Annotated in this window: 33 protein-coding genes and 4 pseudogenes; 17 read left to right on the top strand and 20 right to left on the bottom strand. The window is 55.6% G+C overall.

All coding sequences use genetic code 11. From position 1 onward, the window contains the following. The first annotated feature begins 139 nt into the window (after positions 1–139). Positions 140–364, top strand: a complete 225-nt coding sequence (locus tag AC07O1_RS28825) for a helix-turn-helix domain-containing protein (RefSeq protein ID WP_495091007.1) — start codon at positions 140–142, stop codon at positions 362–364. Between the two features lie 134 nt (positions 365–498). Here AC07O1_RS28825 and AC07O1_RS28820 read toward each other — a convergent pair whose 3' ends face one another. After that, a complete protein-coding gene (locus AC07O1_RS28820) occupies positions 499–1,779 on the bottom strand; it encodes an HAD family hydrolase (protein ID WP_495091006.1) in 1,281 nt (426 codons plus the stop codon). Positions 1,780–2,042: 263 nt separating this feature from the next. On the opposite strand from AC07O1_RS28820, the gene AC07O1_RS28815 reads away from it, so the two are divergent. Beyond that, entirely contained in the window at positions 2,043–2,813 is a 771-nt protein-coding gene (locus AC07O1_RS28815; protein WP_495091005.1) for a DeoR/GlpR family DNA-binding transcription regulator, read from the top strand. Positions 2,814–2,909: 96 nt separating this feature from the next. Here AC07O1_RS28815 and AC07O1_RS28810 read toward each other — a convergent pair whose 3' ends face one another. The 6 genes and pseudogenes from AC07O1_RS28810 to AC07O1_RS28785 all read right to left on the bottom strand — a co-directional run. Next, on the bottom strand, positions 2,910–5,033 hold the full coding sequence (locus AC07O1_RS28810) for a TonB-dependent siderophore receptor (protein WP_495091004.1): 2,124 nt from the start codon (positions 5,031–5,033) through the stop codon (positions 2,910–2,912). A gap of 98 nt (positions 5,034–5,131) precedes the next feature. Further along, complete coding sequence (locus AC07O1_RS28805) at positions 5,132–5,320, bottom strand: hypothetical protein (RefSeq protein WP_495091003.1); 189 nt, start codon at positions 5,318–5,320, stop codon at positions 5,132–5,134. 131 nt (positions 5,321–5,451) lie between these two features. Continuing rightward, positions 5,452–5,817, bottom strand: a pseudogene (locus tag AC07O1_RS28800) (p-hydroxyphenylacetate 3-hydroxylase oxygenase component); the annotation flags it as partial. A gap of 430 nt (positions 5,818–6,247) precedes the next feature. Beyond that, the gene (locus AC07O1_RS28795; RefSeq protein ID WP_495091002.1) at positions 6,248–6,853 is read right to left on the bottom strand and encodes a hypothetical protein; all 606 of its coding nucleotides are present in this window, start codon (positions 6,851–6,853) and stop codon (positions 6,248–6,250) included. A 440-nt stretch (positions 6,854–7,293) separates the two neighbouring features. Then, complete coding sequence (locus AC07O1_RS28790; RefSeq protein ID WP_495091001.1) at positions 7,294–8,517, bottom strand: patatin-like phospholipase family protein; 1,224 nt, start codon at positions 8,515–8,517, stop codon at positions 7,294–7,296. Positions 8,518–8,935: 418 nt separating this feature from the next. Next, positions 8,936–9,103, bottom strand: a pseudogene (locus tag AC07O1_RS28785) (amidohydrolase family protein); the annotation flags it as partial. Here AC07O1_RS28785 and AC07O1_RS28780 point away from each other — a divergent pair. The 7 genes and pseudogenes from AC07O1_RS28780 to AC07O1_RS28750 form a co-directional block, all read left to right on the top strand. After that, positions 9,101–9,411, top strand: a pseudogene (locus AC07O1_RS28780) ((R)-mandelonitrile lyase); the annotation flags it as partial. The pseudogenes AC07O1_RS28785 and AC07O1_RS28780 sit on opposite strands and share 3 nt — an antisense overlap. A gap of 349 nt (positions 9,412–9,760) precedes the next feature. Beyond that, a complete protein-coding gene (locus AC07O1_RS28775) occupies positions 9,761–10,828 on the top strand; it encodes an alpha/beta fold hydrolase (protein WP_495091000.1) in 1,068 nt (355 codons plus the stop codon). 79 nt (positions 10,829–10,907) lie between these two features. Further along, a complete protein-coding gene (locus AC07O1_RS28770; protein ID WP_495090999.1) occupies positions 10,908–11,087 on the top strand; it encodes a hypothetical protein in 180 nt (59 codons plus the stop codon). 293 nt (positions 11,088–11,380) lie between these two features. Further along, positions 11,381–11,491: pseudogene (locus AC07O1_RS28765) on the top strand (IS630 family transposase); the annotation flags it as partial. A gap of 177 nt (positions 11,492–11,668) precedes the next feature. Then, positions 11,669–12,379 carry a FadR/GntR family transcriptional regulator gene (locus AC07O1_RS28760; protein WP_495013432.1) on the top strand — a complete coding sequence of 237 codons (711 nt, stop codon included), beginning with the start codon at positions 11,669–11,671 and terminating at the stop codon, positions 12,377–12,379. 125 nt (positions 12,380–12,504) lie between these two features. Continuing rightward, positions 12,505–13,698: an L-2-hydroxyglutarate oxidase gene (gene lhgO, locus AC07O1_RS28755; RefSeq protein WP_495090998.1), complete on the top strand. Its 1,194-nt coding sequence runs from the start codon at positions 12,505–12,507 to the stop codon at positions 13,696–13,698. A gap of 159 nt (positions 13,699–13,857) precedes the next feature. Then, positions 13,858–15,186, top strand: a complete 1,329-nt coding sequence (locus AC07O1_RS28750) for an MFS transporter (RefSeq protein WP_495013430.1) — start codon at positions 13,858–13,860, stop codon at positions 15,184–15,186. 775 nt (positions 15,187–15,961) lie between these two features. On the opposite strand, the gene AC07O1_RS28745 is transcribed toward AC07O1_RS28750, so the two are convergent. Both AC07O1_RS28745 and AC07O1_RS28740 read right to left on the bottom strand, forming a co-directional pair. Next, the gene (locus AC07O1_RS28745) at positions 15,962–16,615 is read right to left on the bottom strand and encodes a peroxiredoxin (RefSeq protein ID WP_495090997.1); all 654 of its coding nucleotides are present in this window, start codon (positions 16,613–16,615) and stop codon (positions 15,962–15,964) included. A 568-nt stretch (positions 16,616–17,183) separates the two neighbouring features. After that, on the bottom strand, positions 17,184–18,269 hold the full coding sequence (locus AC07O1_RS28740; protein WP_495090996.1) for an NAD(P)H-dependent flavin oxidoreductase: 1,086 nt from the start codon (positions 18,267–18,269) through the stop codon (positions 17,184–17,186). A gap of 317 nt (positions 18,270–18,586) precedes the next feature. Here AC07O1_RS28740 and AC07O1_RS28735 point away from each other — a divergent pair, with 317 nt between their 5' ends. The 3 genes from AC07O1_RS28735 (at position 18,587) to AC07O1_RS28725 (ending at position 23,577) form a co-directional block, all read left to right on the top strand. After that, positions 18,587–19,618 carry a GlxA family transcriptional regulator gene (locus tag AC07O1_RS28735; protein ID WP_495090995.1) on the top strand — a complete coding sequence of 344 codons (1,032 nt, stop codon included), beginning with the start codon at positions 18,587–18,589 and terminating at the stop codon, positions 19,616–19,618. Positions 19,619–19,868: 250 nt separating this feature from the next. Next, positions 19,869–22,685 carry a 2-oxoglutarate dehydrogenase E1 component gene (locus tag AC07O1_RS28730; protein WP_495090994.1) on the top strand — a complete coding sequence of 939 codons (2,817 nt, stop codon included), beginning with the start codon at positions 19,869–19,871 and terminating at the stop codon, positions 22,683–22,685. A gap of 124 nt (positions 22,686–22,809) precedes the next feature. Continuing rightward, complete coding sequence (locus AC07O1_RS28725) at positions 22,810–23,577, top strand: metallophosphoesterase (protein ID WP_495090993.1); 768 nt, start codon at positions 22,810–22,812, stop codon at positions 23,575–23,577. A gap of 340 nt (positions 23,578–23,917) precedes the next feature. Here AC07O1_RS28725 and AC07O1_RS28720 read toward each other — a convergent pair whose 3' ends face one another. The 10 genes from AC07O1_RS28720 to AC07O1_RS28675 form a co-directional block, all read right to left on the bottom strand. Then, positions 23,918–24,901, bottom strand: a complete 984-nt coding sequence (locus AC07O1_RS28720; RefSeq protein WP_495091009.1) for a GlxA family transcriptional regulator — start codon at positions 24,899–24,901, stop codon at positions 23,918–23,920. Between the two features lie 144 nt (positions 24,902–25,045). After that, on the bottom strand, positions 25,046–26,044 hold the full coding sequence (locus AC07O1_RS28715; protein ID WP_495090992.1) for a 4-hydroxyproline epimerase: 999 nt from the start codon (positions 26,042–26,044) through the stop codon (positions 25,046–25,048). A 12-nt stretch (positions 26,045–26,056) separates the two neighbouring features. Further along, the gene (locus AC07O1_RS28710) at positions 26,057–26,908 is read right to left on the bottom strand and encodes an ABC transporter permease (RefSeq protein ID WP_495090991.1); all 852 of its coding nucleotides are present in this window, start codon (positions 26,906–26,908) and stop codon (positions 26,057–26,059) included. Next, positions 26,905–27,753 carry an ABC transporter permease gene (locus AC07O1_RS28705; protein WP_495090990.1) on the bottom strand — a complete coding sequence of 283 codons (849 nt, stop codon included), beginning with the start codon at positions 27,751–27,753 and terminating at the stop codon, positions 26,905–26,907. Before AC07O1_RS28705 ends, AC07O1_RS28710 begins: the two co-directional genes overlap by 4 nt. After that, the gene (locus tag AC07O1_RS28700) at positions 27,750–28,868 is read right to left on the bottom strand and encodes a quaternary amine ABC transporter ATP-binding protein (protein ID WP_495090989.1); all 1,119 of its coding nucleotides are present in this window, start codon (positions 28,866–28,868) and stop codon (positions 27,750–27,752) included. The genes AC07O1_RS28705 and AC07O1_RS28700 overlap by 4 nt, the downstream gene beginning before the upstream one ends. A gap of 76 nt (positions 28,869–28,944) precedes the next feature. Further along, complete coding sequence (locus tag AC07O1_RS28695) at positions 28,945–29,793, bottom strand: glycine betaine ABC transporter substrate-binding protein (protein WP_495090988.1); 849 nt, start codon at positions 29,791–29,793, stop codon at positions 28,945–28,947. A gap of 72 nt (positions 29,794–29,865) precedes the next feature. Further along, complete coding sequence (locus tag AC07O1_RS28690) at positions 29,866–31,212, bottom strand: NAD(P)/FAD-dependent oxidoreductase (protein ID WP_495090987.1); 1,347 nt, start codon at positions 31,210–31,212, stop codon at positions 29,866–29,868. After that, positions 31,209–32,726: an aldehyde dehydrogenase gene (locus tag AC07O1_RS28685; protein WP_495090986.1), complete on the bottom strand. Its 1,518-nt coding sequence runs from the start codon at positions 32,724–32,726 to the stop codon at positions 31,209–31,211. Before AC07O1_RS28685 ends, AC07O1_RS28690 begins: the two co-directional genes overlap by 4 nt. After that, the gene (locus tag AC07O1_RS28680; protein ID WP_494995580.1) at positions 32,719–33,630 is read right to left on the bottom strand and encodes a dihydrodipicolinate synthase family protein; all 912 of its coding nucleotides are present in this window, start codon (positions 33,628–33,630) and stop codon (positions 32,719–32,721) included. Before AC07O1_RS28680 ends, AC07O1_RS28685 begins: the two co-directional genes overlap by 8 nt. Then, on the bottom strand, positions 33,627–34,340 hold the full coding sequence (locus tag AC07O1_RS28675) for a GntR family transcriptional regulator (RefSeq protein WP_495090985.1): 714 nt from the start codon (positions 34,338–34,340) through the stop codon (positions 33,627–33,629). Before AC07O1_RS28675 ends, AC07O1_RS28680 begins: the two co-directional genes overlap by 4 nt. A 647-nt stretch (positions 34,341–34,987) precedes the next feature. Between AC07O1_RS28675 and AC07O1_RS28670 the strand changes: the two genes are divergently transcribed. The 3 genes from AC07O1_RS28670 (at position 34,988) to AC07O1_RS28660 (ending at position 38,482) form a co-directional block, all read left to right on the top strand. Beyond that, on the top strand, positions 34,988–35,926 hold the full coding sequence (locus AC07O1_RS28670) for a LysR substrate-binding domain-containing protein (protein WP_495091008.1): 939 nt from the start codon (positions 34,988–34,990) through the stop codon (positions 35,924–35,926). Positions 35,927–36,073: 147 nt separating this feature from the next. Beyond that, positions 36,074–37,330 carry an aromatic ring-hydroxylating oxygenase subunit alpha gene (locus tag AC07O1_RS28665; protein ID WP_495090984.1) on the top strand — a complete coding sequence of 419 codons (1,257 nt, stop codon included), beginning with the start codon at positions 36,074–36,076 and terminating at the stop codon, positions 37,328–37,330. A gap of 9 nt (positions 37,331–37,339) precedes the next feature. Then, positions 37,340–38,482 carry an FAD-binding oxidoreductase gene (locus AC07O1_RS28660; RefSeq protein WP_495090983.1) on the top strand — a complete coding sequence of 381 codons (1,143 nt, stop codon included), beginning with the start codon at positions 37,340–37,342 and terminating at the stop codon, positions 38,480–38,482. 270 nt (positions 38,483–38,752) lie between these two features. Here the strand turns inward: AC07O1_RS28660 and AC07O1_RS28655 are convergent, their stop codons facing one another. Beyond that, positions 38,753–39,388 (bottom strand): hypothetical protein, encoded by a 636-nt coding sequence (locus AC07O1_RS28655; RefSeq protein ID WP_495090982.1) that lies wholly within the window; start codon positions 39,386–39,388, stop codon positions 38,753–38,755. A gap of 382 nt (positions 39,389–39,770) precedes the next feature. On the opposite strand from AC07O1_RS28655, the gene katG reads away from it, so the two are divergent. Then, positions 39,771–42,005, top strand: coding sequence for a catalase/peroxidase HPI (gene katG, locus AC07O1_RS28650; RefSeq protein WP_495090981.1), 2,235 nt, complete (start codon positions 39,771–39,773; stop codon positions 42,003–42,005). A 501-nt stretch (positions 42,006–42,506) separates the two neighbouring features. Further along, positions 42,507–43,415 carry an alpha/beta fold hydrolase gene (locus tag AC07O1_RS28645; protein ID WP_495090980.1) on the top strand — a complete coding sequence of 303 codons (909 nt, stop codon included), beginning with the start codon at positions 42,507–42,509 and terminating at the stop codon, positions 43,413–43,415. Positions 43,416–43,642: the final 227 nt, after the last annotated feature.

Here is a 43,642-nt window from a genome sequence, read left to right as displayed (position 1 = left end):
GACTCGTCACAGCGCCTTGGCTCTGGGCCGCCGGCATCCGAATTTGAGCTAACGAACTAGCCACACAGGCCACTAGAGAGCAAGGAGACCCAATTAATTTGGCTAACCCAATTAGTGCAGGCATCCATGACCCGTTTTTTTGCAAAAAAAATACATTCCCGAAAGTGACAAGCCATTAACCACCCGGGAAAAAGAAACCTTGAAATGGACGGCCATGGGAAAAACCTATGTCGAAATCAGCATCATTCTGAATATCGACACACGAACCGTGAAGTTTCATTTGGTCAATGCCATGCGCAAGCTCCAGGCAACGAACAAAGCCGAAGCAGCGGTCAAAGCATCCTTGATGGGTATGTTGTTCTAGCGCCTGTGCAATAGCAGGCCACTGTTGAAGCCTGACCGGGCTCTGAGCGATGGAGGCGGTGGGCGCCCTCTTGATTTTCCAGCCATTGCACTGCGGCTCGCGGATGGCAGCCGACCATCCGCAAGCCAGTGCCATCAAGCCAGCAGCTTAAGCTCGCTTTTACCGTACTTGAGGGATTTTTCGTCCGGGATCATCAGGCCAGTGTGCTCGTCGCGCCCCTGCAGGATGAAGCGGGCGTTCGGGGTGCCCAGCTGGGTGGCGGCCTGCTGGCTGTCGGTGCCGATCTCGCCCTTCTTCATGCGGTTGACGATCACCCCCACCGCCGTGTCGTTGAAGTCGCGCAACATCCAGGCATCGCCGTCGCTGTCGCCGGCCACCAGCACCGGGCCGTAGCCCTTTTGTTTCACCAGCACGTTCTTGATGCCGACAGTCTTGCCCGGCCCGTAGTTGAAGTGCCAGCCCGGCAGATAGCGGCTGGTGTACTTGCCCTCTTCCATCGCCATGCGCAGGCCGATCACGTTCTCAGGCGGCACGCCGTAGCCGTAATTGGGATGGCCGGCGAACACCCGCACCACATCGTCGATCGAGGCGGTGCTGACATAGACGTCGATGCCGTTGGCGCGCAGCGAGTGCATCAAGCCGCGGATCTCCTCATGGATGCGGATGCCATGGAAGTGGGTGTCCGCCACCACCCCTGCCTTGCCCGAAAGCGTGCGAGAACTCTCGTACTTGACCTTGCGCAGCGCGTCACCGATCGCATAGTTGTTCGAGGCCTCGGCCATCGCCTGCAATTCGGCCGTGGTCATGTTCTTGTAGAAGTACAGAATCCACTTGTAGCCGATCTCCACCGGGTAACTGTCGCAGATCGCGTCATACATGAAGTAGAGCTTGGCGAGGAAGTCCTTGTACTGCTCGCTGGTCTGGATTTCCTCCAGGCTCTTGTCACCAGCGAGGCCCTTGTAGTTGGCGTGCAACCAGCGGTAATCGGCTTCCACGTCGCTGGCGATGTCTTCCATCTTGACCGGCTTGCCGTCCACGGTGGTGTAGTCCTTCATGAACGGGCCGTTCGGCACGTCCTGGCGCAGCACGGCGGCGAACTCATCGGGCGTCAACTTGTACTGCAAATGATTGATCTGGTAGACCAGCAGCGCTTCTTCACAGTCGTTCATGATGCAGGTGTTGTCCCAGTCGAACACCGCGTATGGGCGCTGCTCCGGGCGGTAGGACGGGCTCTTGACGCCGTGCTGGTCGATCACCGCCTGCAGGCGCTTTTTGTTGAGTGGCGACCAGCGCGCCGGGTCCAGCTCGCTCGGCGTGGCTGGGGGCGTGGCGGCTTGCGTTATGCGCGATGACAACAACAGCGGACTGACGACGGAAACAGTGGCGAGGGTGTTCAGAAACTGGCGACGCTGCATGGCATAGCTCCTACTTCTAGACGAGAGGTTACAACCGAGGCGATGGCGAAAGCGTGTTTCGAAAAATGGACGAGAGGGAAAAACCGTCCGGCGACGAGGCTATCTTCAAATACACAAAAATACAATATTGCCACAATATTACACTTTCATGATTCGCAGGCTGCGCCTGAGCAATGTTTACAGGGCCGAGTCGAACTTGACAGTGACCGATCCCCCTCCACAATGCGTGCTCGGACAGCGACTCAACAGCAGGGACACCCGGCATGTGGCAAGAAGAGCGTTACCAGCGGATCCGCGCACTGCTATCGACCTTGCAGCGCGTTACCACCGACCGCATCGTCACGGAGCTGAATGTTTCACGCGAGACCGTGCGGCGCGATCTGGTCGCTCTGGAAGAACTGGGGGAGTTGAAGCGGATACACGGCGGCGCCATCCGCGTCGAGGACGAGGCGCCAATCGCCGAGCGTGCGCACATCAACGTCAAATTCAAGCGTGACCTGGCGCGCGCCGCGGTCAGCCTGCTGTCGCACGGACAAACTGTGTTTATCGACGCGGGCACCACCACGGTCATCCTCGCCGAAGAGCTGGCCAAGCTGGGCGGGTTAACCGTGATCACCAACTCGTTCAACGTGGCGCTGCAATTGCGCAATCCCGCCGTGCCGGGCGGCCAGCACAACGAGGTGATTGTACTGGGCGGTTCGCTCGACGATCGTGCTCCGGCTACGGTCGGTGGCACCACGGTGGCGGAAATTGGCCGCTATCGGGCCGACCTCGCGCTGTTGTCGCCCGTCGGCATCGATGCCCAGCGCGGTGCCAGCAACTACGACCACCGTGAAGCCGAAGTGGCGCGCGCCATGGCCGAGTATGCCGAGCGCGTGGTCATCCTCGCCGATTACAGCAAGATCGGCGTGGAGAGCCGCGTCGCCTTCTGCCCGCCAGAACGCATTGACCTGCTCATCACCAACCACAAGGCCAGTACCGAAGCAGCGTTCGCCGCACTGAACGCCAGGCTGAAACGCATTGTCCTGGCGTAGCGGTGGCCTGCCGGTTCAGAGGGGAATCGGGGCAGCGTGATGCCCAAGATGCGGCGCAACCCGCTTGATTGGCAGTGACAAGCGACCGTCACTCTCCTACAAGGTGTAAGAAATACCCGCCTGCAAGGTTCTCGGCGCGCCCGGATAGGCGTAGACGTTGCCAAAGGCGCCTTCGTCGTAGTGCCTGTCGAACAGGTTTTTCAGGTCAAGGTTAAGCCGCACGTGCTCGTTGACTTTGTAATAGCTGAGCAAGTCGAACACCTTGTAGCTGTCCATGGAGAAAGCATTGGCCGCGGTCTGGCCGGCGCGTTCGCCAACATACTTGGCTCCCAGCCCCAGGCCCAGCCCTTTGAGCCCACCGTCCTGAAACTCATAAACGTTCAACAGGCTGAAACTGTTCTGGGGAATATTCACCAGCCGGGTACCTGATTTCAGCACGTTGTCCTTCGTGACTTCGGCATCCACGTAGGCGTAACCACCAATCATGCGCCACTCTGGCGTGAGGTTACCGGCCACATTCAGATCCAAACCACGGCTGCGAACTTCACCCGCGGCAACGCTGAAGGTCGAGTCCACCGGGTCGGTCGTCAGGACGTTGCGTTTTTCGATCTGATACACCGCCGCATCCACGCTCAACTGGCGATCGAGAGCCTCCCACTTGACGCCCAGCTCGTAGGATTTGCCTTCTTCAGGCTTGAAGCCGCCGCCGGTACGGCTGGCCCCCGTGTTGGGTTTGAAGGAGCGCGCCGTGTCGGCATAGATCGCCACGGTCGGGGTCAGGTCGTAGGTCAGTCCCACGCGCGGAGTCACCGCGTTGTCGCTGTTGGTCCAGCTCGGACCGTTGACGATGTAGTTATCGTAGTCATGTTCGAAGTGCTCAAAACGCGCGCCCACCAAGGCTTTCAGACCCTCGGTCAGGGTCACCTGGTCTTGCACGAAAGCCGCGTAAGTCTTGAGATTCTCCTGGTCATGGGTGGGGGTGCCGGTCAGCGCCGGACGCGGCTGGCCGTAGACCGGATTGAAAATATCGATGGGGTAAGCACTGACCGAACCACTGGAGCGACGGATGATCGACTTGTAGTTGTAGTCCTCATATTCGATACCCGTCAGCAGGGTGTGATCGAATCCGGCGGCGGAAAAATATCCCGTCAGGTTCAACTGCAGATCCCGATCGCTCCACTCCAGCTTGCGGTAGTTGAAATTGCGCCCCAGGGTACGGCCGTCAGCAGCGACCCCGTTGGCCTCGATGGCATTGCCTTGCAAGGTGCCGTCGAGCCACTGGCCGCCGCCGCCCAGGCTCCAGTTGTCGTTGAGGAAATGCTCGAAGCGCACCTGCGCCATGTTGTTGTCGTTATGCAGCTTGCCGATATCTTTTTCGCCAAAAAAGGTATCCCGCGAGGCCACGCCGATCTGATTGGGATAACGGGTCACACCGCGATCGAGCGGCGCGTTGTTGCGCATGAAGTCGCCTTCGAAGGTGATACGGGTGGTGTCGTTGACTTGCCAGCTGAGGACCGGTGTCACGCCGTAACGCTCGTTTTCCACCTGGTCACGAAAGGTATCGCCCCCCTCGCCAATCACGTTCAGCCGATAGGCCAATGTTCCCTCGTCATCCAGCGGCCCCGTGGCGTCCAGCGTCGCACGGCGCATGCCTTGGTCGTTGAGCTGACTGCCCAAAGTGACCGCACGTTCGGCCAGGGGTTGCTTGGACACCACGTTGAAGGTGCCACCGGGGTCGCCACGGCCATATAGCATGGTGGCCGGCCCGCGCAGGACCTCCAGGCGCTCGATGGTGTTGGCATCGGGCATGTTCGGGTAACCGCGGTTGATCGGGAAACCATTGCGGTAGAACTCGCCCGTGGTGAAACCGCGCACGGTGAAGGTGGTCAGGCCCTGTCCACCGAAATTGTTCGCCCGGCCCACACCCCCGGCGTAATCCAGTGCGTCTTGCAGACGAGTGGCGCTGAGGTCCTCCACCGCATCCCGGGTGACTACACTGATGGACTGTGGGGTTTCATGAATCGAGGTGTCGGTGCGCGTGGCACTGGCCGAGCGGGTCGCTCGATAGCCCTGGACGGGGCCCCGGGCCTGCTCATCGGACGTGCCGTTGATGTCGATCGCTTGTAACTCTATTGACGCAGGATCAGTCGGGGCTTGTTCAGCCCAGGCGGACTGGGAGATTGCTTGGATCACACACAGAGAAACGAGAGTTCGACGCATCGACGTACAGGCCCTTGGGAAGACGCCAGGTACTTCTGAAACCTGGCAAGATTGTGTAACGAATAATATCAATACACATTCTCATTTGATACCTCCTCTCACTTCTGCTCCTCAGAAAAGTATCTCAAGAACAAGTAAGCGAGAGCCAAAAGATCCCGCGCAATGTGCCAGTAAGCGGCATACGCACCGGTCAGAGATCGACCTCGCATTTCAGCTCGATGAGTCTCATCGATGCGCCGCAGGCAGGCCGCAAAGCAAAGCGCGGCGAGGAAGATACCGAGGGACATCAGAGCTCCATGGCAAGATTAACAGGCGGAAAAACGGCGCCCTCGGGCGCGCGTTTTGTCTCACCGTCAGTGGCGGTCTCAGGCGCCTTGAATCACACCCTTGAGCACGCTTTTGAAATGCTCGACTTGTGCCTGGCTTTCTGGATGTGATGTTCCGGCACAAAGGCGTTATCAATGATCAAGGTTTTGCTGCCGCTGCCGCGCATGCCCATGGCGTACCAGTCATCACGAATGTCGTAATCACTGCGCGGCAAGACAGCGAAACAGTAGTCCTGATTACCTTCAGCGTTTTTGCGTCTGAAACCAACGATTGCCCACTCGGCATGATCGCAACCGCTGCTCCATCCCATCTCACCGCTGAACATCACGCCGCCGTCGATCTCTTCAGTGCGACCGAAGGGCGCAATACTGCTGTTGGCAGTGGCATCAGGATCGTCGCCCCAGATCTCCTGCTGAGTCTTTGCAGGGAACATCGCGAGGTGGGTACACAGCAAACTCTTTATTATTGGCGTCTGCTGATCCCGCCTCGCCTTGCACTCCATTGCTTCTTACGGTGCAGGAAATGGCGGAGATCAATCATGTGTGCCGGGTCAGTATGCGTAAGCAGGACGCTATGAAAAATGCACGTTCCAAGTGGAAGATTGCACTTTTCATAGCAGGGAAGTTTCGCGCGGGTTGAAGCTCGAGCAGCATCGCCATGGCTGACCGAAACCGGTCGAGGGAGCGGGCGCCGTCAGCCGTTGAATTGATGGGGTCGAATCCAGTTGTACCCATGCATCAGAGAGTGGCTGATGTCTCGTGATGCATTACTTTCTCCTGTCCGGGATTAGTTGACCACGACAACATATCGTCTCGAAAACGTGGTCTGTAGGCACTACCGAGCGCTGTGCAGAGGGCCCGAGTACAGGCACAGTGATCGTAATCAGATCACCCAATCAGGTTTTTGATGATGGCCCGGCTACCGCGCTGGTCTTCCAGGTCGTGATCAATGATGTATTGATAGACAGCTTGTGCTTCCTCTCGGCTGCGCGGCTTGATTTGCGCCAGTACTTCGAATATGAACCACTCGCGTATCGTTGCCTCAGTGTGCCTGTCCCCTGGCACCCCGCAGGCCTTGCGCAACAGATAAAGCTCGTTCCAGTAACCGAGTTCATGCAGGCAGTCTGCCAAGGTATAAGGCATCAAGTCAGGCCTGTCCTTGAAGCGCTTTGCCGTAGCCGCTCTGTCGTAATCGAGAGTTGAACTGACACCGCCGCTTACTTGATAAAGCGCAGTGGCACAAAACCGCTCAGCCGGCGTCTCTTGGCCAATCGACTCACCAAAACGCATCTTGACTTCCAACTGTCGTTGACGGTTTTCAATCGAGCGCGCGATCAAAGTGTCCTGACGACCGAAGCCGGTCAGGAGAAGCGTCGAAGGAGTAAGGTCCGGGACCTGCGCATCGGGGATCGCGGTGGTGTTCTCGCAGTTCGGCGGCAGGCTGAACAGGTTGCGATGGTTAACATTGCCTACAGGGTGGTCCAGGTAATGCATTGAAAAACTTCCCCCAGGATACACGTGACTCAAGCTAACACAGGGTCAGTTGTCGATGCCTTATGGACCGACGTGCTTACCTGATTAGGATTATCCATGAAGCACTCAGTGCTAATGCCTATGTCCATATTTGTTCAGAATTGAAGTGGGATTCTCGACTTCAAAATCGGCGGCCTGGCACCCTTGCTGGTGGTACCGCTGATGGCCCTGCTACTCCCCGAATCCACGGCCTTGCGCCAGCAACACGGGCGGCCGGCAGTGCCGCGTCTCCACCGACCGTATCTGCCGACACCTTGCGACCAAGGGACGGAGGCTGTCCGGGCTGCGGCGTATCGGTCGTGAAATCGTCGAGTCGTGGCGGCTGATGCTGGTCTGAAAAGTCTGTCACTCATCACGCCCAAGCATGGCTGGACCCGGCTCTCCCGGACGACGTGTATTGCTCACAGGGGAGCCAGAGAACCGGGCCTCTCTAACGCCTTTTCGCTCGGCGGCGATTTATGCCACGGATAGCCCTTCGCGCTGAGTTGAAAAGCGTAATCGAATAAACGCTTCATGTACTCGCCGTCGAATTTCTGATTGTGCGGAAAGTAAAAGTCGGAGCCGATGTACGCAAGATTGAAGTCCGCCCCATCCTGCCGCGCGATACGGTAGATTCGATCCAGGTCGCTGATCCCCTGAGTTTGAATCAATGCACTGATGGCTCGACCGCCGATGCTCAACGTACGGCGCTTCGTTCCAGCCCACTGCGGCTCGAGTTTCCCATTGCGAATGACATAGAAATTACGTTCAAGTCGAAAAGGTGCTCCGCTGACTCTGTTCATCGCCATCAAGGTGCCAGGTGGGTAAAGGAACACCTGAGTGATGACCCCGCCGTCCACGTGCATTTCCTGAAACTGTTTGCCGTCAACGTCCACATCGATCATGACGGGTGAGACTGCGCCGGGAATACTCATCGACGCGATCATGATGTTGCGAAAGAGGCCGAGCGCTCCCGGCGCTTCGCTGGAGGCAATAGCGCCCATGTTCCAGGTGACTGGCCGCCCTGAATCAAGGTCAGTTGTGCCGACCAACAGGATTCGTCCTTTGGCGTATTCCGACGCGATCGCCGCAAGAATTTGCGCAGTGACGTATTTTGTAATGAGCCGCGACAGTGGCTTGCTATCCGCTATACCGTCGCTAGCAAGACGGGTTAGCACGTTTCGCGAATGAAAAACGTCTTTTGGACCGATTGCGTTGGCAATACCCCGAATGACGCCGTCGTACTCAGACCCCAGATAAGCGAACGGGGCGACCAGGGCGCCCGCGCTAATGCCCGTGACGACCTTGAACAGGGGGCGAGTCCCGTGTGCGGTCCATCCCGTAATGAGTCCCGCTGCGAATGTGCCTGCGTCGCCGCCCCCCGAAACTGCCAGCATATTTGCCAGCGGCAGGATGTTGTTCGGCTTCCCGGCCCTGGCGAGCGCCTCGCTCTCGCGTTTGTTGGACTGAATCGCATCCTGAATGAACGGAGTCAGGTCGTGGTCCAGCCTGTAGCGAGCATTGGGAATGCCTGGGATGACAGCTTTTTCCGTTAAAGTTTGCGGAACAGCGTCACGGCGTGGCAGCCACGCTTGAAGCAACATGTCCAGAGTTGAGGCACCTGGTCTGAGCAGGAATGGTTTCAAAACGCCTCCTCCGGCCCCTGCAGTCGACAGCGAACGCGCTCATCGTATTCGGTGAAATGTCCTTACCCATGGTGCCGAAGATGGCTACATGCCAGCCGACTGCGACACGTCATTCGAATGTCCAGGAGCTCATCTTGCGCTCCTTTACGTGATAAACAAACTCGTTGACCACCTCCCCCCGGGTGTTGCCATTCCATAGATAGTTCATCCGGCCCTGATAACCGAAGCCGGGGTTCTCCAAGCACCAACCCGGCAAGCCAGAAAGCTCCGGCAACTTTAAATCGCGTCTATCGACGTACGAACTGGCAGCTATCGGCTGAAGCGGCCAAGCTCGGGACTCCCAAAGCTGTACAGGCGAAAATCACGGACGATTTATGGAGCCCCGCACCGGGAGCTCCCTTGATCTGTCGTTGCAGCTTCAGGCCTCCCTTTCTTCAAACCCGAATAACACCTGAGGCGCTTCGACCAGCAACGAACGCATCAGCTGCGTCGAACACTCCAGTGCTTGCAGTTGTTCGATCACAGTACCGAAACCGACGCTTTCTTCATGTTGTGTATGCGGCCAGTCGCTGCCCCACCTGAACCGGCTCGGATTTCCGTCGTCAGCGTCACCTTTGAACCCGGTGCACGTAGCGCCTGGCATACCCATCCGCTGGGTCAGACGCTGATTGTCACCGCAGGCTGCGGCTGGACGCAGTGTGAAGGCGAACCGATCGTAGAGATTCGTGCCGGTGATGTCATCTGGTGCCCGCCTGGCCACAAACACTGGACGGTGCTTGCCCCACCACCTCCATGACCCACATCGGGGTCCAGGAAGCGCTGGACGGTGTGAGCGTCGTCTGGTTGGAAAAGGTCACCGACGAAGAATATAACGTCGGCCCGCCTGCTGAATGATTTGGCCAATCTGTTACATCGACCGGTTGAATCCACAACTAGAAGCACTCATTCCTGATTCACGCAAAAACGCCTGTATGAAAGTTGAAGCAAGAGGCTGGCGCCCGCCGTCACAAAGGAAGCGGTCTATCTGGATGACTCGTTTCATGACGAATGTCGAGCTCATCCCACAGCGATTCTGCTGATCCGCTGTGTATCACAGTGTGTCTGAATGACATCTCGATACATAGGCTTTCATCTGGCCTGCGATTCGACACAGGCCAGATACGTCGCCGCGTTCAAATGCAAGCAAGGTTTGAAGGGGATCAGCCAGAACTCCTGACCAACGACTTGCATCGGAGACATCACCGTGAAGATAGCAGTGCAGAACAACAAAACCGGCAAAACTTGCCGCCGTCTGGTCGGCTCGTCGATCCTCGCGTTCACCCTGTTCGGCGTTCTCGGCGCGGCCCACGCGCAAACGACCGCCGCCGCGCAGCCAGCCGCAATCAATGCCGGCGCCACTCATGTGGCACCCTCTGCGTTCGGCCCGCTGAAGCATGTCAACGCCGGACTGCTGAACGTGGCATACGCCGAAACAGGCCCGGCCGATGGGCCGGTGGTGATTCTTCTGCACGGCTGGCCGTACGACATTCACAGCTATGACGAGGTCGCCCCCATGCTTGCAGCAAAGGGCTATCGAGTACTGATGCCGTATGCGCGTGGCTACGGCGATACGCATTTTCTGTCCGAGAAAACCGTTCGCAATGGCCAACCGGCCGCGCTGGCAAGTGACGTCATCGACTTTATGGATGCGCTGAAGATCAAACAAGCCGTGCTCGGTGGCTATGATTGGGGCGCACGTTCGGCCGACATCGTCTCGGCGCTGTGGCCGGAACGGGTCAAGGCGCTGGTCTCGGTCAGCGGCTATCTGATCGGCAACCAGGCGGCCGGCAAGAACCCGCTGCCACCCAAGGCCGAATTGCAATGGTGGTATCAGTTTTACTTCGCCACCGATCGCGGTCGCGCCGGGTACGAGAAAAACACCCACGACTTCGCCAAGTTGATATGGCAATTGGCTTCGCCAAAATGGGCGTTCGATGACGCCACCTACGACCGCAGCGCCAAGGCACTTGACAACCCCGACCATGTCGACATCACGGTGTTCAACTACCGCTGGCGCCTGGGCCTGGTTCAAGGCGAGACCCAATACGAAGCTCTGGAGCAGAAACTGGCCACGGCGCCTTCCATTAGCGTGCCGACCATCACCCTTGAAGGCGACGCCAACGGCGCGCCGCACCCTGCCCCCGAGGATTACGCCAAGCGCTTCACCGGCAAATACGAGTTCCGGCTGATCAGCGGCGGCATCGGCCACAACCTGCCGCAGGAAGATCCGCAGGCGTTCGCCAAGGCTGTGATTGATGCGGATCACCTTTGAGGCCGATCTGACATCCGTGCACTTCCCTCGATAAGCACCTTCACAACAACGGCTCGTTTTATTTAACGAGCCGTTTTTTTTGCGCGGTTTCATTGCCTGGAGGTTCGACGACGTCTATATCGCCATGGCGGTTCCTGCGCTGTTCATGACCGGTGACCGCTTGATACTCGGCAAACGAAACATAGCCAGCACCGACAAAGGCACGCCTGGCAATGGAGAGAAGGTCAAAGGCCTTCAACCCGGCACCTCATTGCAGTAACGCGTATTAGCCATCAATCCTGTCCGCGTGCTCAGGAGCCGCCAGTATGGTGATATTTCTCGTCAAACCGGGCGTGCTCCGACCCTTTCGCCTGAGACCTCGTCAGCGAAGGTAGTTTATGCACTTCATTTCCCTCCAACGCTCGAGCTTTCACTCGCTAGTGGCCTGAGCGGTTAAGTCATTTTCCTACAGGCGACGCATAGACTATGCGGCCAATGTCACGGATTGGTTATACGCCTACCTCGGCCAGCGTCTCCCTTCGCTTTAACGCCTTCACACCTCATTACCCTGCACCCCATCGCCTGAAGACCTTCAAAATCAGTAACGAGCCTCATTTCGCCGACAAGGTGGTCGACGTGGTTGGGCTCTATCTGAACCCACCGGATAACGCCTTGGTGTTGTCCACTTTCAGCCTGTTGCTTGGGGTGTTTTTCAAAAAAATTTCGTAGTCCAGTACGATCTTTACGGGTTGCGTCCTCCCCCCTAAGTGATCACGCAGGATGGTTCAGTGATGCAACCCATCTTGACAATTGAAAACCGGGCGGACTATTGTCTGACAACCTGACTAGGAAGATTGTCTTATGCTTGAGGTACAGCGTCCCGATTCTCTCGTGGTGCGTGTTGTCAGCGCCATCCGCGCGGAAATCGACTCCGGCCAGCTTGCACCCGGATCGCGTTTGCCGACTGAACAACAGTTAGCGGAACAGCTGAACGTTAGCCGCTCAGTAGTTCGCGAGGCTATCGCCCAGCTGAAGGCCGATGGTGTATTGCTAGCACGGCGAGGCCTTGGATCATTCATTTCCCAGACACCCGCCGGGACGGTTTTCCGGTTCCCGAAAAAAAACGACTACAGATCAGACCTCGTGCAAATGTTCGAAATGCGTCTGTGGATCGAAACCCAGGCAGCCTCGATTGCTGCTCAGCGACGAGACGCAGCAGATCTCCAACGCATGAAAGAAGCGTTGCAGGAAATGCATGACAAACGCACTGACTTTGAAGGTGCGGCCTTGGCGGATGTGGAGTTTCACCGCGCAATCGCCGAAGCCAGCAAGAATGACTATTTCGTGGCCTTTCATGACTTCCTTAGAGGTCAGCTGGCGGCCGCGCGCAAAACAGCTTGGGAAAACTCGGCTTCTCGCTTAGTCGGTGGTTCGGCAGATGCTGCCTACGAGCACCAAGCGCTGTACCACGCCATTGAAAATGGTGATCGGCATGCCGCTGCTGCCTGTGCAGACGCACACTTGCGCGCATCAGCCAAGCGCCTACAACTTGAGCTTCCTCCTATGGACTGAATCAAGCTCGTTATGAAGCCCTGAAAGCATGCACTGGTATGCGTGATTTTTACAAAATCATTAGTCAGACAACCTGATAGCCTGATAACAAGACCAGCCATTTACTGATCTATGGTAACCACACAATGACTTACGACTTTTGCATCATCGGCGGCGGGATAGTGGGCCTTGCCACCGCGATGGAGCTACTCAAACGCCAGCCCAATGCATCGCTTGTTATCCTCGAAAAAGAAATAACATTGGCCAAGCACCAGACAGGTCATAACAGCGGTGTGATACATGCTGGTATTTATTACGCCCCGGGCAGTCTCAAGGCTGAGTTGTGCAAGCGCGGTGCCGAGGCAACCAAGCAGTTCTGCACTGAGCACGGCATCAAATTCGACGTCTGTGGCAAGTTGCTGGTGGCCTCGACCGCCCTCGAAGTCGAGCGAATGGAAGCGTTGTATGCCCGCTCGCAACTCAATGGAATGAAAGTCGAGCGTCTTGACGCGGATGAGCTGCGTCGCCGGGAGCCAAACATCATTGGCCTTGGAGGGCTATTTCTCGACGCCACCGGCATCGTCGACTACCGGGAAGTCTGCGAAACCATGGCCCGAGTCATTACCAGCAGCGGCGGTGAGATCTATCTGGAAAAGACTGTTACGGCCATAGAGGAGAACGGTGACAACGTAACGATCAGCACCCGTGACGGTGTCTGGCGTGCGAAGAAGCTGGTGGTCTGTGCCGGCCTGCAATCAGATCGCCTGGCGACAATGGCGGGCATCAAAATTGACCACCAGATAATTCCGTTTCGCGGCGAATACTTTCGCTTGCCTGCAGCGAAAAACAACATCGTCAATCACCTTATCTACCCTATACCAGATCCTGAGTTGCCGTTTTTGGGGGTACACCTGACCCGCATGATTGATGGCAGTGTCACCGTAGGCCCAAATGCTGTGCTGGGTCTGGGCCGTGAGAACTACAGAAAGTTTTCGATCAATTGGCGCGATGTGGCCGAGTACACAACCTTCCCTGGCTTCTGGAAAACCATCTGGCAAAACCTGGGTTCCGGTAGCGTGGAGATGAAAAACTCATTGTTCAAATCCGGATACCTGGAGCAATGCCGAAAATATTGCCCGTCACTGAACATTGACGATCTTCTGCCGTATGAGGCGGGTATTCGTGCCCAAGCCGTCATGCGCGACGGCACCTTGGTGCATGATTTTTTATTCGCCGAAACGCCACGCATGCTCCACGTGTGTAATGCGCCCTCTCCCGCCGCCACTTCGGCCATTCCCATAGGCTCAATGATTGCCGACCGAATATTAAAACCCAACTAATACCGACTCAACTGACCTCCATCCAGATCTGCATCGTTGATATCTGCTGGAGGGGCGATGGTCAAATACATTTAAAAAACCTATTGGCTCGCAAGGGCAAATAGAGAGCAACTAGCGTCGACTTTAAAATAAATACAATGAAGCATGAGGAAATATAAAATGACGGCAATTAAAACGATAAGTCCTTTAGTGGAAACCCCAGAACAAGCCAGAAAACGTTTGCGTAAAGTTGCCGCGGCCACCATTTTTGGCTCAATGCTTGAGTGGTACGACTTTTACTTGTACGCAACAATGGCCGCGATTGTGTTTTCGAAAATCTTCTTTGATAACAGCGATCCCAAAACTGCATCGCTGTTAGCATTTTCCACATTTGCCATCGGTTTTATTGCTCGACCGTTTGGCGGGGTAATTTTCGGTTATCTGGGAGATAAATTCGGCCGCAAACAAGTGCTGGTGCTGACCTTTTGCTTGATGGGCGTCTGCACAACCTTGATCGGCCTGATTCCCAGCTACGCCTCAATCGGCATATGGGCACCCATCATTTTGGTCGCGGTAAGAATCATCCAGGGGCTGGGGGCGGGGGCCGAGTTGTCTGGGGCGGCAGTCACCTCCTACGAGCATGCTTGCGAAGGTAAACGCGGAAGTCAGGGCGCGTGGCCGGCACTGGGTCTAAACCTGGGTCTGTTGCTTTCATCGCTGACCGTTTATCTGCTGACCATTAATGGAAATGAATTCCTGCTGTCGGGCGGATGGCGGATCCCGTTCATTTGCAGCATTGCGTTAGTAGCCGTAGGTCTTTGGGTTCGCAGCAGCATTCCGGAAACTCCCGAGTTCGCCGATCTGAGCAAGCAAAAGGTAAAAGCCAAGGCGTCACCCCTGAAAGCACTGTTCAAGAATGACCTCAAAGGGCTGGGTGTCGTATTTTTCGTGGCTGTTGGCTACAACGCTTTGAGCTACATCTTCAAAACGTTCTCCCTGGCCTACCTGACCCAGTTCAAGGGGGTTGATGTTCATGTCACGTCATTGTCAGTGACTATCGCGAGTATGATCGCCATTGTCGCCGTACCCTTCTTCGGCTGGCTGTGCGACAAGTGGAGCAGCAAGACAGTGCTCATACTCGGCGGTGTGTTTTCGCTGCTGTTTGCCTACCCGTTCCTGGCGCTGCTTAACACCGGCGAGAGTCTGATGATTTATGTGGCCATAGGCGTTGGCACCGGCATCCTTGCCCCCATGATGTTCGCTCCGCAAGGTTCTTTCCTGAGCCGCCAGTTCCCTACCCAGACCCGTTCCTCAGGCTTCGGCACAGGGCGCGAAATCGGTACCGCCATCGCAGGAGGACTAGCACCGCTGGGAGCATTGTCATTGGTGTCCACGTCTGCAACGCACTCCACAGATGGAGTTGTCATCATCCTGGCGATAGCGTCGGCATTGGTCGTGGTTTTCGCTTTGTGCGATCAAGGACGCAAGCACTCAGCGTTTAAAAACTAAGAAGTGAGTGATCGTGGAAAGTTGGGGGAGCCAGCTCCTCCCCAACAACCCGCCTTAAAGTGTATGGGAGTTGATGCAAGCCACTCGCCGTTCGTCGCGACGAACCAGCAATTTGCCCATAGTTTCTCGACAACCGCAATGCAGCGGTTCTGCAAGCCGTACCCTCTGTAGCGGTTGTGAAAGACTGCGTACAAGCGCGATACGGTGTTGCCGGCAGATGCAGTGCTTTGCTATTGCCCCATAGTCTTATCCGACTGAGTGGTATGGATCGGCCGATTCTGTTGAAAAAGTCCCATCCAATAATCGCAGCGAAAAACCACGTTGTGGAGATTGAAATCTGGCCAGATTTTGAGTGACGAATCTGGTCAGATTTTTCGTAGCGACGCGAAAAAATGTGCGTTTTCTTGCCTCACTCCGAGGTTGAAATGATTGCCCGGACCTTTTCAACAGCATCGGCCAAAACCAGTCGTTCGGATGCGCCTACAAATTGAAGGTCAACTCAGATCGCCTGACGGCAGGCAGAAAAGTCCACATAGTCGAGCTCAAGCCCGTTGCCGTGCTCCAGTGCCCATCACGGTATTGGGCGGGATAGATAGCTATTGCCCATCCAGCTTGAACGCGACCCCGTGAACTTACTTCAAGGTGCCCGTCGTCGCGGCGCCGGCAGTCAGGTGGGTGAGCCCAGTCAACACTGCGATCGATGTCATCCGGCGTAGAGTCGCTCCCGGATACATAATCCATCTTCCAATCGTGACTGAGCCCTTGCTGGTTGTTGTTACCTCGGTTGCGCCACGACGCGCAAATAGGGTTTCAACGTCTTGAAGCCCTGCGGGTATTTCTTCCTGGCCTCTTCGTCAGATACCGAAGTGGGAATGATGACGTCCTCACCCGGGCGCCAGTTCACTGGGGTGGCGACTGTGTGCTTGGCGTTCAATTGCAGAGAATCGAGCAGGCGCAACACTTCATCGAAGTTGCGCCCGGCACTCATTGGGTAGATCAGCATCGCCTTGACCTTCTTGTCCGGGCCGACGATGAACACCGAACGCACCGTGGCGTTGTCCGCGGCGGTGCGTGAGCCGCCACTGGCATTCGGGTGAATCATGTGGTAGAGCTTCGCCACCACCAGGTTTGCGTCGCCGATCATGGGATAGTTGACCGCATGGCCCTGGGTCTCTTCGATGTCACCGACCCAGGCCCGGTGGTCACTGACCGGGTCGACACTGAGCCCGACTATCTTGGTGTTGCGTTTATCGAATTCCGGCTTAAGTCCGGCCATATAACCGAGCTCAGTGGTACACACAGGGGTGAAGTCCTTCGGATGCGAGAACAGGATGGCCCACTTGTCGCCAATCCACTCGTGGAAGTGCAGCGGACCTTCGGTGCTTTCGGCAGTGAAATCCGGTGCTTCGTCGCCAATACGGATTGCCATGTTCGATCTCCTTACAGTGACTGGTAGGGAAGTTGTCAGAACTCCGACTGCAGTTCCAACGGCATTCGGTGTCTGCGTTGAACCTGTCAACGCGAGTCAGTATAGGAGACGTACCAAGACAAGGCGCAAACCAGGGTATTTACTCTGTAAGTGCTTGAATTAGCGTGTCTTACGGTCTCATCAGCATTAAGCTGGTGACTCAGTCGATAGACCGGCCTCAATCCTCTTTTCGCGGACTCGTCCAGCAATAGCGTACGTGGCGCCGCCCAGGTGGCAATCAAAACCGGGCAATTCGACACTGCCGTGGGGCTGCTTGAGGCGGACATTGTCGGTGGGTGCGAGATGGTTCGCCGAAGGCTGCGGAGCCGATGTTGAACATGATCGAGTGGTGGATCTGCCTGAACATACCAGCGGATGAAGTGGCCCGGATCTGCCTCCTGTTGGAAACGATCCGGGATGCTATCAACTTTCAAACTTGCGCCGTCAGAGTACTTTAAAAATAAGCTCCAACGAATAACATCCCAATCCAGAGATCCGCAAAATCTGAGTTCCCCCCCTTCGATCTTCATCATCGATGCAAACAGTATTTCGCAAAAATTTTCGGAGTTTCCCTGACGAGTTCCTCCATCAACTCGCGCGCGTTGTCGTGACGAATCAAAGAGACGGATTGCCCTGCTGACAGAGAAACGAAGTCATCGTGGCCTTGCATTAGCGCCGCTCTTCCGAGATTCCCCATGTACCAGGCCTGGACAGGATAAGGCGCAATTTTTGAGCTGCAGTGACTCATCTCGGTAGTCATCCTGTTCGAAATGCTCCTCGCCAGGCGACCAGTGAAAGCTTTCGTCAGCGTCGTAGATCCCGAATGACTCTCGCAAAGGGCTTTGCGATGCGGGGAACTCGCCGCTGACTCTTTACAGGCAAGAAACGCAGTACCAATCTGAACGCCGTGAGCCCCCAAGGCAAAGGCTGCCGCCACCCCGCGTGCATCAGCTATGCCACCGGCAGCGATAACGGGGATCCCCACCTGGTCCACCACCTGGGGAATCAAGGAAAATGTGCCCGTAAGCGATTCTTCAGCCGATCTCAGGAACGACCCTTTATGACCACCGGCTTCGAATCCTGAGGCAACAATGCAATCGACGCCTGCATTTTCCAATGCTTTCGCTTCCTGCGCAGTGGTCGCTGTCCCCATCGTCAAAATACCCAATGACTTGCAGGCAGCAATAATGGCGGCAGGAGGAATGCCGAAAACAAAACTGAATACGGGCGGCTTAATTTCCAGCATTGCAGCTAGCTGGTCACCCAAATCGGGGATAAAACGCTCAGGCGTGGCCGGAACTTCCTTTCCAAGTTCGGCATAATACGGACGCAAAAGCTCGCCTGCTTCATGAACGCCTTCGGGGCTTGACTCTGTCTCTTCACCGTTAGACATCCAAAGGTTGATGGCAAACGGTTTACTCGTCGCGATACGAATCTGCCGTGCCACATCAATCATTTGCGCGGGCTCCAGTGACTGCATGCCAAAAGACCCTAAACCTCCGGCATTGGATACAGTACTGACCAGTTCAACGGACGAGGGGCCGCCACCAAAGGGACCTTGAATAATGGGAAATTTTATACCCAACAGTCTTGTTGCGGGCGTGTTGGACCACATCGGCATACGCTCCGTTTGCTATCGCAATTGAATAATACTTTTCTTTGGGATATCCGTTAGTTGGGCCCCCCATAAATACTGAGATGTACCAACAGCCGGCTCATATCTGCAGCAAGCTTAGAGGCAAATCGAGACACGCCGACTTTTTGCTCATTCACTTTAGAGCCAATGAATAGCTATTTCTGGCCATTTGCGCACGAGATAGCGAGAGGCTTATTGACCGGCTGACGGTGACCCGTAGCGTGTGTAGACGAACCTGTCTAAAATTCTCGTAGCACAACCGCCCCTTCTACGGACGGTTGACTGAGAAGGCTCATATGAAACTTGCACTGGTTGTTTTTGATGGTGTCCAGGCGCTGGATGTAGCAGGTCCCCTCGATGTGTTCGCCGAAGCGAATTCATTCCTGCCGGAAGGTCAGCGGTATGACGTCTCAATGGTGGGGGTTCGACCAGGAAATGTACGCTGCTCGAACGGGATGGAGATTGCCGTTCCCTATCACTATCAAAACTATCCGGGCCATTGCGACCTGCTTCTCGTGGCGGGTGGTCCGAGAATGCCGGACGCACGACCAGAAGAAGGTTTTCTGGATTGGTTGCGCAGTCAGGCGGCGGGATCTCGGCGATTTGGATCGGTGTGCAATGGAGCCTTTCTGTTAGCTCATGCTGGCTTACTGGATGGGCGCGAAGTGACCGCACACTGGAATGATGTTCAGCGGCTTGAAGATCAATTCCCTCTTACCTTGATCCGGCCTGACAAAATCTTCGTACGCGATGGAGATCTGTTCACCTCTGCCGGTGTGTCGGCCGGCATCGATTTGTGCCTGTCTTTGGTCGCTGAAGACTGGGGTAACGAACTTGCAGTCACCGTCGCAAAACGCCTGGTTGTGTACATCCACAGAGAGGGCGGACAGTCACAATCGAGCCCATTCCTGGCCTTGCGCCCCGAAGAGAACTCCATCGTCACTACGGTGATGCGTTTTGTGACAGATCATATCGGTGAAGCATTTTCGATGGATCAACTGGCGGATGCCGTGTCGGTGAGCCGTCGTACTTTTTCGCGAATTTTTTCCAGATACGCAGCTGTCACGCCTGCGGCTTTCGTTGAACAGGTGCGGGTTGACCATGCTCGAAAAATGCTTGAAGACACAGACGTCCCATTAAAAACCATTGCATTCAACTGCGGCTTTCATAACTCAACACATATGCGCATGATTTTTTCACGACGCTTGAATACCACGCCGAAAGAATACCGGAGCCACTTCAGAAACACCGAGAAAAGCGCAAAAGTAATACACAAGAAAGTATCGCAGATGCCCCACCACACCACGAAAAAAATCGAGGCAGCATAGTGAATCTCCTGGCGGCGTCCGAAACAAAAAGATGGCACCGACGCGGGTTCACATCAAGTTTATAAAGCATCGATTTCAAGCCAGATTCAATCACTTTCTGGCCAAGTACGAGCAGCTCCGATACGGGTGGGTGCTTGGCCGAAAATCGCCTTTCTTTGGCCTTGAACCGCACCATCTATAAGTATTTTAGAATGACATTTTAGTTAGCATCGCTCTAACAATCCGAGGGCAGAGAAACGAGGAGTCAGCGATGCAAAGCCAAAAAACTTCAGTCTTACATGGTGGGAACGTCTCCTATGTTGAAGAGTTATATGAGCAGTTTCTCGTTGACTCCTTAACCGTACCCGATCAATGGCGTACCTACTTTGAGTCATTTCGGCTGCCCCTCGGCATTGGTGAGCTGCAGTCAGCTGACATTGCGCACGCGCCGATAGTCGAGCAGTTTGTGCAGCTTGCGCGACGTGCCGGGCGCAAGGCTTTGTCGGTCGCCGTTCCAGACATGGAAACTGCTCGTAGACAATTGGCAGCTCAATCATTAATCGCGACCTTTCGAATGGTCGGCGCACGTCGGGCCGATCTTGATCCTCTGCGATGGGCTCCATTACCTGGCATGCCGGAGCTGTCGCCTGAGTTTCACGGATTGGAAGGCTGCGACTTATCAAAAAAAATCGAGCTGCCGGGTAACCACTTCTGGAAAGGCGAAGGGTCTATTTCTGACCTGGTCTGCGCATTAGAGACAACCTACTGTGGAACTTTAGGCACCGAATTCATGTACCTGAGCGACCCATTGCAACGCGATTGGTGGCAGAACCGTCTTGAGTCCACACGATCGAAGCCGGCGCTCGGTCCCGAGAAAAAACTACGCATTCTTGAGCGTCTTTCGGCGGCGGAAGGGTTCGAGAAATATCTGCATATCCGGTACACCGGTCAAAAACGATTTTCGTTGGAGGGCGGTGAATCCTTGATCGTCCTTCTGGATGAGCTCATCAACCATGGCGCAAAAAACGGTGTACGTAATGTCGTAATGGGCATGGCTCACCGTGGCCGTTTGAATGTTCTGGTGAACACGGTTGGTAAGCCACCGGCTTATCTATTCGATGAGTTCGATAACAAAGCTGCCAATGTTTTACCGGCGGGTGACGTGAAGTACCACAAGGGGTTCACGGGGAACATAGAGACGCAAAACGGTACGGTGAAAGTCGCCTTGGCCTTCAACCCTTCTCACCTGGAAATCGTCAACCCGGTTGTTCAAGGTATGGCTCGAGCTCAAAGCGAGCAGTACGAAGCCTCCCAGCGCGGCAGCGTGCTGCCAGTAGAGATACATGGTGATGTGGCCATTTCCGGACAAGGTGTCGTCATGGAAACACTGAGCCTGAGTTACACCAAAGGGTATGGCACCGGCGGCACCGTGCACATCGTCGTGAACAATCAGATTGGCTTTACCACTTCTGATCCACAAGAAACCAGGTCCTCATTTTTCTGCACTGACATTGCAAAGATGATTGAGGCGCCGGTATTGCACGTGAACGGGGACGACCCTGAGGCTGTTGTCAATGCGGTACAGCTCGCACTCGATTTCCGCAAAGAGTTTGGCAAAAGCGTAGTGATCGACCTGGTCTGTTTCAGACGGCACGGCCATCAGGAGCAAGACACACCCAACATTACTCAGCCGCTGATGTACCGTTCGATCGGTACCCATCCGGGCATACGTCAAATCTATGCCAATAAGCTGGTCGCTTCGGGACTGGTAACTGACGAGCAGGTTTTGTCCATCGCGCAGGCTTACCGCGACGGTCTGGAAAACTCCCAGTCTGGCGCTATAGCTGAAACCTCCATGGCCGTAGAGACAGCCCAACAGTTCTCTCCAGGCCTGAAAACCAACTTTTACTCAGCACCGACACTGGAGCAAATCAAAGCACTGGCTACCCGTATTTCAGAGCTTCCTGCAGATTTGAAATTGCACCCTCTGGTATCCAGGGTCATCAATGGCCGGCACGAGATGGCAATGGGCTCGAAAGCGTTGGATTGGGGCATGGGTGAACACCTTGCTTTCGCATCGGTGTTGTCTGCTGGTGTCGATGTGAGGCTCAGTGGGGAGGATTGCGAGCGAGGCACTTTCAGCCATCGGCACGCCGTTTTAAATCCGCAGAATCGTGAAGTGCGTGGACAAGGTAAATATCGGCCTTTGGATCATGTGGCCCAAGGGCAGCAGGGTAACTTCACGGTCATCAACTCGGTGTTGTCCGAAGCCGCGGTCCTGGCCTTTGAATACGGTTACACCATCGCTCGTCCTGACGCTCTGGTACTGTGGGAAGCTCAATTCGGAGATTTTGCCAACGGCGCGCAGGTAGTTATCGACCAGTTCATTGCCGCTGGCGCTGCCAAATGGGGTCAGCACAGTGCATTGACCATGTTGTTGCCGCACGGGCAAGAAGGTCAGGGTCCGGAACACGCTTCAGCCCGACTGGAGCGATACCTGCAATTATGTGCGCAAGACAACATGCGGGTTTGTCAGCCGACGACGCCGGTTCAGTTCTTCCATTTACTGCGGCGTCAGGCGTTGCATTCCGCACCCAGGCCATTGATTGTGATGACTCCGAAATCCTTGTTGAGGCATCCAGATGCTGTGAGCGAGCTAATGGAATTCTCTGAGGGAACTTTTCAGGAGGTGATGGGTGAGAGTTTTGCCGCTGCTGCGCAAGATCAAAAGGTGACCCGTGTGATCGCCTGTTCCGGAAAGATCTACTATGAACTGTTGGCACACCGCCGTGCTGCCAATGCTGAACATATCGCTTTGGTTCGCCTGGAGCAGCTCTTCCCTTTTCCTTGCGAGGCGTTGGCTAATGAACTCGGTCGTTACAAAAATCTGAAATCGGTGGTCTGGTGCCAGGAGGAATCCCGTAATCAAGGTGCCTGGAAATTCGTCGATGATTATCTGCGTGAAATTACCCCTGAGTCGGCCTCGCTTCGTTACGCAGGACCACCACCAGGTGCATCCACGGCACCAGGCAATATGACGATGCACGTTGAGCAACAACGCCTGGTCATTCAAAGCGCGTTCTCTTAGGGGACGATTTGTGCTCCCTCTCGTCGCCATCCTGGTGTCGAGAGGGAGTCACCAAGCTTGTCGCAAGAGGTGATCAACGCGTAAGTTGAATGAGCCGCCATTTAAAACCGGTAGGAGTTGATCAATGCGCATCGCCTTGCTGTCCGACATCCACTTGTCCGTCAACGCATTACCTTTTCCCGATGTGGATGCCGATATTGTAGTCCTCGCCGGAGATATCTCCCGACCGGCAGCGGCCATTGAGTGGGCCAAATCCTGCCCCGCTCCGGTCGTGTACGTGGCAGGCAATCACGAGTTTTATGGCAGTGACTTGATTTCTACCTACGAGCACTTGAACAGATTGTCGCAAGGCACACAGATCCACGTGCTGGAACGTTCGGAGTATGTCCACAATGGCGTGCGTTTTCTAGGCTGCACCCTGTGGTCTGACTATCGTCTTTTCGATTCCGCAGAGGATCGGGCACAGGGCATTGATCTGGCGACGAAGGTCATTCGGGACTTCACCCACATAAAAATCTCACCCGATTTTCAAGACCTGTTCACTCCGGCGATTTCCCAACTGGTTTTTTTACAGACAGTCGCCTGGCTGGAAGACTGCTTTACCAAAAACCGAACCATGCCCACGGTGGTGGTTTCCCATTTTGCACCGACACGGTTGAGCATCAGCCCGGCTTTTGCGAGTTCGCCGATTAACTCCAGTTATGTTTCAGACCTCGAAGAGCGGATCAAAGACTGGCAACCGGCACTTTGGCTACATGGCCATACCCATGGGAGCTTTGACTATCGGGTGGGCAACACCCGCGTCATTTGCAACGCCCGGGGTTATGCAAAAAATGGCATCAATGAAAACCCTGAATTTAATGGCTCATACGTGATTGACCTGGATATATGAGGCAACACACTGCAAATCCCCCTCCGTGAAACCACCAAGGCAATCACCGACACCATCCCGTTCCGATATAGAGGCATCACGGCAAGGTGATATCGTCGGTCTGCCGGATCTGCCTGGTATCCACGCATACACAGCTGCCTCACGAAGCATCGACGGATCGGGATGCGCCATGAAGTCACGGAAAAGCGTTGGGGCGTATTTAATTTCGGCAGCGAGTGCCGCATTTGACGCGTTGAGACAACAGCTTTACCGACAGTTACCTTTTCCGGCATCAAAGTGATCTAGCTGATCCACCGTTGCGATGGATCATTCCAAAACGTTACTAACGCAACGGTTCTTTTTACTTTACCAGCCGCTTTTCCTTGGACGGTCTGTAACCGAAATACGAGCTATAGCACTTGCTGAAATGACTGGGCGAAACAAAGCCACAGGCAACCAGCACATCGACCTGGGACAGCTCTGTGTGCTGGAGAAGTCGTCGCGCCTCGGTGATACGCAGTTCCATGTAATACCGTTGCGGCGTTGTGCCCAGTTGCTCCTTGAACAAGCGCTCGAGTTGTCGACGCGAACGGCCGGCGTAGACCGCCAGTTGTTCCAACTCCAAAGGCTCTTCGAGGTTGGCATCCATCAGCTTGACCACCTCACGTAACGGCGCGCTCACACAGATATTTTCAGTTGGTTTGATGCGCCGATAACGAGACTCCTCGAACGCCAGGATGTCCTCTATACCCTCGACGAGGGCTTTATCGTGAAGTCCTTTGATCCAGTCCAGGGCCATATGAAAGGCCCCGGAAGGACTGGAAGCCGTGAGCCGGTCTCGATCAATGATATAGGGCTCACTGCTGACCTGCGTCGCCTTGCAGAACTCAGCGAGTGCGGGGCGATGTTCGGGGTGAATGGCGCAACGGTAACCGTCAAGCAAGCCTGCCCTCCCCAGGAACCATGCTCCATTCCACAATCCGGCCAGACTGACACCCAGATCTGATGCAGTCCTGAGCAGGGTGATAAATCCATCATTAGCCTTCAGTTCTGTCCTGTAGCCGCCGCAAATGACCAGTAGATCCAGGTCTTGAATCACTGAACAATCGAGACGCGCATCCGGCCGAATGACCAAGCCCAGATCACTGACGACCTCCCCATCGGTCAAGCCAAACGTTCGGGAAGAGAACAACCCGGGTCGTAGAAGATTCGCGGTGACAATCGTATCCAGCGCCTGGGTGAACGCGGGCAGCGAGAAATGCTCAAGCAGCAGAAATCCTGCTCGAACCGCTTGCATTGTCTCGTTGGGTTTTTCATTCAGATAGCGGAGATTTTTCCCCTTCATGCCTCCGCTGAATTGACGTCGCTCGATCAATGTTCGACCTGCTTTCTTATGTTAACGAACACGTTAATTGGTGCGTTGATAAAGCGCAATGCCAAGCGCCAGAAGTACAAAAAGCGCTTACCCCTGGCGTCATTACTCTGCTGATCAGGCAAGCTGAAAACCGTGACGAAGCGGGTCTCTATCGTCGACAAAAATGGTGTTGTGTCCGGTAATCTGCGCCCAGCCACCGATACTCGGCCTGATGCCGTCAAACGCTCCGACTTTCACCGACGCTTCGACTTTCCCTTCGAAGATCGTCCCGATCAAGCTTTCGTTGCGGTACATATCCCCCACCTTCAATCGTCCTTTACCAAACAGTTGAGCCATCCGTGCCGAGGTACCTGTACCACCGGGAGAGCGATCAATGGCTTTGTCGCCGTAGAACACGGCACCGCGTCCATCTGCTGCCGTGCTGTGTTCGTCGTCGCACCAGATGACATGGTGAACGCCACTGATTCTGCTGTTCTCGGGATGCACGGGATCACTTACTTCAGCCAGGGCCGAGCGCAACTTCAGACTCAGGTTGACGATGTCTGCCGTGGTCAATCCTTTCAATCCGGCCCAGTTTTCCTGCGGCTCGACCACCGCATAGAAATTGCCGCCGTAAGCAATGTCCACGACGAGCTCACCTACGCCTGGCACATCCACCACCACATCGGCACTGTGCAGGTAGCTGACCACGTTGAACAGGCGGATGGAGTCGACATATTCGCCGTTCATGGTGTACTCGACATCCACCCGCCCGGCCGGCGTCTCGATGGCCAGCTTGCCCGGTTCGCGCGGTGTGACCAGGCCTTCCTCGATCACCACGGTAGACAAACCGATAGTGCCTGCTCCACACATCGGCAGACAGCCGCTGACCTCGATAAACAACGCACCAAAGTCACAGTCATCACGCGAGGACGGGTAGATGATGACGCCAGACATGATGTCGTGCCCCCTGGGCTCGAACATCAACGCGGTTCGTACCCAGTCATGATCGCGGACAAAAATTTCTCGTCGTTCGGCCATCGAAACCGACGGCAACAAAGGGCCGCCACCTGCCACCACCCGAACCGGATTGCCGCACGCATGTGAGTCGATGCAAAAAAAGCTGCGTCTCATACTGGAACCCTTTCAAACGAGGTTGCTGGGGGAATGACGCTGCAATGCGCCGCGTGACAGACGATCCAGCAGCAGTGCAACCGCCACAATCGCCAGGCCGGCCCGGAGTCCCAGGCCCATCTCCATCCTTGAGAGACCTCGGGTTACTTCAGCCCCTAAACCGCCCGCCCCCACCAGACCTGCCAGCACCACCATCGCCAAGGACATGAGGATGCATTGGTTCAGGCCTACCAACAGCGTGGGAGCGGCAGTCGGCAGTTCAATCTTGAACAGAATGTCCCTTGGCGAAGCACCGGACGCCTGCCCCAGCTCCAGCAAATCTTTCGGCAACTGTTTGAACGCCAGGGTAGTCAGCCTGAGCATCGGCGGAATGCCGTAAACGATGGTCGCAATAATTGCCGGCACCCGCCCCAGGCTGAACAGAATCACGGCGGGGATCAGGTAAACCCATGGCGGCACCGTCTGCATGATGTTGAGGATCGGCAGGAACGCTTCATCAACCCGCTTCACCCGTGCGGCCAGCACACCGAGTGGAAAGGCGATGGCCACCGATATCAGAACCGCGACCGAGACCAGGGCAATGGTTTGCATGGAGGCGACCCAAAGGCCGGAGAATAAGCAAAAAGCCAACATCAAAGCAGCGAATACGGCGACGCGTTTGTTGGTGAGAAAAAAAGCGCCAACGACGACGATCCCAATGAACACATAAGGATGGGGCGCAAGCAGCGCGGCCTCAACGAAGCCAAGTACCGCCTCGATGACTTGGCTGATTCCTTTGAACAAACCGTGCAGATTGGCATTCAGCCAGTCAACGGCAGGTGCCAGGAACTCACCCGGGGAAAATTGGATGTTCATGGTAGTCATTGGCTTTCTCCCATCCGCGAACGTGCAGCGTGCTGCGCCAACCGATCCAGAATCATGGTCAGAATGACGATGGCGATGGCCGCGTTGATCGACTTGGCGATATCCAGTGTGCGAACAGCTGCATAAATCGACTCACCCAGGCCGCCGGAACCGACGATGCCGGCAATGACCACCATACCGAACGCCATCATCAGGCTCTGATTCACCCCTGCCATGATGCTGGGCTTGGCGAATGGCAGGCGGATCTTGAAGAACATCTGCCAACCGGTGACGCCACTGGCATCCCCCAGCTCGATGAATTCCCGTGGAGTCATGCGAATCCCCAGAGAGGTCAGGCGTATGGCCGGTGGTACGGCAACGATAAAGGTGGCCAACAGTGCCGTGGCCGGGCCGTAGCCCAGCAGGGCGATGGCCGGCAACAGATAGATGTAGGGCGGCAGAGTCTGGATCAGATCCAGAACCGGATCCACGACGCGATCAACTGACGGCGCGAGGCCGGCCAGCACGCCCAATGGGATCGCTACCACCAGCGCCAGCACGGTAGCCGTCAGCACCAGGGCAAGGGTACTGACCGTCTCCGGCCACAAGCCAATCACGTCGCAAAACAACAACGCCAGGCCTGCGAGAATGGCGAACCGAACGCCGACAACCCGCCACCCGATAAGGGCAATGGCTATCGCGACGACGTAATACGGGGGATAGGCAATACACCAGAGAACACTTTTGTATATGCCCGTCAGTAATGCATTGACGCCGTCGAATAAAAATTCGCCGTGATCCGATAGCCATTCCAGACTCGAGTCGACGACCGAGTCGAACTGATTGGAAAAGTCCGGGATGCTCATGTCGATGCCTCCAGAAGACTGGCGGCTGTCGAAGCCGCGAACTCATTCGGAATGCCTTGAACGCCACGCAGCAGATCACGCAGCGTAATGATGCCTACCACTGTTCCGTTGTCGACAACAGAGAGTGCGTCGCGCTCGGACTTCATGGTCAATTCGATCAGCTCGTTGATATCGGCGTCGAGCGAGGTTTTGGCAAGCCTGGAAATGTCGCAGCCAGGGTTCGCCACCTTGTAAGGCTCCACGGGCGTCATGACCGACTGGGCTTTAACCAGATGCAATCTGGAAATGCCCGCCACAAATTCCGCGACGTAGTCGTCAGCCGGATTGAGCACGATCTCCTCGGCCGTACCCACCTGGATGATCACGCCGTCCTTCATGATCGCGATGCGGTCACCGATTCGAATCGCCTCGTCCAGGTCGTGCGTGATAAACACGGCGGACTTGCCAAGCTCCTTGGTCAACTGGCGAAACTCATCCTGCAACTGCCGGCGAATCAACGGATCAAGCGCACTGAAAGGCTCATCCATCAAAATCACTTCAGGATCCGCAGTAATGGCACGTGCCAACCCCACACGTTGCTGCATACCGCCAGACAACGCGCTGGGATAATGTGAAGACCAATCGCTCAAACCCACCTTGGCCAAGGCCTGCTCGGCCACCTTGTAACGCTCGGCCTTGCCCACGCCCTGCACCTCCAGGCCAAACGCCGTGTTCTCCAACACTGTTCGATTTGGTAACAAAGCGACGCTCTGAAAGACCATGCCAATGTGACGCGCCCTAACCTCACGAAGCTGTGCAGCTGTAAGGGAAGACAGATCCTTGCCTTTAACCAGGACTGTCCCTGAGCTAGGTGTGATCAGCTTATTGAGTAGCCTGATAAGTGTGGATTTGCCACTGCCGGACAATCCCATGATGCAAAAGATCTCTCCTCGGCGAACCTGGAGACTGACGTCGGAGACGCCGACCACGCAGCCGTAGTTTTGCAGGATCTGAGTCTTGGTGAGCCCCTGCTGAACAACAGCATTCATTGCTGCAGGTGCGGCTTTCCCGAAGATTTTCCAGACTGACTGGCAATCTATCAGCACTTCGTTGGTGTCAATTTTGGGCGTTGTCATTTTCGTAACCCGTGAACCAGTTTTCTGGTTTTTCTAATTAATCAAAGGGCGGCAGTGGCTACAAAGCAAAAATTGATTAGTTCTTGATATTTTCCCAACGCTTGAGCAGTTCGGCGTGGCTGTCCGTCCAGCCCTTGATAGCCTGCTCCATTGTTTTGCCATCCTTGACTTCAGCATTCATCGCCGTGATGTCTGTGATCGGCACGTATACGCTCGCCATCAGCTCGCGAGCACGTGGATTGCCTTCAGCAAAACCTTTGTGGCCGATCCAGTAGTAGCCCTGCTGTGGCGGGAATATGGCTTTTGGATCTTTCAGGAATTTAAGATCGAACTTCTTGGTCATCCAGGAGGGTTCCCAGACGGTTACGACTACCGGCTCTTTACGGTCGACGGCTGATTTCAACGCTGCAGTCATCGCGGTGGTACTGCCCTCGACCAGCTTAAGCTTGAGGTCATACGCTTTAACTACGTTGTTAGCGTCGCTCATCAAGCCAGACCCTGGCTCGATACCGATAATTTTGCCGCCCAGTTTTTCCGAGTTAGCATTCAACTGATCAATGGAATCGATGTTGACATAGCTCGGCACTGCAAGACCTTGGTAAAGGCCAAAGGAAACAGGAGATAGTTTCTCGATCTTGTTCTTGTTTTTGTTCCAGTAATCGTTCGCCGCATAGTCCGTTTGGGACGCCAACACCTGAACATCACCCTTGGTTAACGCAGCGTATGCGATGCCCCACTCGGAAAAATCTACAACTTTCACTGTGTAGCCAGCGTCTTCAAGCACCTTCTTGGTAATACCGGTGATGGGCGTCAAATCCTCCCAAGTCATCGTACCCATGGTGATGTTCTTTTCTTCCGCGTGAACTGGCAAACTCATTACACCAGCCACAGCGACAGCGCAGATTGCCTTCCAAATCTTTTTCATGGCGTACTCCGAACTACGGTTAAAACCAGAGATTAGGCCTTTATGAAATAAAAGCCGGTTGTGTGAAACACTTCAGCCCTCTCGCCCTGCTCTCAGCGCCTGCCAACGAATAACCGAGTTGACACCCAGCTTCGTTAATATCCTGGGTGGAAGCCTGCTTGGCCCAGGCGCTTGACTGAAACTTTCTAAAAACTTTGAATTGGTGCCGGAGGCCAACTCAGCGGCCATCACGCCCGCCAGGGTACTCTTGACAGTTCCCAGCCCATTTTCGCAGCAAGCCGAATAGAGGTTTTCTTCTATCTCGCCAAAGGCTGGAGCGCTGTTACGGCTCAAGCAGAGGCGTCCAGCCCAGCTAAATTCCAACGGAGTCGACTTCAGCTCGGGAAAGCGCGCGTCCAGCGAATGCCGTTGCTCTTCGGCAATCCCGGCAACACGTTTGAGTGTCACTTGAGTACTTGGGTCATACGTGAACTTTGTACGGATAACGATGCGCGAAAGGCCATTTGAAGTAATCTTGCGAACGGTCGCTCCCATCGGATCCGCGGGTAACAAGGCCCATCGATCCTTACCTGTCACCGGCCTTCCAAACTCATGATGACTATAAGCAGCCGTCATCGAAGCGTAGGTAAACACGTGCAGCAGTCGACCTTGAAAATGGCCGAAGTCTTCGATATGGCCATTGACTCCAAGAATCACCTTGGGCGCATTAACCACACCACGATGAGACTTCGCCTTCCAGCTATTTCCCGAGCGGGACAGTTCAATAATCGGAGAGCGTTCATAAAGGCTGACGTTCTTATCAAGCCCAAATGCAAAATCCCTAATATATTGAGCGGGCTGAATCATCACCGCACCGGGCGTATAAAGCCCACCATGGTAATAACGGGAGCCGGTGATCTCTTGCATCTGCGCAGCGTCCAGCAACTCGTATTGCTCGCCAATGCCTTTTAGCGATTTCGCATAGTTGTCATTGAGCTTCATCCCCCGCCCTGTTGCAGCCGCGTTGATCTTTCCGGACGGATCAAAGGTCTCGGCAGACATGCCGTACTCGCGTGCGGCTTGCGCTGCAAAAGCGATAGCAAAGCGGTTCTGGGCGATTTCCAACGACGTTGCAGACTCACCGGCAACCGAATACTCCCCAGATGAAAGACTGTGGGGCACGTCGATCATGAAGCCTGAGTTTCTTCCTGCCGGGCCCTTCGCGACTTCATGGGCATCAACGACCGCGATGCTATCGCCGGGATGCAGCTGGGCCAGCCTGCGAGCGGCGGAGAGACCTGCAAACCCTGCTCCGATAATCAGCCAATCTACCGACACGCTCCCATCAAGCATGCGCACAGGAGCAGTGCGCGTGGAAATCGCCTCCCAACCTGAAACCCCGGTGTCTACCGGTAGGCGCTTGATGGTCTGGGTGCTCATTTTTCAGTCTCTTCATCCGACCGACCAGAAACATCGATCCAGATGGTTTTGATTTCGGTGTACTGATCGTGAGCAAAAATCGATTTGTCTCGACCGCCGAACCCTGACTCCTTGTAGCCGCCGAAAGGCGTGGAAGCATCGCCCTCGCCAAAGCAGTTCACGGTGACGATGCCGGCGCGAATTTCCCGCGACAACTTGATCGCCCGTCGCAGACTGCCGGTATAAACAGAGGCGGCAAGGCCGTATACCGTGTCATTGGCCAGGGCAATCGCTTCGCAGATCGAGCTGAATGTGGTGACCGAAAGAACCGGGCCGAAAACCTCTTCCTGGAACAGCCGGTTGTCCCGACCTACGCCGTCAATCACGGTCGGCTCTACGAAGGCACCGTCTTTGGTCGCGCCGCCGTACACAACTTCGAGCTTTCCAGCGGTGGCATGCTCAAGGTACGACTTCACTTTCGCGAAATGCTCAGGGCTGACCAGCGCCCCTACGCGGTTTTGCGGATCGAGTGGATCGCCCATTTTCCATTCGCGGATGTAGGCGCCCATGCGCTGTAGCAGCTCATCTTTCACGGATGTGTGGACTATCAGGCGCGAGGTTGCAGAGCAATTTTCGCCCATGTTCCAGAACGCGCCGTTTACGACATGCTCGGCAACGCGATCCAGATCTTCCGCATCGTCCATCACCACGGCAGGATTTTTCCCTCCGCATTCGAGAACAATACGTTTCAGATTCGAATCGGCTGCGTAATGCAGAAACCGGCGACCGGTCGCGGTGGAGCCAGTGAAGCTCACCATGTCGACATCGTGATGCAAGCCAATCGGCTCCCCGACATCCTTGCCTGTACCCGTAATGATGTTGAGCACACCTGCGGGGACACCGGCTTCAAACGCGAGCTGCGCAACGCGCAACGTCGTCAGCGAGGTTTGCTCGGCGGGTTTGACGATCACCGAGCATCCCGCTGCGAGCGCCGGGCCGATTTTCCAGGCCAGCATTAGTAGAGGAAAGTTCCAGGGCAGCACGCAGCCCACCACACCTATTGGCTCGCGAACAACCATGGTCAGTGCGTCACTGCCCACAGGGGCGGTGTTGTCATAAATCTTGTCGATCAACTCCGCGTGCCAGCGCAGCGTGTGAATGGTGTCCGGCACATCGACCAACTGACACTCACTGACGGGCTTGCCGCTATCGAGGCTTTCCAGGACTGCCAGTTCGTGTTGATTGCTTTCAAGCAGATTCGCGAACTTCAGGAGAACGGCTTTTCGCTCCCTGGGAGAAATCGATCTCCAGCGTCCATCCTCAAAGGCTTCTTTAGCGTTACTAACTGCATAATCGACATCTTCAGACGCGCATGCGGCAACATCTGCCAGAAACTCACCCGTCGCCGGATTGGTCGTGGCGAACGTTTTGCCAGAGATCGCGGGCTTGAACGCGCCATTGATGAACGCGTTAGAAGGAAACGAAATACCTTTAGCGATGGCGGCGTATTCGGCCTTGCTCAGAAGATCACCCATGGCTGGCTCCCGAAGTGATGTTGGCAACGTCGCGCTTCACATCGCTGATGATCGCTTCAAGGCTTTTCTTCTCTTCTGAATCAAGCGGCTGAAGCGGCAACCGCACGTCCCCTACTTTCAGTCCAGTCAGCTCGCAACCAAACTTGATCGACTGCACGAACTTGCCGCCGTCCAAAGCATTCATCAGAGGCATCATCGCCGACATGATCTGACGGCCTTTGTCGAAGTCCTTTTCAATGACGCAGGCTTCGTAAAGCGCCACGTGCTCTTTCGGCAAAAAGTTGGAGCCTGCACACACCCAACTTCTGGCACCCCATGCAAAAAACTCCAGGGCTTGATCGTCCCAGCCGCATGACAGTGCGATGTTGGGAAACTTACGCGCGAGGAGATGCACTTGCCCCATGTCGCCGGAACTTTCCTTGATGGCAATTACGTTTTTCGATTTGCTCACACGGGTGAAGTAATCCTCGTCCATCGAAACGCACATGCGACCCGGGTAGTTGTAAAGCATGATCGGCAGATCGGCAGCACGATCAATGGTCAATGCATGTATCGCGTTTTCCTCGGAGGTAGGGAGCGCGTACGGTGGACTGGTGACGAGAATGGCGTCCGCTTTGATCGCTTTGGCATCCTTCGCATACTGCACCGCATCTTCAGTGCGAATGGCCCCGGTGCTAATGATCAGTTGCACCCGAGTGCCGATCACATCTTTTGCATAAGCGGCAAGCTCAGTACGTTCTTCTGCCGTCTGCGCATAATACTCGCCGGTCGACCCGCCGATAATAATGCCGTGTACCTTCGCCTCAATCAGCGACTCCAATACTTCGGAGTACACGCTCCAGTCGATCTCCCCATCAGGCTTATAAGGAGTCACCGCTGGTGTATAGATGCCTTCAAATTTCAAGATGATTTCTCCGAATATGAGTTACGTGGAAGGTCAACGAGCGCGTCCGCCTTGATGCCTTGGGGCGCGATAAAAATCTCCATGTTTTCTCGGGAAAGTTCCCAATGTTCAAACACGAGATCAACTACTGCTTGTTCATCGCGACGTTCAATAGCCTCGATAAAAAAATCATGGTGCCCCGCAGAAAGTTCAAGACGCTCCTCCATATCCTCATTTTGAGGTCGGAAAAATGTATTACCGATCCGGGAGTGATCAATGAGCAATCTTTCCAAACTGGGTTGGAGATATTGGTTGCCGGCCATTTCGCCCATGATCGCGTGAAAACGATTGTTCTCGACGACCATTGCCAGCGCATCCCTTGAGGTGGTGGCAATGCGGAACCGGTGCTGCGTATCTTTCAAATCGATCAGTTGGCGTGGCTTGAAGTTTTGAACCGCCAGACGGCCAATGGCTGCGTACATCATCGGTGCAACCAGGAAGAAATTTCGCAGTGTCGAGTGATTCATTGGAATAACCCGAGCGCCCCGGTTTTCTCGAATATCGACATAACCTTCACCGGCCAAGCGTCGGAAGACTTCTCGGACGGGCGTTCGGGACAAGCCATAGCGCTCGCTGAGAATGACTTCATCCAGCGCTTCGTCAGGATCCAGTTCCATCGTCAAAATTTGACGTTTCAGGTCTTCGTAGAGACAAGTTTTGCCGTTTTTCACAAACGACCTCCAGAGGTAGTTTCGCTGTCAGGTGCGGCTGACTGATGAGTCGAGACTCGCATGGGTTTTGGGGATGGTCAATAGATTGTATTTTTTATGTATACATAAAAAACACATGAAAAACACACGATTTTTTTGAGAAATTTTCTTTAAATTCATTAAGTTACTTAATTATTAAAAAAACGATGTGGTCGGTTACAGGAAAGAATATGGTCGTTTTTGGAATGTTTTTTCCTGGATCATTCCGCAATAAAGCTTATTACCAAGCGCACCTTTGTATAGGAGCGGTTGGCCCGGTACGACGCTCCAGGAAGCGTTTGCGACATGCCTTTGAGGCAGTGGAGGGGCTTTAGTGAATGCGGACTGAAGACCCCTTGTCAGAAGGCGATTCAAAGGAGGCGGTTCCAGCGCTTCTCGGTGCTGAGCGAACAGGCAATGGCGTGTCGCTCCAGAACAACCGCAGCGGCATACATCAGCGTATCGTCAAAGCGGCTATCCTGCAGATCGGCACTGCCAACTGCACCCTTGGCGCAGCTCCCGTGAGCTGGTCACGTAGAGTTCGCCTGCACCTCGCATGACCGCCATGTCGGCTCGGTGCTTGAACGCAAGCGGTTGCTGCGCCCGCTCTCCTTTCAGGATCAACCATGATGGGTAGTGAAGAAACCAGCAAAAAGGTTAAGGGTTACCGCCGGCTGATCCCTTCCATGACGGCGTTGATGGAGTTCGAGGCAGTAGCGCGGTTGAGCAGTTTCACACTGGCGGCTCAGGAACTGGGAGTGACCCAAGCCGCAGTCAGCAAACAGGTCAAATACCTGGAAGAAACCTTGGGTACCAGGTTATTCCATCGTCTACACCGTGCCATCAAATTAACAAGCGAGGGGTACGTGCTGTATTCGGTGGTCTCCGAATCCATGCAACGCATGGCGAGCGTCTTTGACAAGATTTCCGAGGGCATTCCCGAACAGGAATTGGTGCTTGCCTGTACTGCGGCGTTTTCACAACTACGAATCTTGCCCAGGCTGGCCTCATTGCGCCTGTCACAGCCCAAGCTGCAACTGCGCTTGATTACACACATACTCAATCCTGACGTAAGCCGACAGGATGTAGATATCGCCATTCGCTTCGGGAATGGAAAATGGGAGGACGGCACTTCGATTTTCCTGTTTGACGAAGAAGTTTTCCCAGTGTGTTCGCCGACCTGGTTGACCACTCATCCCGCACCCATGTCAGTCGACGACTTCCTGCATATGGATCTCATCGATTCGGAAACAACGCTCGAAGGTTGGATGACTTGGAATAGCTGGTTCAAGGAGCTGGGGCAGAGTCGCCCAAAGATGAATTACAGCCTGCGCTGCAGCAGCTACAACGACACTGTGCAGGCAGCGCTACAGGGGTATGGCGTAGCCTTGGGCTGGAACAGGTTGCTTGGCCCTATGCTCCTCAGTGGTGAATTAGTTCGTATCACCCCCTATGTGGTTAAACCCAAAGATGCTTATTACTTGATTGTCCCGAATGGTCGGGAAGTAACGCCATTAGTTAAAGTTTTGGTCGATTGGTTGCGAGATGAATCAGTATTAGCGCACTGAAGTAAATGGTAAAAAACCGGCTGAAATTTCGCATAACTTTTAGATATGCCAAGGTGAGAATAAAGCGCATTGACGCAACCCTGAAGCATTTCGATACTTGCCTCACCGTCACCTGCTGATGATTTAGATCGACCCCATGAGGCTATAATGACCACTACCGTCGTGAAATCCCAACAAGAGCTTGTTACCGCGCGCACACCAGGCCATGGCATGCATGGGGCGTTGTTTGGCCGCCAGGATATTTTCGAAACCGACGTCGATATCTTTTTCACCAAACATTGGATTTTGGTAGGCGTCACGGCTGATATTCCCGAGCCTGGGGATATTTCGACCATAGACATCGGCAAATCCTCGATTATCGTCGTACGCGACGACGACGAGCAGGTGCAAGCATTTCGCAACGTATGCCGTCATCGCGGAGCGCGTCTGAAGCCGGCCGGCAAGTCGACTGTCGGTATGCTGGTTTGCCCTTACCATCAGTGGACTTATGATCTTGATGGCAGCCTGAAACACGCCGCTCACATGGGCAAGGATTTCGATCCAAAGTGTAAAAGCCTGATGCCTGTTCATACAAAAGTTGTTGGCACACATGTGTTCGTTTGCCTTGGGGATCAGCCTCCCGAAGATATCGCCTATCTGGAAGAAACAATGGTTCCTCGGCTAGCTCCCTACAACATCATCTATTCGAAGATTGCCTATGAGGCGCAAATCATTGAAGACGGTAATTGGAAACTGGTCATCGAAAACAATCGCGAGTGCTATCACTGTTCAGCGACGCACCCTGAATTAACAGCATCTTTCCTGCCGGAAGATTTCGGTTTCTGCGCCGATGGTCTTAGCGAAGAATCGCTTCAGGCGCTGGATGAATATGAAGAACGCAATGCTGCTGCAAAACGGAACTGGGAAAACGACGGGTTTATCTGCGACGCGGTAGAACACCTGGACGTAGACGCAGTGACCCAATTTCGCACGCAGCGGCTGGTCATCGCCGGCAATGGCGAGTCTCAAACGCTCGACACCCGGGTGGCTTGTACGCGCCTGTTCGGTGACCTGACCCGCCGCGACCTCGGCGACGTTCACCTGTGGACTCATAACTCCTGGACGCATGTGATGAGCGATCACGCCGTGATTTCATACATCATCCCTCTCGCACCTGACAAGACCTTGGTGCGTACCAAGTGGCTCGTGAATGCAAACGCCATTGAGGGCGTGGATTACAACATCGATAAGCTGACCGAAGTATGGAAAGCGACCAATCAGCAGGACGCTAATCTTGTCGCAATCACTCATAGCGGTACGCAAGATCCTGGCTACTCGCCTGGGCCATTCTCGGCGTTCACCGAATCCTATGTTGATCAGTTCTCTCGCTGGTACGCCGCGCGGCTTGCCGCACACGGTGTGTGAGGAATGACCATGACCACCTATGAAAAAACGCCGGTTACCGCAGGCGCCGGATCCGCGCAGAGAGTATTCACAAATCCTGACACCTGGAGCGCCTGCGGCGCACAGTGGAACAGCGGCGAACAAAAGGCGCTGCAATGCTGCGCTGTGCGCGACGAAACCCACGATGTAAAGACCTTTATCTTTCGTAGTGCGGATTTCAGCGCAATAAGTTTTGAGCCAGGGCAGTTCATTACTGTATCGCCGATCATCGCGGGGCAAAGCGTGTCACGCTGCTATACGGTGTCATCATCTCCCACTCGCCCCTTTGCGCTTTCGATCACAGTCAAACGCGTTCCCGGCGGGACAGTGTCGAATTGGCTGCACGATAACTTGCGCGAAGGCGATATGTTGCCTGCTTCCGGCCCTGCTGGCAGCTTCACGCCGGTCGGCCGTCCAGCTACCAAGCTGCTTTACCTGTCGGCGGGTTCCGGAGTGACACCTCTGATGTCCATGACACGGGCGAGTTTCGACATGGCGGCCAGATTAGATATCGTCTTCGTGCACAGTGCGCGAACGCCAATCGACATTATTTTCCATGACGAACTGAGTCGGATGCAGGCCAGCATGCCCGGCCTGCGCGTCCTGAATATCTGCGAAGGGCGCGGCGTCGACACGGATTGGGCCGGGCCGATCGGCCGCCTGGATTTGGCCCTGCTCAGCGAGCTGGTACCAGATTTCAAGGAGCGCGAAGTGTTCACCTGTGGGCCGCAAGGCTACATGGATGCGGTCAAAACTCTACTCAAACAGGGAAGCTTTGATTTCCAGCACTATCACCAGGAAAGCTTCGATATCGCGGTGCTGGACGAAGAACCGCTCATAGAACAGTCGTCCGTCCTCGATCGGCAGGAGGGCTTTTTTACGGTCACGCTGTCCCGCTCGGGTAAAACCTTCAGCATGCCAGGCAACCAGACGGTACTGGCGGCTGCAAAAAAAGCCGGTGCTATCGTCCCCTCCTCCTGCAGCCAAGGGGTCTGCGGCACATGTAAAACAGCCGTGCTGCAAGGCACGGTGGAGATGAACCACAACGGGGGTATCCGCCAGCGTGAAATCGACAAGGGGCTGCGCTTGCTCTGCTGCAGTAAACCTACGTCAGACCTTGTCATCGATTTGTAAGCCCCCCACAAATCAACCCTCAAGGCATCAGCAATCCATAGGTCGTCGACTATAGAAAGCCACTCGACGACCGTGGCCTTGATCCCTTCTCAATGTCAGGCGCTGATACGCCTACATTTACACAAGCCAGTATTCACGGCATGCCAGCATCTCAGTTTACCGTTTGATGACTGACAATGGCATGGGGCGCTTGGAGGCGCTCTTTGTTTTTTTCAGGATTGAGCTGATGGACCGTCACCGTCAGTTCGGTCAGATGATTGCCGGGCCTTGCTACAAAGGTCGCTTGGCGTGGACTGCAGTCCACCGCCTATTGCGTCGCGTGTCGAGGGTTGCCAGGTCATTGCTGAGCCGCGTAGGCGACTCCCCGGTGACTTCCCACAGCAGCGCTGTTATAGCTTCCCCGTTAACCGTGCCGTGCTCTTGTAGAAGATCCGCCACAGCGGTGACCGCGGGCCAGTAACGACGCACCAGACAGCTGGACCGGGCGATTGCTTGGGATTCGGCATCGAGTAGCTTTCGTGCGGGCAGCAAACTGATCAATTCGTAACCCCGGCACCGGTCACCCCGGCCGCTGCCGCTGATGAATTTGTCAGATCTGGTGTGCCTGTAGACTGCTTCGGCTACTGGGCCGGCGAAGCATTGGAGAAGGTCGCGTTCAATAGACTCGACCATGGAGGGCAAGTATTCAGCAATCCCGGGGGGGTCGAAGGATGGGTGCGGGACACAGTAATCAGCCTCTACCAACCCCTCTACGTTTTGCGGGTTGCCGCGCAGGTCAATCATTGGGCCGGCGAAGGCTTCTGTCCTGGTGCGCACAGTGACGCGCTCTATGTGCTGATCATTCCACCAAAAGGCCAGGACGTGGCCAGCTTCGTGGATGGCCGTGCGGCGCGAGCGCTGATTCATGGGCGGGTCCTGCGCCGTGCATGGGTTCGTCGCGTAAAAGGTCTTACGAGAGCTACTCATACCCGCTGCTCCATCTCCAGAGGCCCAGTAAAAGATTATGCCTATCAAGACCGAATACGCCACCTATTAGCTGACTGCTTTATAGGGGTCTACCCTTAACGCAGCGCTGGTGAAAACTGGCCGGTTGAGACCTGATAAGAGATACAAATAAGTCAGAAGCGTACTAGGCTTGCCGTGGGCCACCGTGCTGGTAACTCGATTGCTGCTATCCGGATTTCCCGTGTGACCACAACGATCAATTGATCGAACAGCTGGCCCTGCAGCCGATGTCATTGATTTCGCTCGTCGCTATTGCGCGCCCACACCGGGCCGGGATAGCCGGATGAACACGACCAAAGGTAGCTCACACATGGCAACTGAATCGAAATGCCCGTTCAATCACGCCGCCGCGGGCGGTGGCCCGTCGAACCGCGACTGGTGGCCGAACCAACTCAATCTGAAGATCCTGCACCAGCACTCGTCCCTGTCCGACCCCATGGACGCGGGCTTCAACTACGCCGAAGCGTTCAAAAAACTGGACTTTGAGGCGCTCAAGAAAGACCTGCACGCGCTGATGACCGATTCGCAAGACTGGTGGCCTGCGGACTTCGGTCACTATGGGCCGCTCTTTATTCGCATGGCCTGGCACGCCGCGGGCACGTACCGCACCGGTGACGGGCGTGGTGGTGCCGGCTCCGGTCAGCAACGCTTCGCGCCGCTCAACAGTTGGCCGGATAACGTCAGCCTCGACAAGGCGCGTCGACTGCTCTGGCCGATCAAGCAAAAGTATGGTCGTAACATCTCCTGGGCCGATCTGATCGTCCTCACCGGCAACGTCGCGCTGGAGTCCATGGGCTTCAAGACCTTTGGTTTTTCCGGAGGCCGTCCGGACGTCTGGGGACCAGATGAGGACGTCTACTGGGGCTCCGAAAGCACCTGGCTGGGGGGCGATGTGCGCTACGGCAAAGAGGAGAGCCGTAACGTCCAGGAGCGCAACCTGGAGAAACCGCTCGCCGCGGTGCAAATGGGCCTGATCTACGTAAACCCGGAAGGCCCGGAGGGCAACCCGGACCCGGTCGCTGCTGCGGTGGATATCCGCGAAACGTTCGCTCGCATGGCGATGAATGACGAAGAAACCGTGGCACTGATCGCAGGCGGCCACGCCTTCGGCAAGACCCACGGCGCCGGCCCTGTATCCAATGTGGGGCCCGTGCCCGAAGCCGCTGGCCTCGAAGAGCAGGGCCTGGGCTGGAAGAGCAGCTTCGGCACGGGCAAAGGTGGCGACACGATCTCCAGCGGCCTGGAAGTGACCTGGACCACGACACCCGCGAAGTGGAGCAACAATTACCTGGAGAACCTGTTCGGCTTCGAGTGGGAACTGACCAAGAGCCCGGCGGGTGCAAACCAGTGGACGGCGAAAAACGGCGCCGGCGCGGGCATCATTCCGGATGCTCACGACCCGTCCAAGCGTCGTAATCCAACCATGCTGACCACGGACCTGTCCCTGCGATTCGACCCGATCTATGAAAAGATTTCGCGGCGTTTCCTTGCGAATCCCGATCAGTTGGCCGACGCGTTCGCCCGCGCCTGGTTCAAGCTGATCCACCGCGACATGGGACCGCTCTCGCGCTACCTCGGCCCGGAAATGCCCAACGAAAAACTCCTGTGGCAAGACCCCATCCCGGCGCTCGACCATGCCCTGGTCAACGACAGCGACATCGCCTCACTCAAGAGCAAGCTCCAGTCCTGTGGCCTGACAGTCTCGCAGCTTGTATCAACTGCCTGGGCGGCGGCTTCCACCTTCCGTGGCTCCGACAAGCGCGGTGGCGCCAACGGAGGGCGCCTGCGCCTGGCCCCGCAGAAGGACTGGCCGGCCAACCAGCCTGAGCAACTGGCGAACGTGCTGGCGACCCTCGAGAAAATCCAGAGCGAGTTCAACAGCGCGCAGACTGGCGGCAAGAAGATCTCGCTGGCGGACCTGATCGTGCTGGCCGGTAGCGCTGGCGTCGAACAGGCGGCGAAGAATGCCGGTCACACCATAACGGTGCCTTTCATGCCAGGACGCATGGACGCGAATCAGGAACAGACGGATGTCGAGTCTTTCGGGTTTCTCGAACCCATCGCCGATGGCTTCCGTAACTACCTCAAGACCCGTTACCGGGTACCGGCCGAGGCATTACTGATCGACAAGGCGCAACTACTGACACTCACCGCGCCAGAAATGACGGTGCTCATTGGCGGCCTGCGCGTGCTCAATACCAACGTCGGACAAACCCGGCACGGGGTCTTCACCAAGCGACCTGAAGCGTTGACCAACGACTTCTTCACCAACCTGCTCGACATGGGCGTGGAATGGAAGCCGGTCTCGGACGCCAATGAAGAGTTTGAAGGACGCGATCGTAAAACCGGCGACCTCAAATGGACAGGCACTCGTGTCGATCTCGCCTTTGGCTCGAATGCGCAATTGAGGGCGTTGGCTGAGGTCTACGCATGCAGCGACGCCCAGGAGAAGTTCGTGAAAGACTTCGTAGCTGCCTGGACCAAGGTGATGAACCTTGACCGCTTCGACCTCAGGTGACGCGAACGTTGGACCTGGTCTTGAACTGGGTCACCTCGACCTGATCGCTCAGGTTGGGGGACTCCAGGGAGGTTGCCAAGAGTAGATGCGGCATATTCCATTCGGTGCTCCTGAAAACCCGCAACGCCTCCCTGTGTGGAGGCGTTGGGCTTTTTGCTCGCCGCAAGACGCGGGGCTCGGTGACCGGTCGGCCATTGGACTTTGATGCTCAGGATATTCCTGAACGTCTTTTACAGGCTCATGCAGGAGGCCTTGAAGCAGGTCGTCCAGAAAACTCAAAATCCTCAAATGACTACTTCGGTCATTCACAGCCAAACGGTCTAAGCTCATCCGATCGGGCCCCTGGCTTGCTTCAGACGGCTCGCCATTTTGGGCATAACGGCTTGCTGGTGGATGAGGCATGTCGATTATGTGCATCTCGTTCCGGGGTCAACCCTCGCCGCCAAGCTACCCCTCCATTGGCTCCGGGCACCTCCCACACGCACTTCTGGAGACACCGTCATGTTCCGCGTCCTGTTTCCCGCTTTTATGCTGCTTGCTCTAAGCATCCCGGTACATGCTCAGGTGACTCCATTTCCAGTCTCATTTCGTACTCAGGACATCCCTATAGATGGCGTCACACTGCATGTGCGCGTCGGCGGCAAGGGGCCGGCCGTGGTGCTCCTGCATGGCTTCGGCGACACCGGCGACATGTGGGCGCCACTGGCCGCCGAGCTGGTCCGGGATCACACAGTCGTGGTGCCGGACCTTCGCGGTATGGGCTTGTCGTCGATCCCGGACAGCGGCTACGACAAAAAGACCCAGGCGGGCGACATCCGTGCAGTGTTGGCAGCTCTGGATATCGAACACTCGGTGGTCATCGGTCACGACATAGGTACCATGGTCGCCTATGCCTACGCCGCGCGTTATCCGCAGCGTACCGATCGCCTGGTCGTGATGGATGCGCCCGTACCGGGCATTCCGCCCTGGAACGAAATTGTCCGCTCACCGGCGCTTTGGCACTTCGACTTCGGCGGACCGGATGCTGAACGCTTGGTCGCCGGTCGTGAGCGCATCTACCTGGACCGGTTCTGGAACGAGTTCGCGGGCGACCCCACCAAGGTGGACGAAGAAACCCGTCGGCATTACGCCACTCTCTATGCCCGCCCCGGCGCCATGCGGGCAGCCTTCGCCCAGTTCCGCAGCATTCGTCAGGATGAGGTGGACAACAAAGTGTCGATGAAAACGCGGCTGACTATGCCGGTGCTGGCCATCGGTGGTGAAAAATCCTTCGCAGGCAATGAAGCGATCGTGATGCGCAACGCAGCCAACAAGGTCACGGAAGTGGTGGTTCCAGGGGCAGGACATTGGCTGATGGAAGAGGCACCAACACAGACCATTCGATCGATTCGCGGCTTCATCGCGCAGTGACGCCCAGCCGCAGGTTGTAAATGCAGGGAACAGGCTTCGTCGGCGAGACTCGCCGGTACAGCGTCAGGTTCGGCAAAGCCGTGGGGAAGTCACCGAAGCTTTCAGGAATCAAAGACAAGCCTTTGTTCATTCCCGACTCACAAAAAAGCGCCACCCGGTTCAACACCGAATGGGGCTCGATGACGCTGAACTCGCCTTAGGCGACGTTCATGGTCTTGATCGTTCCC

The sequence above is a fragment of the Pseudomonas sp. GW821-FHT07G10 genome, assembly GCF_059418545.1.
Note: the sequence above shows the minus strand (reverse complement) of the source record. Positions and strands in the feature narration are given on the sequence as shown.

What these genes read in the sequence shown, in the direction of transcription:
- AC07O1_RS28750 (WP_495013430.1), top strand. Translation starts at nt 13,858, where the DNA reads ATGACGGCAATTAAAACGATAAGTCCTTTAGTGGAAACCCCAGAACAA.
- AC07O1_RS28760 (WP_495013432.1), top strand. Translation starts at nt 11,669, where the DNA reads ATGCTTGAGGTACAGCGTCCCGATTCTCTCGTGGTGCGTGTTGTCAGC.
- AC07O1_RS28795 (WP_495091002.1), bottom strand. Translation starts at nt 6,853, where the DNA reads ATGCATTACCTGGACCACCCTGTAGGCAATGTTAACCATCGCAACCTG.
- AC07O1_RS28730 (WP_495090994.1), top strand. Translation starts at nt 19,869, where the DNA reads ATGCAAAGCCAAAAAACTTCAGTCTTACATGGTGGGAACGTCTCCTAT.
- AC07O1_RS28725 (WP_495090993.1), top strand. Translation starts at nt 22,810, where the DNA reads ATGCGCATCGCCTTGCTGTCCGACATCCACTTGTCCGTCAACGCATTA.
- AC07O1_RS28805 (WP_495091003.1), bottom strand. Translation starts at nt 5,320, where the DNA reads ATGTCCCTCGGTATCTTCCTCGCCGCGCTTTGCTTTGCGGCCTGCCTG.
- AC07O1_RS28665 (WP_495090984.1), top strand. Translation starts at nt 36,074, where the DNA reads ATGACCACTACCGTCGTGAAATCCCAACAAGAGCTTGTTACCGCGCGC.
- AC07O1_RS28820 (WP_495091006.1), bottom strand. Translation starts at nt 1,779, where the DNA reads ATGCAGCGTCGCCAGTTTCTGAACACCCTCGCCACTGTTTCCGTCGTC.
- lhgO (WP_495090998.1), top strand. Translation starts at nt 12,505, where the DNA reads ATGACTTACGACTTTTGCATCATCGGCGGCGGGATAGTGGGCCTTGCC.
- AC07O1_RS28710 (WP_495090991.1), bottom strand. Translation starts at nt 26,908, where the DNA reads ATGACTACCATGAACATCCAATTTTCCCCGGGTGAGTTCCTGGCACCT.
- AC07O1_RS28685 (WP_495090986.1), bottom strand. Translation starts at nt 32,726, where the DNA reads ATGGGTGATCTTCTGAGCAAGGCCGAATACGCCGCCATCGCTAAAGGT.
- AC07O1_RS28660 (WP_495090983.1), top strand. Translation starts at nt 37,340, where the DNA reads ATGACCACCTATGAAAAAACGCCGGTTACCGCAGGCGCCGGATCCGCG.
- katG (WP_495090981.1), top strand. Translation starts at nt 39,771, where the DNA reads ATGAACACGACCAAAGGTAGCTCACACATGGCAACTGAATCGAAATGC.
- AC07O1_RS28700 (WP_495090989.1), bottom strand. Translation starts at nt 28,868, where the DNA reads ATGACAACGCCCAAAATTGACACCAACGAAGTGCTGATAGATTGCCAG.
- AC07O1_RS28815 (WP_495091005.1), top strand. Translation starts at nt 2,043, where the DNA reads ATGTGGCAAGAAGAGCGTTACCAGCGGATCCGCGCACTGCTATCGACC.
- AC07O1_RS28695 (WP_495090988.1), bottom strand. Translation starts at nt 29,793, where the DNA reads ATGAAAAAGATTTGGAAGGCAATCTGCGCTGTCGCTGTGGCTGGTGTA.
- AC07O1_RS28690 (WP_495090987.1), bottom strand. Translation starts at nt 31,212, where the DNA reads ATGAGCACCCAGACCATCAAGCGCCTACCGGTAGACACCGGGGTTTCA.
- AC07O1_RS28740 (WP_495090996.1), bottom strand. Translation starts at nt 18,269, where the DNA reads ATGTGGTCCAACACGCCCGCAACAAGACTGTTGGGTATAAAATTTCCC.
- AC07O1_RS28745 (WP_495090997.1), bottom strand. Translation starts at nt 16,615, where the DNA reads ATGGCAATCCGTATTGGCGACGAAGCACCGGATTTCACTGCCGAAAGC.
- AC07O1_RS28645 (WP_495090980.1), top strand. Translation starts at nt 42,507, where the DNA reads ATGTTCCGCGTCCTGTTTCCCGCTTTTATGCTGCTTGCTCTAAGCATC.
- AC07O1_RS28705 (WP_495090990.1), bottom strand. Translation starts at nt 27,753, where the DNA reads ATGAGCATCCCGGACTTTTCCAATCAGTTCGACTCGGTCGTCGACTCG.
- AC07O1_RS28670 (WP_495091008.1), top strand. Translation starts at nt 34,988, where the DNA reads ATGGGTAGTGAAGAAACCAGCAAAAAGGTTAAGGGTTACCGCCGGCTG.
- AC07O1_RS28720 (WP_495091009.1), bottom strand. Translation starts at nt 24,901, where the DNA reads ATGAAGGGGAAAAATCTCCGCTATCTGAATGAAAAACCCAACGAGACA.
- AC07O1_RS28655 (WP_495090982.1), bottom strand. Translation starts at nt 39,388, where the DNA reads ATGAATCAGCGCTCGCGCCGCACGGCCATCCACGAAGCTGGCCACGTC.
- AC07O1_RS28735 (WP_495090995.1), top strand. Translation starts at nt 18,587, where the DNA reads ATGAAACTTGCACTGGTTGTTTTTGATGGTGTCCAGGCGCTGGATGTA.
- AC07O1_RS28715 (WP_495090992.1), bottom strand. Translation starts at nt 26,044, where the DNA reads ATGAGACGCAGCTTTTTTTGCATCGACTCACATGCGTGCGGCAATCCG.
- AC07O1_RS28810 (WP_495091004.1), bottom strand. Translation starts at nt 5,033, where the DNA reads ATGCGTCGAACTCTCGTTTCTCTGTGTGTGATCCAAGCAATCTCCCAG.